Source organism: Vibrio sp. M260121 (assembly GCF_036533715.1).
Taxonomy (GTDB): domain Bacteria; phylum Pseudomonadota; class Gammaproteobacteria; order Enterobacterales; family Vibrionaceae; genus Vibrio.
Genome location: NZ_JATABF010000029.1, coordinates 1 through 57,671 on the forward strand (window position 1 = coordinate 1; position 57,671 = coordinate 57,671).

A 57,671-nucleotide genomic window follows, 5' to 3' on the forward strand; every position below is an offset into this window, starting at 1 on the left:
CAAATTGTTCTTGTGCCCAAAGTTTAGCGTCTGAATATGTCATCTTAGTGTTTCAGTGAGGAATAGTAAGTGATCAGATCGCACACACGTTAAAGAGTTCAAAAAAAATCCCCAAGCTACAAGCTTGGGGATTTGTGTATAAGAGACAGACTGGTGGCAAGGACAACGGTTTAAATTACTCTAACTTGTCGGTATTGCGGTTTCTTTGCTCGGGTTTGCGTGGTTAATGCTGCCATCGGCAACACGTCCTGATGTTTGGTCAGCTTTGTTAATGGTGTTGTCAGGCATTTGTTGGGCAGGATTTACCGCATTGGGTAAGCAAGCTCCCACTCCTAGCAGCGGCATTACTTGGGGGTTCATTACCGCTTCTATCTTTGGGCTTTTACTCTCTCCTCTTCTACTAGAGTCCATTCACGTTACGTTGCAAGGCGTAATGCTCGCGGTTGTATCCGGCGCCATCGCCTCTGGTTGCGGTTACGTCCTTTGGTATCAAGTGATGAAGAAACTAACATTATTGCAAGCGGCGGTAAGCCAACTTTCCGTGCCAGTTATTGCTTTAGTGCTAGGAAGCTTTCTGTTGGGTGAAGTGCTGACTGTACACTCCATCATTACCAGCTCAGTCATTCTTGGCGGTATCAGTTTGGTATTTTTATCTCGCTCTCAAAAAAGTGCTTAACACTCAGACAAGCCAATAAAAAATCGAAACTTTCCTCTAAACTTCAAGAACATCATCTATGCTTTTGTTAGGTATTTGTTTTCACAAAATGTTGGAAGTGTTCAGTACCTAAGACGCTGGCGACTTATTTTGATTTGAAATTTGGTGTGGTAATTCCTGCAAATATGTATCAGTAATGAGATTTTCTAGTTAAACGTTTTCTTGCTCATTTTTCCCTCATGCCATAAGCGGTGGGGAGTGAACGGTGATTTGGGCACTTTTACCTCATTTGGTTTTGACAAAGGATTTACAAACCACTTCTTTTCAATCGCTATATTCCGCCTCCGCGATTTATTCAGAACGAAATTCTGATTATTGATTGAATAAATTCATCGACTTACAACCATAAGCCTGAGCTAACTGTGACACTATGAACGATAAAAGCAAATTCGCCACAAAAGTAGCGCTTAGCCTGACTCTGGCTTATCTGATCCCGTTTTCAATGGGTTGGCCGCAAGCTTCTACAGCGGCGACCACTGTTATGCTGATCGCTTCAACAGGCAGCCGTCGTGAATCGCTAGCGAAAGGCACATTGCGAGTGTTGGGTACTTTGGTCGGTGCTGTGATTGGCTTGTTGCTAGTTGGAATGTTTGCCCAAGACCGCTTCATGTACATGCTCAGTGTCTCTGTGGTTGTGTCCTTTATCTTCTATTTCCGTAACGCTTACCAAAAAGATCCAACCTTACTTGCCTTAACCGGTGTAATGACTTTGATGATGTCTAACGGTGGCGATGCAGAGGGCGCGTTTATGTACGGCGTTGACCGCGCGTACATGACCATCTTTGGCGTGGTGCTTTACACCTTGGTCGGCACCTTCTTATGGCCAACAAAGACAGAGCAAAACCTTCGTCAGCTTATTGAACAACTTAACCAAGCTCAGCAAGCCCTGTTCGCAGCGATTTTACAGAACTTCGAACAAAGGCATGCTCAGCAGCAAGGGTTGGTTCCTGCTTCAGGCACGCAGGACAGTGAAGAAGACGAAGAACCTAAGCCCACTATCGACGAGTTACTAGACAAAGTATTCGCCGCACAAAACGCGTTAGAGCAACGCTTCGCAACCGTCAGTGTCGAGTGCAGTGATGTCTCGGCCTACATGAAAGAATGGCAACTTGCCGTCCACTTCAATAAGCAAATAACCCAAGAACTCAGCGTGGCAGCACACAGTCACTTTAGCCACCAGCAAGACCGAGGCTGCATCAATAACTTCGATCAAGCCATCGAAGAAATTCAAGCACTATTCAAAACCTGCCAAGAAATGTGGGACAACGAGGGGCCAGCTTACCGCGCTCAGGAATTTAACGTTGATTACAACCAACAAGCTTTGTCAGATGCTCCCCATCTAGTCAAAGGCTCTGCCCTTACACTGGGCCACTTACTTAAGCTAATGCATCAGAGCTTATCTCGCCTTGCAGAGAGCATCAGCTGTATTGATTCGGTCACCAATAATGTCTCGTTCAAACAAGATCTGCCGAAGCAGAAGAGCAAGTTCCTTTGGTGGGATGCCGAAAACTTCAAAACGGCAGTGAAAACCTTCACGACATATTGGGTGGCTGGGTTGATTTGGATTTACTTCAACCCACCGGGTGGCTACTCGTTTGTTACCTTCTCAACCATCTTTATGTCACTGCTGTCGTTCGTACCTGTTCACCCATTCATGCTGCTGATTTTGTTTACGTTCGGCTTCCTGTTTGCGGTGCCTTCGTACGTCTTCATCTTGCCGGGATTAGAACTCGGTGGTGAACTCGGGTTGTTCATCTTCATCTACACCTTTATCGGCTTCTACTTGTTTAAAGGGCCGGTGACCATCTTCTACATGATTGGTTTGTTTGTCCTCGGTCTCGACAACAACATGACCTATCACTTTGGCATTCTGATGACGATCATGACCTTGTTCTACATGGTGGTGTTCATGATCATTTTCGCTCACTACTTCCCTTTCAGTTCCCGCCCAGAACATTTGTTCTTAACACTGAAAGAGCGCTATTTCAGGCACGTTGGCGACCTATTTACCAGCTATCATGAACAGTCTGAATCTACATTTAATAAGATGAAACGCTCACTGCACTTGGTGACACTGAACGTTTCCTCTAAAAAGCTCAAAGTGTGGGGGTCGAAGATCAACCACAAGCTGTTCGACAAGACACCGCCAGAAGCAATTGGTGCATTCAGTAAGTCTTGTGACGCTTTAAGCAACCACGTAAACATCTTGATTGCCGCCGAACAAAAGCTATTAAGTAACCCACTTATCAAACAGTTACGTAGCAAACATACCGATTCCATATTACCTCTGATGGCCGGTGCATTAGCAAGCCACCAGACGACCGACGAACTCGATTCTGTGTTCGAACAATACAGCCAAGATTACCAATCCTTTGAAAATAAACTGGAAGATTTCTTTAGTGAGTTGGATTTATCTGACTACGTTTATTCAGAGATAGCTGGTTTTTATATCTTGCTGAATTTAAAAAGGAACGTGTTCGAAGCGATAAATCAATGCAAGCAAACCTACGAGGATATCGATTGGGTGAACTTACGTCAGAAGCGGTTTTAAAGGTGAGGATATGATGCTTCTAAAACTAACTAAACCAAGCCTCGCCATACTCTCTGTTCTCGGATTGAGTGCGTGTACAACTTTGGGTCCGGATTACGTCCACCCAGAGCAAACCGCCTTGCCAAGTGATTGGTCGGTAGAAAAAGCGGCGCAAGACACACAGCAATCCGAGCAAAAACTGCAACAGTGGTGGCAGCAGTTCAACGATCCAACGCTGAACCAGCTGGTTGAGATGGCGAGCCAACAAAACCTCGATCTTGAGGCGGCGGGGCTACGTATCGTCCAAGCACGCTCGCTATTGGGTATCTCCACAGGATTGCAATACCCACAAGTGCAAACCGTATCCGGTAACTTAGCCAGAGCTTATGTGAACGACCAAGGTGTGAATAACGCTGCCTTGTCGTTTGACGCAGGCTGGGAAATGGACATCTGGGGCAAATACGCACGCGGCATTGAATCTGCCGAAGCGGGATACTATGCATCGATTGCGTCTTACCACGACATCATGGTGACCATCACCTCTGAGGTAGCACGCAACTACATCAACTACCGCACGTTCCAAGAGCGTATTTTGCTCTCTCGTCGAAACATCGAGATCCAAGAGCGCGTGGTGAATATTACTCAGGTGCAGTTTGATTCGGGTAACGTAACCGAGCTTGACGTTCAGCAAGCGAAGAACCAACTCTTCAATACTAAAGCGGCGCAACCTTCGCTTGAAATTGCAATGAAGCAGTCGCGCACAGCATTGGCGTTGCTGTTGGGTGTCCTGCCAGAAGACGTTGAGAAGCTGTTGCAATCTGATGGCTTTGCCCAACGTATGGCAGATTACGAAAACCAGTTTAAATCCTCAGGCAGAAAACCAGCCTTGTCTGGTAATGATGAACGCTCCATCGTGCCTCGCCCTCCTCTATTGGATGACAAAGTGGATGCGAACTTAGTAATGCGTCGACCTGACTTGCAGGTTTCAGAGATGCAAGCGCGAGCGCAAAGTGCTCAGATTGGCGTTGCAGAAACAGCACTGTACCCAAGCTTCACCCTGTTCGGTTCAATTGGTATCGACAGCACAGTACCTGACGGCAGCAGCTTTAGTTTCAGTGACTCGTTGACCATGGTCGCAGGGCCAAGCTTTAGCTGGAACATTTTTCAGTACGGCCGAGTGAAGAACAACATCCGCTTTGAAGATGCTCGCTTCCAAGAAACCATCACCAACTACAACAAGAAGGTGCTGCAAGCCGTTAATGAAGTAACTAATGCGCTGGAAGCTTACGACTTGTACTTGGAGCAAAAATCGCTGCGTCTGCAATCAGTGAACTCATCCATTCGCGCGTTCAACATCTCGATGACCCAGTACGAAAACGGTCAGATTTCTTTTGAGCGTCTGCTGAATTCAGTAGAGAAAATGACTCGTGCAGAAGACAGCTACGCCACCATCAAAGGTAACGTCGCAAACCAAGTGGTTGCCCTCTACAAAGCACTCGGTGGCGGTTGGGAAACCCAAACTGGTAAGCCTTTCTTATCAGAAACCGTTGCAAAACAGATGCAAGACCGCAGCGATTGGGATGATTTGCTAGACGAAGAAGAACGCGTTCTGCCGCCACTGCTTCTTGAGCAACCATCAGACAAAACACAAGCGGACGATGCCCAGAAAAATAGTACCGAGCAAACAAGTGCTGAGGAAAAAAGTGCAGAGCAAGATGGGGAGGTGCAGTAATGCCACACGAACTCTCTTGGGGTGACGTTTACTTCTCACCGCTGCTCTTAGTGCTGATTCTAGCTGTCACCGCTACATGGATAACGGTGATCATTTTGAACAAAACGCGCTTGTCTCGTTTCATTGCGTTTCCGTCTCTGACATTCATTGCCATCATGGTGTTTTACGTGGTGGCCATCGACAGTTTTTATATACAGTTTTAGGTGCCCAACAAGATGAAAAAACTACTCGTTATTGCACTCAATCTTGTCATTCTTGGTGGCGCGGCATGGCTGGGCTATCAGAAATTCGAAGAGTATTTTAACAACCCGTGGACCCGTGATGGTCAAGTACGCGCGAACGTTATCAAGGTCGCACCTCGTGTGTCTGGTCCTATCGTTAATGTTGCCGTTCTGGACAACCAAGAAGTAAAGCAAGGCGACCTGCTATTTGAGATCGACCCGACCACTTACGAAGTTGCCCTATCACAAGCGGAAGTGGCGTTGGAAAAAGCGATCGTCAGCTCTCGCGGTAAAAAGATCGAGTACGATCGTTTAAAAGACATTCGTGCCAAAGACCGCGGCGCAGTTTCTCACAAAGACCTCATCCGTCGTGAGATCACTTATGAGGAGTCACTACTGCAAATCAAATCAGCAGAAGAACAGCTTAAATCTGCACGTCTAAATCTTGGCTACACCAAAGTTTACGCATCGGTCGATGGATTTGTTTCTAACCTTGATATCCGTAACGGCACACAAGCCGTGGCAAACCAGCCGTTAGTGGCACTTATCGACAAACATAGCTTCTGGGTATTCGGTTTCTTTCGTGAGAGTCAATTGGCGCAAATCGCTCCGGGTAGCGATGCTCGTGTGACCTTGATGTCTCACCCAGACACACCAATCGACGCTACGGTCGACTCGATTGGCTGGGGTATCGCACCGAAAGACGGCACGGTGGGTTACAACCTACTACCAAACGTGAATCCGGTATTCCAATGGATTCGCTTAGCGCAACGTATTCCCGTTCGCGTTTCTCTACATGAATTGCCAGAAGGCGTTGACCTTCGCTTTGGCCTTTCTGCTTCCATCATGGTGATGAAAGACTCATCACAAGAACAAGAGTAGGAGTTAAAAGGGCATAACCATGGTTATTGGAAAAAAACTCAAAAATATCAATGAAGAAAACAACTTCTTCTATCTGACCCTAGCGCTTATCGGACTATTGATCGGCGGTGCGTTTGTTCAGGTCGTTGGAGAAGGTGCAATGGAGCATCTGTTGCAAGGTTTCACCATCATCACCTTTATCGTCTGCATGGCGAGCTTGCGCTTTGACAAAAACTGGTCGCGCTTTCTCTACACCTTGCTTGGCACCTGGGTCGTAGTGATCGTCATCAAGGCCGTTTTGGGCATTAAAGAGATGGATGTGGTGATGCTTGCTCTCACCTTCGCGTTCTTCTTTGGTACGTTCAAATCTATTGCGCGACAAATTCTTTTCACTGGGCATGTGAACACCAACAAAGTGATTGGCTCAGTTGCCCTGTTTTTGCTGTTGGGTCTGATGTGGGCAATTGCTTACCTCATCCTTCTTGAGTTCTCTCCAAACTCCTTCACAGGGATGGAAGCCATCTCTTGGGGGCAGAACTTCTCAAATGCAGCGTATTTCAGTTTCGTCACCTTAACCACTCTCGGTTATGGCGACATCAGCCCTCTAACACCATTGGCACAAGTCGTTGTGTATTTAGAGGCCATTGTAGGTGTGTTTTATATGGCGATTGTTGTTTCAAGTCTCGTCAGTTCCAACATTGAACATCAGGTAAACAAAAATGGATAAACAATCGGAAAAAAATGAGAGTAAGATTTTCATCAGTAACATGGTGGAATCTGCTATACGAATCGGCTTGATTTTAATCTTGCTGATGTTTACGTACGACATCATAAAACCTTTCATTCTTCCTGTGATTTGGGGGGCCATCATCGCGGTAGCATTGATGCCAATTTGTAAGAAGCTGGAAAGGGTGTACGGTGGTAAACGTGGTCTGGCTGCAACGACAATTGCATTGTTGGGTATCGCCCTTCTAGTTGCGCCTCTTGTCATGGTTTCAGGCTCTATAGTTGATGGTGCAACTCACGCACTTGAAGTACTTCAAAACGGCGACATCAAAATCCCCGGTCCAAAACCTTCTGTTGCTGAATGGCCTCTTGTCGGTGATAAGCTTTATGAAGTATGGACACTGTTTGCGACTAACTTAGAAAAAGCAATTCAAACCTTCATGCCACAAATCAAGTCGGGTCTAACGTCTCTGCTTGGCATGGTCGGTGGTGCTCTAGGTAGCTTGCTACTTTCTATCATTTCACTAGCGATTGCTGCTGGCTTTATGACTTACTCGGAGTCAATTGCCTCTGGCTTGCGAACCGTTGCTGTACGTACGGCTGGTGATAACGCGAAGAGTTGGACAACGCTTATTGCCGCAACCATTAAGAGTGTATTGCTTGGCGTAGTGGGTGTCGCTGCAATCCAAGCGCTACTGATTGGTGCGGGCTTCTTTATCTTCGGTGTTCCAGCAGCAGGCCTACTGACTCTGATTCTGATGATTCTTTGTATCGCTCAGCTCCCTGCACTGCTTGCTGTACTGCCGGTGGTTGGCTACATGTACATGACCAACGACACGAGCACAGCAACCATGTTTACGGTTTGGGTTGTGGTCGCAGCGCTGTCTGAGAACTTGTTTAAACCCATGTTGATGGGTCGCGGTGTTGATGTTCCAATGCCTGTGATTCTGCTTGGTGCAATCGGCGGTATGCTCTTCTACGGCATCGTTGGTCTGTTCTTGGGTGCCGTTATCCTAGCGATTTGGTACGAACTGTTCGTTTGGTGGTTGAGCATTGAGAAAGCACAACAGCAAGAAGAGAGCTTGCGAGAAGAGAAGGATGAAGCACAAGCCGAATCAGGACACGGTGCGGGCATCTAATCCTTATTAATCATCTCATCAATTGAAACAAACCGCTGCCTTTGCAGCGGTTTGCGCAACTAAGTTCACAGTTTCATTGTTTGCTATCCGATTAAAATGACGTTCTTGTTAAATTTTCAATCTTCTTACATTAGGGAGTTGCAATCAGACAATGATCGATGCACTCTCGATGACCACTAATACAGTGCTTAGGATAAAAACAATGAAATTGATCAAGCCTTTAACTTGCGCGCTTGCTCTGGCAATGAGTGGCATGGCTTTCGCGGATGTGACAGTAACCGTTCCTGACGACGTTTCTATTTTGGCGGCTAACGGCGAGAAAGTGAAATTATCGGGTGGCTTCTTTGCTTCAGAACGTTCACTAACTCTACCAGATGGCGTTAACCAAGTTGTATTCCGTTACTCACCATACTTCAGCCAAGGCAATGATCGCCTAAGCGTGGAAAGTGACGTTATCGTAACTCGTTTCGACGCCGTGGACGCAGAACTAAGCCTACAAGTTCCTGAATACCGTGACCTTCGCCAAGCGGAAGACAAAATCAAAGACCTAGATTGGAAGTTGATTGATGCTTCTGGCAACGCAATTGCGGTAGAGCAAGACAAGCTAATCAAACCTGGCATGCAAATCGGTCGTGATTACGTGCGCGAAGTGGAAGATTACAACAAGACTGGTGGCGTAGCGGCAATCGGTGTTGCAACAGCAGCGGTTCAACCTGTAACACTTCCGGCAAAAATTCCAGCAGACATGAAGCAAACGAAGCCTGCGACAATGAAAGCAGATTCAACGGCTGAAGAAATGCTGCATTTCTGGTACCAAAAAGCGGACGCCGAGACACAAGCGCGCTTTAAAGACTACATCAACCAGCAATAAGCCCGTTGTGTAGTTAACGAAAGATTCAATGCAAAAAGCCACACTCGAGTGTGGCTTTTTTAATTCAGAATTTATACGCCAAGGTCAGCATTGGACCATAGAATCGGTAGGTAACATCGAGCGCGGACTTATCACTTTCATAGTCCACGCCGACTTCGTAATAGTTGAATGACCCCGTAATACTGAACTGATCGGTAAAGAAGTATTTCGCACCGACGTCGAGCTCTAATAAATAGCCCTCGATATCATCCACTGCGAGATAGAAAATCTGCGCATGACTTTTCAAGATCCAATCTTGATTAAGCGAATACTCCGCCCGAATGCCTAAATCAGGTAAAGGAGCCGTAACATCACTCAGTACCGTCTCATCTACAAACATCACCGGAAACTCATCAACGCCACTCACTTTTGCGCCAAGCTTGCCATCTAAACCTAATGACAGCCACATCACGTGCAGCCCCGCCAATACATCCACCGCCCATTTATCACTGGTGTAAAACTGATAACCGTAACCTAGGCGTGCAATATCAATGTTCAGTTCTGTGGTCAGCTTAGAGCCAGCTTGAACCGCATAAGTGGTGCCATCAACGGTAACTTCAAAAGGCTTGGTTACCGCTGTGCGGGTTGCCTCACGGTGCAAACTACGCCAATCAAGATACACGCTATGTTTTTTATTGAAGTAATACTCCACCTCAACATAAGGCAGCACGGTAAACTCTTTCAAATCGAGATCAGATTCGAAATCAATGGTACGTATTTGGTCGAGGTAAGGGTCGTAGGCGTTAAGTTTGGTGTCAGTGCGAGAGAAAAATCCCCCCGCTTCAATCTCCCACTCTCCAGCAACGACGCCGGAAGAAATGAGAGTAGCGAGGCACACTGCCCAACCTGCTTTTTTCATCATCCTTGAATCCTAAGCGATTGAATTTATGTCTGAAGTAAGTGTAGTTGTAGGAAGGGAGATATGAAAAGTTGACTCGATCGCAACTCTGAATGAAATAAAGATTGTAATGTAGGATAAGCGAGTGGCTTAGCATTTGACGACTTTGGTGCCCGAAAGCATGTCGTGCAACAAACGTCGCTCTGGATGGCAAAAAAGCAAAACGATGTTCACTGGTGAAGTAAATGGTATAAGCATCTCTATCAAATAGCTTAGACACAATCGAAGTGAAGCAGTGACTTTCGTTGTATCGTGACCGTTCTTCATCACGACTTTAATACCAACGAGCCGCATACCCATGGTTTGCCCTTCCCTAAGCAAATTCCAATTCACTAGCATCAACATAGGTATGGTTAGCACATAGCTAGCCTTGGTATCTTTTACTAACTGAAGGTTTTCACTCAAGGAGAGTTCGAAGCCATTCACAAATGAATTGATGGTCAACGCGATCAGCAACACGAATCCCGTTACGATCATCAGATCGATGAAACCGCCAATAATCCTTTGCTTTCTATTGGCAATAGAACGACTCATACCTAATCCCCTCAAATGCAAGCTGATGCATTCTAGGGACGAGACTGACCATGCTCAATTAAGAGACGTTATATTTGTGACGCTCTCTCAGAAGTGAGATGGTCTAAAAATTAGTCAGTGCTTACCAATATCTCTCGTAAATGATATTGCCCCCCGTTCGGGCACGATACTTTTCCAAGCCTATCTCTTGCAGTACTGGAGAGGTGTCTTTGATCATCTCTGGGTTGCCGCACATCATCACAAAGCTGCTTTCTTTAGAAAACGGTAAGTCAGCGCGATTAACGAGCTCTCCTGACGCAATCAGATCTGGAATACGGCCTTGAAGCTTACCCGGAATACTCTCACGACTGACAACCGGCACATAACGAAGACGACCTTCATATCGCTGTTGAAGTTGCTCAATCAGGTATTTATAAACTAAATCTCTTTCGTAACGCACACCATGCACCAGCACAATGTGATCGCTATGTGGAAGTAGATTGATGTCGTCTAATAAAGAGAGAAATGGGCCAATGCCTGTGCCCGTGGAAAGCAGCCATAGATCGTTTGCGTGCTTGGGAATGGTATCGTGGATCAGATCGCCATGGGCCGTTTCACCAACATAAATGCTATCGCCGGTTTGAAGCTGCTGCAGCCTTGGAGTTAGTTGCCCTTCAGGGTTCGCGACGACTAAGAATTCGAGCCATTCGAACTGCTCACTGGGCGCATTCACCACCGAGTATGCACGGCTAATGGGGTTGCCCTGTTCGTCGAGCAAGGCGAGTTTGGTAAATTGTCCGGCTTTGAAGGAGAGAGGCGCACCGGAAACTCGTAAACTGAACAGCTCACCTGTCCAGTCGATTCGTTTTTCTACTTTGGCAAGATTGAAACCTTTCAGTTCTGTCATTGGACATCTCCTTTTGGTTACGCTTACTTAAACCTACGCCTCACAACTGACTATGTAAAGTTTTTAGTTTATAAAAATAAGCATCTAATTCATTTCACGTTTTACATACAATTTTATTACATTTTAATTAGTTCCATCTAGAATAAATACTCAAAGTGATAAGTCGCTTAGCAAATTGCGGCAACGTCGATGAAAAAGGAACATTAGTAATGGATACGTTATTAAAAGAATTCCCAGTGATTACGGAAATCACAGTCGCTTGGGGAGAGATGGACGCCCTACAACACGTCAATAATGCGGTGTATTTTCGTTACTTCGAAACTGCGCGTTTGGACTACTTCAACAAGATTAATCTGTTGGTAGATTTGCAGACATCTCACATCGGTCCGGTTTTAAGTGAAACCCAATGCCGCTATAAGCTACCCGTTACGTTTCCAGATACGCTTTTGATTGGCTCACGCGTAATCGACATGCAAGACGATCGCATGACAATGGAATACCACGTGCTGAGCAAGAAGTGGGGCAAGATTGTGACTGTCGCCACCGCCACTGGTGTGATGTTTGATTTTAAGAACAACGTGAAAGCCGCAATTCCAGACCATGTTCGCCAGTCGATTTTAGAACTGGAAAGCACCGTGGGCAGTACGCATCATTTGGAGTAATCAAGAGGCGAGATGCGAGAGAGCAGAATCAAGATTCCCGACTGCGCCCCTTCGTCGCTATCGGGAATGACGCAGAGGAACTCTTCCAGCCTACGCGATAAGAAAAGTTGTGTCATTCTAGCGAGCCAAGGCGAGACTAAGAATCTACTTACCGCTTGCTGCAAACCATAGAGCGATGAATTACCTCGAAATACTATGCATCACGCTAGGTTTTCGCTTGAGTGTTGGCCCCTACAATACGAGCTCGGACGTCATTCCGGACAAGCCTAAGCGAGCCATCCGGAATCTCTCTTTTAGACGTGCATCAAATCCAATTAACAGAACGTCTCGATGTACAGCGCTTCCACCTTATCTCTCGCCCATTGCGTTTTACGCAGGAACTTCAACGACGATTTAATCGAAGGGTCTTTCTGAAAACAATTAACACGAACGCGCTCATGCATTCCCTTCCACCCAAAGTGCTCAACTAAACGGGTAAGGATTTTTTCTAAACTCAACCCGTGAAGTGGGTTATTCGGCTGCTGTTGGCTCATGCTATTGATCCAGTAAAGTGAAGTTGCGCGCTAATCTAACTCAAACTCGCCGTGCAACCTAATGTTTTAGCCTTGAATTGCCCTGCGACTCTCCCCTATAGTAGCTCAAACTTCTTAAAAGCCCCTTTTCATTATGAAAGCCCTCAACGATCTGAATATCTTTGTCGAAACCGCACGCCAAGGCAGTTTTTCGAAAGCCGCCAACAGCATGGACATGACACCTGCAGCCATCAGTGCATCGATCAAACGTCTTGAAGGGCAGATTGGCTTTCCGCTGTTTGTACGCTCGACTCGCAGCCTGCGCCTAACCTCCGAAGGTGAACTGTTCCTAGATAAAACCACCCAAGCATTGGCAACATTGCAAGAAGGTTTGGATCAGATCTCAAGCGCGCGTGGTGAGCTATCAGGTCAATTGCACATCACGGCACCATCTGACTTTGGTCGTAACATGCTGCTTGATTGGGTTGATGAGTTTATCGAGCTCTACCCGAACGTCTCCATCAAGTTAGAGCTATCTGACAGCTTGACGGATATGTACACCAAACCCGTCGATATCGCGATTCGATACGGTGAACCTGCCGATTCTAACCTCGTCGTATTGGCGTTATGTGGTGCAAATGAGCGAATCTTGTGTGCTTCTCCAGAATACGTCGCAAACAATCCTGTGCTGACCAAACCGGAAGATCTTAACCAACACAACTGTTTGTGTTACATGGTGGCGGATTCGGTTTACAACAAATGGACGCTGACTCGCGGAGACGAAACAGAACAGGTTGTCGTGAGCGGCAAGCTATTTAGCAACGACAGTGACTTATCTCATCGCTTAGCAATCAAAGGCAAAGGGATCGCCAACAAATCACTGATGGACATCAGCCAAGATTTGATTGAAGGAAGATTGGTACGCGTATTGCCAGAGTGGGATTGTGGTCCCGTACCGCTTTACATGATGTGCGCCGATCGTCGTTTGCTGACGCCAACCATTCGTACTTTCCGAGATTTTATCCAAGAGAAATGTTGCCAGCAAAGGAAGTCTGTACTGACAACATTCTGTTCAGAGCGTTAACCAACGAACGTCATCGGTCGGATATGGGTGTACTCAAGTAGGCCGTTCTTTTCTAATGTAGAAAAACATTGCGCAATGTGAGGGCTTTGTAAGTGGTTGTCTAAAGCTTCTTGCGATGCCCAAATTTCTTGGAACATAAACAAGCCTTCGATCTTTTGATCCAAATACAGTTCGTATTGGCAACAACCCTCTTCTTCACGAGTGGGAGCGAGTAGTTCAGTCAGTAACTGAGTCACCTGTTCAATATGGTCAGGAAAAGCTTTAATTTCTGCGACTAGATGGATCATTTTTTATCTCTTTGAGTGTGTTTCTATATTCCAACAATCTACTCCTTTCCACCCAAGAGAAAAATCGACCTAAGCGAATAACTTTTTCAAAATAAATTTGAAAATTTATCTGACGCTAATTAAACAACGACTTCACCCACAACACTAAACTGTCCCATAACTTCCCAATCCACGAGCCCTCTTCCACCGCTTGGTTACTTACCAATGGATAGCTCGCCACGGTTTTATCGTCACTCTTCCACACGACTTTGCCAACCACGTCCCCTTTTGCGATGGGTGCAATCAGCGGCTCATTCACAACCACGCTCTTGTCTAAACCAGCGGTTAGAGAGCGAGGCAGTGTCAGGTACGCATCTTGCGCAAAGCCTAAATCAATCTCACTGACATCGCCTTTCCACACTTTTGCACTCGCCTGAACTTCGCCCTGTTTTGCCACTTGTTTGGTGTCATAAAAGCGGAAGCCATAGCTGAGCAGGTTCTTAGACTGGCTAATGCGTGACTGTTTGCTTGGCGTTCCCATCACTACCGAGATAAGTCGCATCTTTCCTTGCTTTGCAGAACTGACCAAACTGTATCCCGCATTGCTGGTGTAGCCCGTTTTGCCGCCATCGACATCCATCGATTTGTCCCACAACAGTTTATTGCGGTTGTATTGGGTGATCTTGTTCCACTTAAATACCTTCTCACTGTAAAGCGCATAGACTTCAGGCACGTCATTGATGATGGATTGCATCAGCGTCGCCATGTCATTAGGAGAGGTTTGAATGCCCTCGCTATCCAGACCATGCGAGTTAACAAAGTAGGTATCGTTCAAGCTGAGCTTATCTGCCCAACCATTCATCAAGGCGACAAAAGCCCCTTCACTACCGGCAACATGTTCGGCGAGCGCCACACAAGCATCATTACCGGATTGAATGATCACACCACGCATTAGATTGGTGACTGTGATTTCATCTTTGGGTTGGATAAACATTTTTGAGGAGTCTGGGAATTTGGCTGACCATGCGTTCTCACTCACCGTCACTTTATCATCCCATTGAAGCCGCCCAGATTTGATTTCTTGCCCTACGACGTAAGCGGTCATCAACTTAGTTAAACTGGCAGGGGCTAATCCGGCACGCGCGTTTTGCTCCGCAATGATGGCACCGGACTGAAAGTCCATTAACACATAGCCTTTTGCCTGCAACTGAGGCGGATTCGGCGTTACAACTGCCAATGCAGGGGCACTGATGGTCTGTAGTAATAAACAAGTGAGCGTGATTCGGGTAAGTGACGTGTTCATCAAGCATCCTCCATGGTCAATGACCGCCAAATGTCTCGTTTCATAAAAACTGATCAAGATGGTGATAAAACAGTGATTTCTAAACTGCACCTATCAGATCATAGTTCACTCAGTGCATACCAACACGGAAAGATCGAAGAGTTTCTGTTTTGAGTACCATTCCATGCCTTTCAGGCTTCAAAAATCGACTTCTTACAACAAATCTATTGTTTCTAATAAGGAATTCGATATCGTAAAGCGACTATAAACAAGGACAGACCACAACAATGAACGCTCAATCATTTATCGACGCAGGATTGCATTACACGCCCCACTCGTTCACCGTGCCACTGGATTACCAAGCTCTAAGCAAAGGCACGATCAACGTCTTCGCTCGCTCCGTTTGTTTAGTCGGCGATGAAGACTCTGACAAACCGTGGTTAGTGTATTTTCAAGGCGGTCCGGGCTTCCCTTCTCCTCGCCCAAACGGAAACAACGGTTGGATAAAACGCGCACTGAGTGAGTATCGTGTACTGCTGCTCGACCAACGCGGCACTGGCAACAGCAGCGTGATTAATCACCAAACGCTTGCGCACCTCACGCCGAAGCAACAGGCAGACTACTTAAGCCACTTCCGCGCAGACAACATTGTTCGCGATGCGGAATTTATCCGTGAACAATTTGGTGTTGAGAAGTGGGCGATTTTGGGTCAAAGCTTTGGTGGCTTCTGCTCACTAACTTATCTATCGCTGTTCCCGAACAGCCTGCTGCAAAGCTACATTACGGGTGGTGTGCCTTCGGTTTCTCGTCATGCCGATGATGTGTATCACGCAACCTTTAAGCGCACCATGGAGAAAAACCAAGCCTTCTTCCAGCAATTCCCACAAGCGCAGCAGCTGTGCCAAAACATTGCTGATCACTTATTGGAGCACGAAGAGTTTCTGCCAAATGGTCAGCGTTTTACTGTCGAACAGTTCCAACAAATTGGGATTAACTTTGGCGTCAGTGATACCTTCTTGCCAACTTATTACTGGCTAGAAAGTGCCTTGATTGAAGTGAACGGTAAACCTCAGCTTCGTTATGAATTCCTAAACGACATGCTGGCGCAGCAAAACTTCCAGACCAATCCAATTTACGCGATTCTGCACGAATCGATTTACTGCCAAGGGTTTGCTTCTCAATGGAGCGCACACCGAGTACGTCAAGAACACGATGCGTTCAACTATGAACAAGGCAAGTCGTTCTACTTCACTGGAGAAATGGTCTTCCCTTGGATGTTCGATCAATACGTAAACCTAAAGCCACTGAAAGGAGCGGCGGAATTGCTGGCAGAGAAAGCCGATTGGACGCCATTATACGATGCCCAGCAATTGGCAAACAATAAGGTGCCTGTGAGCTGCGCCGTCTATGCCGACGATATGTTTGTAGAAATGGACATCAGCCGTGAAACGCTCGCTGCAATGCCAAACTCAAAAGCTTGGATCACCAATGAATATGAGCACAACGGTCTTCGTGCAGATGGTGAGCGCATTCTCGACAAGTTAATTGCGATGGGTAAACAAACCGAAGCGACACTGAAATAAGCGGCTAACGTTCAGATATCCGCTAATAACGTAGATAGAAAAACGCCTCTTTATCACGAGATAGAGAGGCGCTTTGGTTAGATTCAGGTTTAAATCGACGCTAGTCTTTGACTCGTTTAGTCATCATTTTGGTGATCACGCGATAACCCATCTTATGGTAGAAATCTTCGCCTTCGTGATTAAATGACGCCACGGTTAAACCGAGCTCTTCAATATCTTGGCTGCACAAATCACTCTCGATTTTATCCATCAAAGACAAGCCAATACCTAAGTTACGATGGCTTTCAGACACCACCAACTCATTGATATATCCAACGCGTCTTTCTGGAGAGAGAATCGAGTTGACCTCTCGCACGGTGCCAGAGATAAAACCAACCACCTGCCGGTTAGAACAAGCAATAAAAGCCGTGATGCTGCCATCAAAATATTTATCGAAGATGTTGCGATCTTCCCTTAACTGCGCCATTTCTTCCGGAGAACGGTAGAAATCTGGCTCAGCATTATGGTGAGAGGTGTCGAGTTCGACCAAGAGCATTTTCAACAGTGGGACGTCTTCTTCTCTTAGTCTTCTGATATGAAACTGTTGCATGTTGAATTCCTTTGCCAACCGACCTGTATCAAGCACAGATCTTTGCTTCAACTGATTATCGGATAAGAAGTTTTAGGAATGTGAAGCGAATCAACAGTACAAATTTCGACCATTTATGTCGAGTACGTTTTCAACAGTTTTACGAGTTTTTACTGATAATTTGAACATCCACAAAAATTTTAAGGTATTCAAGTGCACTAAACCTCTATAACACAGCGTTTGACGCATTGAGGGAATATCCGCATAGTTTGTCCGTATTTCCGACTAAATTACTCAGGTATACTCCGAGCCGCTAAAATTGTTAGGTATCGAGTCGTCGAACCATCGACCTTTTAAAGTAAGGAATAATCATGAGTCAGTATGTTGTCTGCGCCCTGTATAAATTTGTGGAACTGGAAAACTACCAAGAGTTACGCGAGCCATTGCTTGCCCTAATGGAAGCCCACGGTGTACATGGAACGTTGCTACTGGCGAGTGAAGGTATTAACGGTACGGTAGCAGCGAAACGCGAAGGTATTGATACACTGCTTGCATGGCTAAATGCCGAGCCTCGCCTTACTGGTATTGTTTACAAAGAGTCGTACTCAGATACTCAGCCGTTTAACCGCACCAAAGTAAAGCTAAAGAAAGAGATCGTGACATTGGGCGTTGAAGGCATCGATCCTCGCCATGTCGTTGGCACCTACGTGAAGCCGCAAGATTGGAACGATCTGATTGCTGATCCAGAAGTATTTGTGGTTGATACTCGTAATGACTATGAAATTGAGATCGGAACATTTAAAGGTGCAGTTAACCCAAATACGGACAAGTTCCGCGAATTTCCTGACTATGTCAAACAGAACATGGACCCAGAGAAACACAAAAAAGTTGCGATGTTCTGTACTGGTGGTATTCGCTGTGAAAAGTCGACCGCTTACATGAAAGAGCAGGGCTTTGATGAGGTGTACCACTTAGAAGGCGGCATTCTGAAATACCTAGAAGAAGTACCAGAAGAAGAAAGCTTGTGGGAAGGCGACTGCTACGTATTCGACGGTCGCGTTGCGGTGAACCATCAGCTAGAAAAAGCGGACTACGACTTGTGTAACGCTTGCCGATTGCCAATCACAGAAGAAGACAAACAATCAGAGCAGTTTGAGCAAGGTGTCAGCTGCCCAAAATGTTTTGGTAAACACAGTGACGAGCAAGTAGCGCGCTTCCGCGAGCGTGAAAAGCAAGTGTCGTTAGCAGCGGTTCGTGGCGAACAACACGTCGGTGGTGAGAGCGCCAAACAACGTGAGCAGCGACGCGCAGAAAAATTGGCAAAGAAAGACGCGCAACGTAAACAAGCGTAATCAATCTGGTGCGAGCTAACAAACCTAGCTCGCACTTCCTCCCCTTTTTATCTAATTTCAATAAAGCTGGTTATCTTTCAGCAACACTTCTAGCTCATTAGTACCAATGCTGCTTGGCTGCCCAACCATTTCATCATAGGCACTTTGCTGGCGAAGCATCTGTTTGTTCGCTTTCAAGTTACGACATTGCTTTTGCAACTCTAGTATCGAATGCGCCCTTAAAAACTTCCCTTTATCGTCGGTAACAAAATGCTCCTCTCCGTCGACTAGAACCGAGACTTGATACAATGCGAGATCGAGAGAGTGGATGACAAGCTTGTCGATATAGAAGAATTTTTCCAGTTTACTGAGTGGCATAGACATAAAGCACCTCCTTGCTCCGTGCCTGTACGTCAACCGTAATAAAATCGATCACCGAGTGAGAAATTTGCCTCTCTCATGCGTAGAAATCGGAAAACCAATGAGGGCTCCGATGCAAACAATCAACTTAGTGTGGCTAAAACGCGACTTACGCCTGACCGATCATGCACCTTTGCAACACGCTCTATCTTCTGAGAATCCAACAGTGCTGCTCTATATTTTTGAGCCCATGCTGTTGGATGACCCACATTACTCCGAACGTCATTGGCGCTTTGTTTGGCAATCACTCCAAGACATGGACGCCCAGCTTACTCAACATGATCAAAAGGTCTCAGTAATGTTTGGCAATGCTCGGGATTGTTTGAGTGCGATTCAAAAGCAATTCAACATCAATGCCGTTTTCTCCCATCAAGAAATTGGATTGAATTGTACGTTTGAGCGAGATAAACAAGTATCAGCATGGCTTCAAGCACAAGGCATTCCATGGCATGAGTTTGAACATGGCGCAGTTGTGCGAGGCGCAAAAGACCGATTCGGCTGGGACAAACATTGGGATACCGTTATGCGAGCTCCCATAGAAGAGGTTGAGCTCGAAAGCGATTCTCTTATCACCCTCGATATCGACGCGCTAGGCTTCACCTTTACTCCCCCTTCTTCTTGGTTGGAAAAAGTACAAGGCATGCAAACTGGCGGGAGCTCACTCGCTTGGCAAACATTAGAAGACTTTTTTCAACGCCGAGGACGAGATTATTACCGCAGTATTTCCAACCCGACGGCATCTCGGACAGCCTGTACTCGCCTCTCTCCCTATCTTGCATGGGGGAACATTTCGCTTCGAGAAGTGTATCAGAACCTCTTGCAACATTGGCAAGTGACGGGGTTTCGTCGCAGCCTAATTGCGTTGTCTTCAAGGCTTCATTGGCATTGTCATTTTATGCAGAAATTTGAATCTGAATGTGAGATGGAATTTCGCTGTGTGAACCAAGCCTATGACCCTTTGCTCCGCCAAGCGAGCCACAACGACCAAACCCAACTAGAGGCTTGGAAGGAGGGAACCACTGGCATACCTCTCGTCGATGCCTGTATGCGCTGCCTTCATCACACGGGATACATCAACTTTCGTATGCGTGCGATGTTAGTGAGCTTTTTAACACATCATATGAACATGGACTGGCGCGATGGCGTAACTCATCTAGCGCAGCTCTTTCTCGACTTTGAGCCGGGCATCCATTATCCACAATTTCAAATGCAGGCTGGAGTGACGGGCACCAATACCATCCGTATCTACAATCCGACGAAACAAGCACAAGAACACGATGCCGATGGTGAATTCATTCATAAATGGATTCCGGAGCTCGCTAAGGTACCCACCCCACTGTTGTTTGAGCCTTGGAAAATGACCGCAATGGAAGTCGTGATGTACCAGTTAGAACCGGACTCAAAATACCTCGCCCCAATAGTCGATGTAGAAGCGAGTGCGAAAGCAGCCAGAGAACGATTGTGGGCTTGGCGAAAACGTACCGACGTAAAAATGGAAGGTACACGCATTTTAGCTCAGCACGTCCGTTCTTCTAATAAAAAGAAAGCCAGTTGATCGCCAAGAAAAGGGCGTGCGTACAAACAGGGACTTTATCAGGGAGAGAGCGGTACCCAAACAACAAAAGGAATGCATTATGTTGAAACGCATCTTGGTTACGACCACGGTTTTGTTCGCCACCCTAACTTTTTTACTGCCAGCGAAAGCACATGAACATGGAATGATGAAAGAAGACATCGTTGATGTGGCCGCAGCAAATGGCTCGTTCAATACGTTGGTCGCAGCAGTCAAAGCCGCAGGCTTAGTGGATACGCTAAAAGGTAAAGGTCCATTCACTGTATTTGCACCCACAGATGAAGCTTTTGCTAAGCTTCCAGATGGAACAGTCGAAATGCTACTCATGCCCGAGAACAAAGATAAGCTGGTTGCGATTCTCACTTACCATGTGGTTCCGGGAAAAGTGATGGCTGCAGACGTAGTCAAAATGAATAAAGCGACGACAGTCCAAGGGCAAGACGTGATGATCAAAACCATGGGCGATAAAGTGATGATCAATAACGCTACCGTAATTGCCACCGACGTCAAAGCTAAGAATGGTGTGATACACGTGATCGACACCGTCATCATGCCGAAATAGTGACACAACATGGAAGGGCGAGGTTTCTCGCCCCTTTTTAGGACATGGAAAACATCAAACTCTCAAAGCATGATATACAAACGATGGAGCAACGCCAAAGAACTCGATTGGTCAACTCCCTTGCGGGATACAAAAGCGCGAACCTCATCGGAACAAGAGACAGGCAAGGACAAGAGAACCTGGCTATCGTAAGCTCTGTGATCCACTTAGGCTCACATCCGCCACTGTTTGGTTTTATTGTTCGTCCACGCAAAAGCCGTCGTCATACATTAGAAAACATCCTCGATACCAAGCACTTCACCATTAATGCCGTCGGCGTCGATTTCGTCCAAAAAGCACATCAAACCTCCGCCCGCTATCCAAAACAGATATCAGAGTTTGAAGCGGTAGGACTTACTCCTTACTATGATGATGCGTTTCCTGCGCCATTTGTCCTAGAGAGCAATCTCAAAATGGGGTTGGTGTTGAGAGAACACATCAAGATTGAAAGCAATCAGACAGAGATGCTGATTGGTGAAGTGTTGATGGTACACGCACCTGAAAGAGCCATCATGCCCGATGGCTACCTAGATCTAGAGCTACTCGACTTAGTGACCATTTCCGGGCTCGACAGCTACCACGTCACGCAACGTCTGCATAGGTTAAGTTATGCCAAACCAGACGCTCGCCTATTCCCTCTGACGAGGGAGGGAGAACCTTCATCTTGGGGAGCACTTGAAGTTGATATGGGCTAACCGCTTTAGACATCAAAAGCTAAATACAGAAGTGGCAGTTTTCTCTGTCTAAGCCGTGTTCACCGGCCAGGTTGGTAAGGTGGGCGCGCCCTGCTTCCAATCCCATTTCGTAACCTTCTAGCAATACCGACTGGCGCATTGATAGACGTTGTACACTGAATTCATCCGGCGGTGCAATAACGCGAATGTGCGTGTCTTTTGGAGGATTACGAATGAAATCTAACGATTCGTTGTAGTTCTCTGAACGGCGCAACATTGCCTCTGCCATTTGTGGGTGTTCAGCGAACAACTTCTTCATTAACCAAGGCGTCTTCACTGGCTTTTTCTCATAAGCCAAAGGATGTGAAAGAACAACCGTGATATCACGAGCACCACGGCGGTATGCTTCTCGAACAGGAATAGAGTCCGCCACACCACCATCGGTATAACAACCACCAGAGAAACAAGGAGTGTGTTTGTAAGCAATAGGCAGTGCCGTCGTCGCTTCCATCGCGTTATGAAAGTTATGGCGGTTCACACGGTAATAATCCGCCTTACCCGTATTCACGTTCGTCGTCGCCGCTAAGAAAGGGATACCCTCAAACAGTTTCGCTTCATCGACTGGGTACAAACGATTTGATTCTTCAAACAACCATTTCACATCGATCAAATCACCGCCTTTTAAAAAACGAGTAGGATCGAAAAAACGTTTGCTGGTTGCTAATTTAGTAATGACGTTGATGCTACGGTGCGGGTAGTCGGTCAAATAACCGATCAAATTTGAAGCCCCTGCCGACACACCAATCGCAAAATCAAATGGTTTGTAGTCTTGTTCTAAGAATGCATCTAATACGCCGCTAGCAAAGACGCCACGCATTGCGCCCCCCTCGACTACGATTGCTTTTGTTGCCATGTTTCCCCCCAATAAAGACGTTAAAAAGATTACTGAAATTCGTGCTACAGCAACAATCGGTTATTCTTATTATTGAGATAGGCGAAGTCTATGTGTTTCTTGCACTTTAAGTGGAAACTTAGGATCAAAAAATCCACATCAACCAAAGCGTTGACGTGGATTTGCAGTCGTTCAATCAGAGATTACGCAAAGACGGTTTTATACGCTTCGGCAGCACCTTCAATAAACATCTGTGTGCCAATCACCGCAAGGATCAAACCCATCATTTTGGTGATCACATTCAGTGCGCTTGGACCAACGGCTTTCACTAACTTGTCACCAAACAAAAACAAGACATAAGTCATCACACAAAGGACTGCGAATGAAGCAATGGTAATGATGGTTTCGGTGATTCCACCCGTTGTTGCAAAGTTCATCGCCGTCGCAAGTGTTCCTGGCCCCGCCAATATCGGCATTGCTAATGGTGAAACGGCAATGCTTAACGCAGCTTGTTCTTGCTCTGGCGAATAAGCCTTTTCTTTGGTTTTTTGATGCGTTGATTCCCCCTGAAGCATATGGAAACCAATCAAAAACACCAAAATACCACCGGTAATGCGCAGTGCGTATAACGTAATGCCGAACAAGTCGAAAATCACTTTACCTGCAACAGCAAACACAGCCACGATAACAAAGGCGATGAAAACAGAACGAAACGCAATTGATCGAACCGTTTGTTTATCTTCATCCGCCGTTAAGCTCAAAAAGATAGGGATATTGGCGATCGGGTTCATGATGGCAAAAAAGCCCATAAACACTGTGACCGTATGAAGTATCAGCTCTTTCATGTTCTCCACATTCGATAACTTATTGATTATTAAAAATCATTATATGCCCAACTTTATAAATAACGTCACTTTATGTTCGCATCATTATCTATGATTGTTATCTGTTACCCACTAGCACAAACCTGAAAGCCCTATTGGTTTACGCCCAATATAAATAGCGTTATGGTGAAGATTCAGCCAATACCAACAACAAGCTAAGGAAGTTGATTCATCATGAACAGTACGATTGAAACCATTCTCGGTCATCGCTCTATTCGTAAGTTCACCTCTGAGCCAATTGCAAGTGAGCAACTACAAACGATTCTCCAATCGGGGTTAGCTGCCTCTTCTTCGAGCATGCTGCAAGTCGTGTCGATCATTCGAGTAACAAATACAGAAAAGCGCAAACTGTTAGCGCAATACGCTGGCAATCAGGCTTACGTTGAAAGTGCCGCAGAATTTTTGGTGTTTTGTATTGATTACCAGCGTCACGCCACTATCAACCCAGACGTTCAAGCCGACTTTACTGAATTGACTCTGATTGGTGCAGTGGATTCCGGCATCATGGCGCAAAACTGTTTGTTAGCTGCCGAGTCTATGGGGTTAGGTGGCGTATACATTGGTGGCTTAAGAAACAATGCTGCGCAAGTCGATGAGCTACTCGGTTTACCTAAAAACGCCGCTATCCTGTTTGGTATGTGTTTGGGTCATCCAGATCAAGATCCACAAGTAAAGCCACGCTTACCCGTTAGCGTTATTGTCCACGAAAACCAATACCAAGCGCTGAATGTTGACGATGTACAAACCTACGATCAAACCATGCAAGAGTACTACGCGAGCCGAACAAGCAATCAAAAGCAGAGCACATGGTCACAAGAAACCGCCGGAAAGCTATCAGGAGAGTCTCGCCCGCACATCCTGCCTTATCTAAATAGTAAGGGATTGACTAAGCGATAATGGGAAAGTTCGTTTAATCGACCAAAAAGTCAAAAAAGGCCTCGAATGAGGCCTATTTCACAAGAAACTATTCATACTATTTTTCACACATGGCATCAGCATCAAAGTCTGACTACCTTCAATTTTAATTTTGTCAAAACCATAACAAACCCATATTGACTAAGAAGAAAAACAAGATCCACATCACAATATACGACAAAATAAATAAATTTACCTTCAGATATACCGCATTTATAACTAATTGAATTTTACGAAAAATACGTATTTTGTGAGCCAATACAAAAAATTAGAGCCAATCAATAAAGCCATTCATCAATCAACCCCAACCCAGACCTCATAAATATAAAAAATAGCTATATATCACTAGCATTTTATCAATTTATCGTCTATTGCCCCGACAAACGAAATTCTTTAGAGTGCGCGCTGGGTGCAACCCGTTTCCTATTTAGCATTTTATAAATTAAAACAAATAATAAAGCTGAATGAGTAATAGCGTGTTGTTATTTCCTAGAAAACATTGTTGCCTCAGCAACATGCTCTTTTACGTCAGATGAATGAAAAAACGAATGAACGTCCCCCATACAAAGCTAGGCAGTTTACTCCTTTCCTCTGTGCTTCTTGCTGGATGTACAGTACCGGGCAGTCACTTATCCACGAGTGGTAAGCACATCATTGGAGACGGCAGCACCAATACAGCTGCAGATTTCAATGTATTTCCACTGACTCTTGATAAAGTCTCACAGTTAAAAAGCTCGGATATCGAAACCAAAGCGAACCCAACGCTTGACCATCAACTCGCGGCTTACGAGTATGAAGTCGGTCCTGGCGACATTCTGAATATCACTATTTGGGACCACCCTGAGCTTACTATTCCTGCTGGTTCTTATCGCAGTTCTGCAGAGGCTGGTAACTGGGTACATGCAGATGGCACCATTTTCTATCCCTACATCGGAATCGTTGAAGTAGCAGGAAAAAACGTCCGCCAAATTCGAACAGATATCTCCCAAAAATTGGCTAAATACATCGAGAGTCCTCAAGTCGATGTCAGTGTTGCCGCATTTCGTTCAAAAAAATCTTACGTCACTGGCGAAGTAAACAAGCCGGGGCAACAAGCGATCACCAATATCCCACTAACGCTTCTTGATGCAGTTAACCGCGCAGGCGGTCTAGCAGAGGAAGCGGATTGGCGTAACGTTACACTGACACGCCAAGGCAAAGTCGAAAACATTTCTCTCTATGCACTAATGCAAGAGGGTGACCTTACTGAAAACCGATTGCTTCAACCTGGTGACATTGTGCATGTACCAAGAAATGACACTCAAAAAGTGTTCGTTATGGGTGAAGTCAACGATCCGAAGCTACTAAAAATAGATCGCGCAGGCATGAGTTTGACCGAAGCTTTGAGCAATGTTGGTGGTATCAACCAGCTATCTGCAGATGCAACTGGTGTTTTTGTCATCAGAAAATCTCAAGACCATCAAGCAATGGGCGACATTTACCAACTTGATGTCTCTGACGCAGCAGCGTTAGTGATTGGTACTGAATTCGACCTAGAGCCTTATGACATTGTTTATGTCACTGCGGCACCAGTCAGTCGTTGGAACCGTGTAATTGCACAACTAGTACCGACGATTTCAGGCTTCAACGAGCTTACAGAAGGTGTGCTTCGTGTAAGAAATTGGCCGTAGTTCAAGCATTCTTGATAGGGCTCATCTCGAACACATAAACCCTGTCGAAAGTTATTGATAAGGAATCAATCATGTTTTCAAACATTCTTGTTGTGTGTGTAGGTAACATTTGCCGTTCTCCGACTGGAGAACGAGTACTTCAACAACTTCTTCCGAATAAAACCATTTCTTCAGCAGGTATTGCCGTTGAGAAAAGCCGCCTAGCTGGGAAACCAGCGGATGAAACCGCAACGCTAATTGCCTCAGAAAAAGGTTTTTCTCTCGAGAATCACCAAGCACAACAACTGACTGCGCAACTGTGTGCGAAACAAGATCTTATCTTGGTAATGGAGCAAGGACATATAGATGCATTGACTGAGATCGTCCCAGAAGCAAGAGGCAAAACTATGTTGTTTGGGCATTGGATGAACTCTGTCGACATTCCAGATCCATACAGACAAAGTATAGAAGCGTTTGATCATGCATATTCTCTGATTGAGCAATCCGCTCAGGCTTGGGCAAAAAAACTATAACTTCAGATTATTTGGCGAAATAGAAAAACAATGGCTAACCAAACTATAAGTTCATCTGCACCAACCGATGATGAAATCGATCTCGGTAAACTGTTTGGCATATTAATAGATGCGAAATGGTTCATCATTGGCATTACGCTTCTCTTTGCTACGATGGGTATTACCGTAGCATTGCTATCGACTCCAATTTATAAAGCGGATGCGTTGATTCAAATTGAACAGAAAAGCTCCGGTGGCATTTCTGCGATGGTCGGGGACATGGGTGACCTATTTGCAGCAGAATCTTCAGCAACCACAGAGATTGAGATCATTAAGTCTCGTATGATCTTGGGTGATACCGTTGACAAGTTTAACTTAACAACGATTGCCACCCCGGAATATCTTCCTTTTGTCGGCAAAGGATTAGCTCGAATCAATGGCACTCAAGATTACATCTCAGTTTCAACTTTCGTCATCCCTCGAACCGTGCAAGGCTTAAAACATCAACTTGTAGTAACAGACATTGATAAAGGTACTTTTGATCTGATGATTGAAGATCAAATTGTGCTATCTGGTGTTGTTGGCCAGACGATTGAAATGAATGGCTACCACATCAAAGTTCGTGAGTTAGTTGCACAAAACGAAGACACTTTTTCAATCAGTAAAATCAGCAAGCTTGACGCGATCAATAGACTCGCGTCACAACTATCAATTTCAGAGCGTGGTGCCAAAACAGGTATTGTGTCACTGAGTATCGAAGGCGAATACCCTGAGCGTAATCAGCAAATCTTGAACGATGTTGTTCAAAACTATTTCCTGCAGAATGTGAGAAGAAACTCAGCAGAAGCCGAACAAAGTTTAAACTTCCTCAAAGATCACTTACCTGAAATCAAAGATAAGCTGAATAGTTCAGAAGATGTACTGAATCACTTTAGACAAGAAAATGAATCGATCGACTTAAACCTTGAAGCGCAATCAACACTCAAAGTGATGGTCGCTCTTGAAGCGCAACTGAACGAACTGACATTCAAAGAAAGTGAAATTAGCCAAAAGTTCAAGCAGGATCACCCAGCATACAAATCACTATTGGATAAACGTCAGACGTTACTGCAAGAAAAAGCTCGTTTGAACCGACAAGTTCAGAAGCTGCCAAAAACGCAGCGTGAAGTCCTACGTATGACACGTGACGTTGAGGTTAACCAACAGATCTACATCCAGCTTCTAAACAAAGTTCAAGAGTTGAACATTATTAAAGCTGGTACCGTTGGTAACGTACGCATTATTGATAGTGCACAGTCTTACACTATCCCGGTGAAGCCTAAAAAGCCTCTTATCGTTGTTCTAGCAACACTATTAGGCGGTATGGTTGCCGTTGCTTTTGTTCTGGTTAAAACCGCTTTCCACCGCGGTGTCACTTCTCCAGAAGAGATTGAACAAACGGGTATTTCTGTTTACGCAAGCGTTCCTAAGTCTGTACAACAACTGGAAGTGGCTAACAAGCTTAAGCGTAAAGGTAACAAAGACCTACTTCTACTAGCAGAAGAAAACCCTGCGGATCTTTCTATTGAAGCATTGCGTGGACTTCGTACTAGCCTTCATTTTGCGATGATGGAAGCAAAAAATAACGTACTTATGATCTCTGGTCCTGCGCCTTCAATTGGTAAGACATTCGTATCGACAAACTTTGCGGCAGTAGCAGCTAAGACAGGTCAAAAAGTGCTGCTAGTCGATGCGGATATGCGTAAAGGCTACCTGCAACAATGCTTCGGTCTGACAGCTGATAACGGTCTTTCTGATTTCTTGAGTGGCAAGATTGGTCAAGAGACAGTGATCAAGCCGACTAAAGTTAATAACTTGGACGTTATTACTCGTGGTCAAGTGCCACCAAACCCTTCAGAGCTTTTGATGCACCCGCGATTTGTTGAGTTTGTAGAAAAAGCGTCGCAAGAATATGACTTAGTGATCATCGATACGCCGCCAGTATTGGCAGTAACTGACCCTAGCATCGTTGGTGCGATTGCAGGTACCACCCTGATGGTTGCTCGCTTTGACCAGACGACATCGAAAGAGCTTGAAGTAGCTCGCAGTCGATTTGAACAATCAGGTGTAGAAGTCAAAGGCGTCATTCTTAACGCAATTGAGAAGAAAGCGGCAAGCTCATACGGTTATGGTTATTACAACTACGCCTACAAGAATGAGTAATGGCGCTACACTCAAGCAATCTAAACATACTTGTGTATAGCCATTAAATAGAAACACAAGCCCCCACGTTCATCGTGGGGCTTTTGATATGGTTTGTTCTACGATTGCTTCTTCAGTTGCAGAAAAGTCAGCACACTCAATAGCAAGAAGAAAGCAGGATCACTCCAACCAAAGCCAACAAACACACCTGTAATGCCAGCGTAAGTGGTGAGCACCACGCCTAAGAGATTAGTGACCAACAATGCTTTGAACAGTTGTTTCGCCGTGTTACCCGCTTCTACATCACGCAGCATCAAACTGACCGCAGCAATCCCTCCTAAAAAGATCGACGTGTGCTGCGATAGAAACAGCGCATATTGGTCATTAATTTGTACGCCATACATCGGCCACATCATGGTCGGAACAAAAAACAGCGCAAAAGCAAATAACGTATAAATGACGCCATGAACGGTTAGAAAAGTGCGGTTAGTCATAATGTTACTCTCCGATTGGACCTTGGTTGATGATGCTTAGTGGCGTATTGATATCAAATATCTGCCCTCTTACTTCTTCTACACCCATCTGTTTCAAACGAGCAGTGTGCATTTCAAGATAAGCTTGCACCGTTGCTTCATCTTCAAAAAGATAGATGCCGCCGCCAAGTTTGTCTTTCTCGCTTTCCGTCCAGATTTTCCAAATCATGCCTGGCTCTTGGTTAATTGACTGAGCTAGGTCTAACAGTGCGTTCGACACCTCTTCACCAAATGGGCCATGAAATTCAAAATCAACTTGCAGTAATTTCGCCATCTTGAGTCTCCTCTTCTTTTTTGACTCGCTTTCGATGAGAGGATTATTACCTTTATAAAACTGACAAAAAAGTTCATAATTTTGTCATTACCTATCGAAAAAACTGACCAATGAGACTCAAAACAACCCTAGAGCAGTGGCAAACATTACAAGCGATTGAACAAGCTGGAAGTATTCAGTCAGCCGCATTGACGCTCAATAAAAGCCACACCACGCTTATCTATTCGGTGAAAAAGCTCGAGGACCAACTGGGCATCAAACTGATAGAAGTGAAGGGCCGAAAGGCTGGGTTAACCGAACACGGCAAGACCATGTTGCGCCGCGCACAGTCTATGCTTGAACAAGCCCATGAACTGGAAATGATCAGTGAGCAGTTAAGTAACGGTGTGGAATCGCAAATTACAGTGGCGATCGATCATCTGTGCGATCCAAGCTGGCTCTATGCACCACTTAGTGAATTTTTGGCACAAAACAGTACTACCTCCGTTCAAATCGTGGAAACTTCGCTAAGTAAAACCACCGATATGGTAGTCAATGAGTTAGCAGATATCGCCATTATCAATCTTCCGATCACCAACCATCCAGCCGAAGCATTTGGCACAACGACTATGGTGCCCGTTATTGCAGTTGAGCACCCATTGGCAAAGAAAGAGCACGTTTCATTGGCGGACTTTGCGACCACCAGCCAAATTGTGGTTCGAGATCTAGGTGAGTCAGACAAGGCAAAACGAGACGTGGGCTGGTTGCGCGCACGTCAAAGAATCACAGTGGACAATTTCGACCACGCTTTTAGAGCGGTAGAACAAGGCGTCGGCTTCTGTCGGCTCCCTAAACATCTCGTAGAGTACCGCCACAGTGCAGGCATTAAGGTATTAGACCTTGAACACTCAAACCAATATCAAGTCGCACTGCACCTTACGCTACCAAAAGGCGCGAAGAGCGGACCAGCTGCACTCGCTCTTTATCAAACACTTCTGGATAGTACAAAAGACCGCATTTAACTGGCCATATAACTGTTGTTAAAACCACAAAAGTCATTTGTGTTAAGTGCTATTTTTCGCAAAGGCCAATTTCCTCATACTCTCCCTCACTGATAGCGCACAAGAGACGTGCGCTTGAACAAAATGAGAGAGTAAATTATGCCAATCGCATTATTAGCATTAACCCTAAGCGCCTTTGCGATAGGGACAACTGAGTTTGTTATCGTTGGATTAATTCCAACCATGGCAGCAGACCTTAACGTTTCTTTACCTTCTGCAGGTTTGCTGGTGAGTTTGTACGCATTAGGCGTGGCTATTGGTGCGCCAGTTTTAACTGCACTTACGAGCAAGATGAATCGCAAGCACGTGCTTCTCGCTGTGATGGGCTTGTTCGTTGTCGGTAACCTGTTAGCTTGGCAAGCTCCGGGTTACAACACTCTGATCGCCGCACGTATTTTAACGGGCTTGGCTCACGGTGTGTTCTTCTCTATCGGCTCGACGATCGCCACTGGCTTGGTATCCAAAGAAAAAGCCGCGAGTGCCATTGCAATTATGTTCACTGGTCTAACGGTCGCGCTAGTAACTGGCGTGCCTCTAGGCACTTACATCGGGCAACATTTTGGTTGGGAAACCACATTCTTAATTGTGGCCATTCTTGGTTTGATTGCCTTAGTCGGTAGCGCTTTACTTGTTCCAAACAACTTAAAGCAAGACGCGACGGCTTCTTTAAAAGATCAGCTAAAAGTACTCACCCAACCTCGCTTGCTATTAGTTTATGCCATTACTGCGCTAGGTTACGGCGGCACCTTTACCGCGTTCACTTATCTTGCGCCAATTTTGGAGCAGGTATCAGGCTTTGATGCCAGTGCGGTTGGTTTGATCATGCTGGTGTATGGTGTCTCTGTCGCGGTGGGTAACATCCAAGGTGGCAAAATGGCAGACAAATTTGGCCCCGTAAAAGCACTGACGATCATCTTTGCTGGCTTAGCCGCAATCTTGTTTGTACTCAACTTTACCGCATACAACCCAATTGCCGCTGTGATTACTATTTTGGTTTGGGGTGCATTTGCTTTCGGTAACGTACCAGGACTACAAGTTTATGTCGTAAAACTGGCAGAGAAATACGCTCCTAATGCCGTTGATGTTGCTTCAGGTTTGAACATCGCTGCCTTTAACGTGGGTATTGCGCTCGGTTCATGGAGTGGCGGTTTGATCGTAGAAAGAGCTGGCTTAATGAATACGCCATGGGTCGGTGGTGTAGTCGTCATCTCTGCACTTTTATTGACTCGCTTAAGCGGCGCGTTAGATCAGCGCGAAAACAAGCAAGTTCAGCAATCGGTCTGCGCTGAGCTTTCATAAACAGTCTTTAAAGCCCTAACTTAAACGTTGGGGCTTTTTTATGTGAGATCAAAGGCAGTTTTACTTGTTTATATGATTCTAAGTTGCGAACCCCATTTCGATTACATACCATTGAAACAGCTCAAGCCTAAAGCACCCAACACTCGCGGAAAGAACTCGGTTCATGGCAACTCAACTTCCCTGCTTTCGTTAGCAGGAACAATCTATTTTTACCTTCTTTTTAACTTCTAATAAAGCGAGTGTGGAAGAGATAAGAAAGGTGAAAAATGCAATCTCACAATAGCTTCTCTATTAACCTTAACCAACAAAAGTCTGTTGCGAAAAAGCGCTTAAAAGCAATTCGCCACAATGACACCAACGCACTTGATCAGGTTAAGCAATTTCATTCCCAACCCGAAACCCTCACGCCAGAGTCTATCCAGCTTGCAGATGTTCAACACGCCCTAGCTAGAGAGCTTGGCTTACCCAGTTGGAGCAAGTTAAAAGCTCATGTGGAAGAGCTAGAAAGTCACAAGCTCGCCATAAACAACCAAGCAAATCCACTTGATGCCGAACTAAATACACTCCATGTCCGCTGTGGGCACGACATTCAACAGCAACTAAAGACATGCGGGTTCGAAGGTGACTTTTTACCCATGATTGATCCATTATGCATTGGTCCTATTCCGAGCAATGAAAAAGGATTTGTCGCGATTCGAGCACAATACGTTGTAGACACGTTACTGCCTGTTATGGGGAGAAAAGACTCTGTGCAAGAGGTAGCGCAGTTTGAGAAAGGCAACATCCATACTCTGCTCGACCAGCAATATGAACGTATCGTTTTTTGGGTCGAACATGATGCCTACGATCAATTCATGTTACTTCGAGGGCTCTCTCTGTTAGAGGAAACCGAAGGCAAAATCATTGAGATCATCGAATTCAATCAGTTTCCAGGAACCGAACGGTTTATCGGCTTCGGGCAACTCCCTGCTGAAGCGATTCGCTCGTGTTGGCAGCATAGAAAGCCAGTGACAGCAAAGCTTTTTAGCCAAGCCAAACGCTGCTGGCAAGCTTTGCAAGCTCCTACACCACAGCCACTCGTTAATCTATTAGAACAACATGAACTAGATTGTTTGCCGAACATCAAAGCAGTGATGAAACGACATCTTCAAGAACTGCCGCATTTAGAGTCAGGATTGAGCTTCACACAACATTTGGCTTTACAGATATTGAACGAGCAAAACGCGCCAATCAACGTGAAAGATTGGTTTCAAAAGTACCAACAACAAGAACCACTCCCTACTCTTGGTGATGTCATGTTCTATGCATTACTGCTGCCACTCGCGCAAGCGGAAAAACCACTGTTTACTGTTGACTCATTGGATAAGAACTGGTGGGAACAACAAGTGAGTATTAATGCTCGTGGCAAAGCTTGTTTGAGTGGTAAAGACTTTTTCATTCAAGACTATTGGGTCGGAGGGTTCCATAACCGAGAACAAGCCTATTGGACGTGGGATCACACCTCTCTATCAACACTGCGTCATGTTGTGATGAGTTAAGCATTTGAAGCAATAAGCAAACTAACGTCGGTAGCCATCTAAAAACAGCGTAAGAATATCCTCAACGACTTTCTTGCGCTGCTCAATACTCGGCACCGCTTGATTGGCAACCAATTGTGGCCACAAACAGTTTCCTTTCAATAAGCACATCAGCATGCAACCCATCATGACTGGGTCAAGCGCTTTGACCTTGTTATCCGCAATGGCTTCTTTAAACCAGTTTTCCAGCAATGCATCTTGGCGTTGAAGTTGGTGTAAGTAGTTCTCTGCCAATTCTGGTGTGCGCATAAACTCACTGATCACCATCTTGGCGAGCGGCAAACCAAAGTCTTCATACATAGAGTCCAACTTGGCATGCAGATAAGTTCTAAGCTGGGTTTCGACATCAATGTCTGATGTGTATTTGAGCTGTAAACGCGCACGCTGAGTTTCGAGCACAGTTTGAATAGACTCGATAAACAGCACGTCCTTGCTTTCAAAATGGCGATACAAGGTGCGCTTTGACGTCCCTGCTCGCTCACACACTCTATCCATATTTGCGCTACTAAATCCGTGCTCAATAAATTCCTGTTGAGCCGCTTCAATCAGCGCTAAGCGTTTTTTTTCTGACAGTTTCATTGCTCTAGATTCACCAACCTCATGTAAGTGGACGCAGAGTATAGCGCACAAGAATCAAAAGTACACTTTGAAGTTTACTTTTTTGATTTTAGGAGTAAGATGCGCTCGCCGAAGTTAAGATCCTAAGAAAAATATCAAAATAGAATCACTCTTAACTCACGCTGTGGCGCTTTGTCTGTCAGATAAAGCTGTGATTTTTCCGTGACACAAACTCCAGAGTCGATGCCCTTATTACAAGGCCCCTGGTGTTGTTGTGATCGTCACGTTTAATGAAGTAACTTATGAAATTACGCTCCTTGCTCGTTGCCGTTTCCTGCCTCCTTACTAGTACGGCAAACGCTGATTCGATTTCTCTGCCAATCTGGAAAGATAAAGCAGAAGCACTCGGTTATGACTTACCAAAACCCTTTGGCGTCAACCTGAGCTATATGAGTATGGAACAAGGCATCAACGTCGACTCCATTTCTCTGAGTGGACTACATGGCTTAGAAAAACTATTAAAGATGGAAGCCAGCGGGGGTAAACAAGCCAGCGATGTTATGACACTTCGTGGTGACGTTTGGTTGTTCCCATTCTTAAATGTTTATGGCTTGGTGGGTACGCTAGATGGCTATTCAGAAACCAATGTCAAAGTCAGCCTGCTTGGCAAGCAGTTGGGCGAATTCCCTTTCCGTCTCGATCTCGATGGTTACACCTATGGGGGCGGCTTCGTATTAGCGGGCGGTTATGATCAACTGTTTGCCCTTGTCGATGCCAGCTACACCCAAACGAATTTGAACGTGATCGATGGCGCTATCGACGCGATAGTCGTGTCTCCACGTGTCGGTTACGACTTCCACAAAAATGGCGTACCTCTGCGTTTCTGGGTCGGTGCCATGTACCAGAACGTTGAGCAAGAATTATCCGGAACATTAAAGCAAGCTGGCATTAACCTGTCTGGTCGCTTTGACGTTAAGCAGCGCTTGGAATCTGAGTGGAACACCCTTGCCGGCATGCAATACCAGATTAATGACGACTGGTACTTATTGGGCGAAGCTGGCTTTGGCGACCGTCAAAGTATCTTCTTCTCTCTCGATCGCCGTTTCTAAGGTAAAGAGAAGATGAAAGCTTCTTCCCCCTTGGTAATTGCAGCACTGTTTTGCACACCACACGTTTTTGCTATGCAGCAAGACGAAAGCAGTTTGGTGGATGACATCCTAACCAAACTAGGCTCTAGCGAAACCGTGGATGAATCGAAGTTGATCGACTGGGGCATCTTACCGGGACCATTCGTCAATCCAGAGCAAGGATTTGGCATCGGCGTTGCCGCGGTGGGTTTGTATACCCCTTATGACTGGCAGAAAGGCGACCCGTACTCAACCGTCACCGTCACATCTTATGGTTCAACTTCCGGCTCTTACGGCTTGGGGTTAAACAACCGCACCTATTTGAAGGGTGACAAAGTACGTCTACTTGGTGAAGCGTGGATCAGCCACACTCCCGGATACTATTGGGGTATCGGCAGTCAAGCAGCCGAGAACGATAGTAATAAAGTGCAATACGAAGGCCAGCGGTTACAGCTGAGCCCCAAAATCGCCGTAGAGATTGCGCCAAATACTTACGCTAAGCTCGGCTGGCAGTGGCAATCATTCAACAAAGTAGACGGTGTAGATGGCGATATTCTTCCTGCAGAAGTTACCAATGCCACCAGCAGCGGTGTGTTGCTTGGGATGGAGTACGATACACGCGATTTCGAGCCGAACCCAATGCGAGGGCAGTTTCTCGATATTGAATGGATTGCCAACCGCGATTCACTAGGTAGTGATGAAGACTACGACAATCTCGTGGCCAACTATCGTCTCTATCAACAATGGTCAAACAGTACCATCATCGCGATGGAAGTTTACTCGCAATCGATTTTTGGTGATGCACCTTGGTTTGATTACGCCCAGTTAGGTGACGATCAACGTATGCGTGGCTACTACCAAGGGCAATATCGCGACAAACATCAACTCTCCACACAAATAGAAATCCGCCACACCATTGCTGGTCGTCATGGTGTTGTGGGTTGGTTGGGTGCAGGCAATATCGCACCTACTTATCACGACTTATTCGCAAGCAGTTGGCTACCAACTGTCGGGGTTGGTTATCGATTTGCCTTTAAGGCACGTATTAACGTGCGCGTCGATTTAGGGGTAGGTAAAGACAGCACCGGTTTTTATTTCCAAATTAATGAAGCATTCTAGGAGTAGGGTTTGAAGAAAGCAGCACTATTACTACTAAGCCTTTGTAGTGGATTTGTCCAAGCACAAGAATTGAAAGCACCAGTGGGTGTCAGGCCGTGTTGTGCATTTGGTGTCGATCTCAAAGCGCAATTAGGAAGTGTGCCTGTTCCTTTCTTCTCTCTCGAGAATGTCTTATCCAGTAACGAAGTGGGTACTCACCACTATAATGATGGCAGTGAGTCAGTTTCTGGCAGCTTGCTGGGCTTAAATGAAGAAACTAACGGTATTATCTTTACCGAACTGGGCGGCTTTATTGATACGGCTCACGTTCGCGATACCGCCGATTACACCTATTATTTGTTCACTCTCAACCAACATTACCTCGGCCGCGCAGCGCATCTTGACTTGCCTAAAGAACTTCGTGTTCGTCGTATTCGTTGGTACGAACAAAAAGAGAAGCTCAGCGAAGAGGAAAAGCTCGATCGCAGTGCTCAGGCTGCAGCGCTAACCGCGTTTCGCCTTGCTCAATGGCATGAAATTGCTCAGTGGTTCGGTATGGTATCCGTCAGTGGATTTAAAGAGCTGGCATCTGCCTTTTCATCTGAAGATCTGTACTCCAACATGCTTGGAGCAAAGTTAGCCAAGCAAGTCCTGCTGGACAACCCTGAACTCGATCAAAAAGGCTTTTCGAAAGCAATGGACAGCGCTTTTAAACAAGCACTTAAGGATCTCAAAGCCCAGTCCAAAGCGATTACTAAAGAGAAAATTCAGCAGCTTGATGGAGATTGGTGGGACAGCTCAAGACGCCTACCGGATAAGTGGGTGGTTCGATTCCGTGATTACCATATGGCATTGAATTTAACACCCAACTACCCTACTGCGAGCCATGAACTTTCATTGTCTAACACCTTTGATGATCAACAAGCAATCGACCAATGGATGAGTGTCGAGTTTAGAGCAAGCGACAATGAAAACGCTTTTTCTGCATTACCTAAGTCATTGACCTCAAAATCAATTTGGACACCCGCAGATTATCAGCAGATTTCAGATTTTGCTCGTGCCATCGACGAACAGACTCGCCCACCGCTGAAGTGACTTTGCAATCAGCAAGTGAATAAAAGATGCCTAGTTATGCACTTGGCGTCTTTTATCTCATCATTATGCATCCAGTTTTCTACCATTTGAGAATGTAAGAATTCATTTCTATCGGTTGTAAATTCGATAAACTTGTTAATCAGCAAACTTTTCAACCAGTAAAATCGTTACAGTTTGGTTAATATTCTATTTTTTAAAGTGACTGACTTCACATCTATCGACCATTCAGAGGATTATTCTTTCGTATTTTCACACTCCACTGCTAATCTGCTCGCCGCCTTGAAGTGAACTCAAGGTGCATAACTATAAGGAGTGTTCTCATGAATACCAAGAAACCGATGTCGCTCACCAGCCGCGTAATTTTGGGTATGGTAGCGGGTATCTTGACAGGATTTGCAATTCGCACACTTTTTGCCGACAACGGATTTGTCGACGCATACATTGTTAATGGATTATTCGAAGTTGGTGGACAGATCTTCGTTGCCAGCTTAAAAATGCTTGTTGTACCGCTAGTATTTGTTTCGCTAGTTTGTGGTACCAGCTCTCTAAAAGACCTATCTACATTGGGTCGCATGGGTGGTAAAACCCTTGCTTTCTACGTAGCAACAACCGCTATCGCAATCACACTTGCTCTAACCATGGGTACGCTATTCCAGCCGGGTGCTGGTGCAGACCTAACCGCAGCAAGTTCATTCAAATCAGCAGAAGCGCCATCTTTGGGTCAAGTGATCATTGATATGTTCCCGACTAACCCAATCAGCGCAATGGCAGAAGGTAAAACCCTGCAAGTTATCGTGTTCGCCGTCCTATTCGGTATCGCGATCAGTGCAGCAGGTAAGCCAGGCGAGCGTATCGCAGCATTCTTCTCTGATCTGAATGAAGTAATCATGAAATTGGTTGCGATTCTGATGAACCTTGCGCCTTACGGTGTGTTCTTCCTAATGGCGAAGCTGTTTACAGGACTTGGTCTAAGCGCAATCTTCAACCTTGCTGAATACTTTGTTGTACTGGCAGGTACGCTATTGCTGCACGGTCTGGTGACTTACAGCTTGATGCTAAAAGGCTTCACTGGTCTAAACCCAATTACGTTCCTACGTAAGATGGAAGACGCAATCATGTTTGCTTTCTCTACAGCATCATCGAACGCGACCATTCCAGTGACAATGGAAACGGCTAAGCACCGCATGGGTGTTGAGAACCGCGTATCATCGTTCACAGTACCGCTAGGTGCAACCGTGAACATGGACGGCACGGCGATCATGCAAGGTGTGGCGACAGCGTTCATCGCACAGGCATTCAACATCGACCTAACTATGGGTGACTACCTAATGGTTATCATGACGGCAACATTGGCGTCTATCGGTACCGCAGGCGTTCCTGGTGTTGGTCTAGTAATGTTGGCAATGGTATTGAACCAAGTAGGTCTGCCACTAGAGGGCATTGCACTTATCATGGGTGTTGACCGTCTACTTGATATGATTCGTACCGCAGTTAACATCACCGGTGACAGCGCAGTGACGATCATTGTTGCTAAATCGGAAGGTGCATTGGATGAAGCTCGCTTCAATGATCCAATGGCCGGCGTAGCCGAAGAAGAAGTGCACCTGAAACGTGCTGACGCCTAAATCGTTCTACGATTAAACTATCCTGTCTAAATGAAAGCCCCGATGGAAACATCGGGGCTTTTGTTTTATTTGCAATCTAAAGAATAGGTCATAGCAGCCCTACTCCGTCATTGAACTCAGTTTTTCTCTCGCTTGTGCTTCATGCTCGTCGGTGATGGCATTGCCGACCGAGTTCACCGCCAGAGTCAGTGCCGCCATGTCATCGGTAAAGCCGACGCCAGCTAATACGTCTGGCACCATATCTGTTGGTAGGACGAAGTAAGCCAGCGCGCCACCTAAGATAGCCTTGTGGCGAACAGAGGTATTGGAATCTGCCATCGCGAGCCATGATTTAATGCCCATAACCGCAATCTCTTCGCCTGCTTTCTTGACGGAGTTTTTCATTTTACGCCAGAAGGTTTTCTCATCTGGTGCTTGCATCGTTTGGTCTAAGACGTCATCGGACGCCGAATTTACAGACATGCTTGTGGTCATCGTGCCCCCTAAATTTATGACTGTGGCATAGATATTAAGACCATGAACCTGAACGTAGGATTAATAGCGCGTAATGATAATGAAGAAAGGAAACAAAATGGCTAGATAAAAAAATCCCCAAACCGAAGTCCGGGGATTATTACTTTAGAGACAAAAAATTTTGGAAATCAGTTGGTTTTGAAACCAACAGCTTTGGAAACCAAGCTTTAGAAGCAAAATGCCTTATTGAGCAATCTTCTCCAGTACACGCATCAGCATTTTGATACGTGGTTCGATAGACGCAAGCAACAAGTACTCTTGATCGCTATGGAAGCCTGCACCGATAGGTCCTAGACCGTCCAAAGTTGGAACGCCTAGAATCGCCGTGTTGTTTGCATCAGAGCCGCCACCGACTTCTTTCCAGTTGATGTCGATCGCCAGTTCACTTGCCGCTTCTTCAACTAGCATCATCAGGCTTTCTGTTTGTGGGCTTGGCACCATAGAAGGCTTATACGCTTCACGAACCAACTCAATGCTCACGCCATCAACGAATGGTGTTTCCAGCATGCCATTTAGCTTGCTATCGACATCATCGTATTCTTCGTTGCTCCAGAAACGCACATCCACGATCGCTTCAGCATGCTCCGGGACAATGTTCGCACCGTTACCACCAGAGACAATACCGACGTTCAACGTGGTACCAGATTCAAAGTTGGTCATTGCATTGACTGCTAGAATCCAATTCGCCATCTCAGTGATTGCGCTGCGACCATTTTCTGGCTCGTTACCTGCGTGAGCAGCAACGCCATTAAAGGTCATTTTGTAGCGAGCCATGCCTTTGCGCGCTTTAACTAAACCGCCGTCTGCACGTGCCGCTTCTGCAACCAGAACATTCTTTGCGTTTTTCGCAACTGATTGAATCCAATCCACAGAATCCAAAGAGCCAGTCTCTTCATCTGGGTTCATGCAGATAGCGATAGATAGCTTATCCAACACCGCTTGGTCTAGATTGCGCATCGCGTATACGATGTTCAGCAAACCAGATTTCATGTCCGAGACGCCAGGACCATAGGCTTTCTCTGCATCTTGAGACATTGGACGAAGCTCAGCGGTACCCACAGGGAACACGGTATCCATATGACCAATCAGCATCACGTCGATTTGCTCAGCTTCCGGCTTGTTTCGAACTTCAAGACCGATGCCCGCTCTGCCACAGTCGATGCGTTTTACGCTCCAACCTGACATCGCTTGGTACTTCTCTTCAAATTGAGAAGCGATGAACTCGATACCATCAGTAGTGTAAGTGCCACAATCCACATTGATTAGCGGACGTAGCTCTTCTAGATATTCATTTAGAGAGAATTGCATGACTCACTCCTAGACAAACAGATTCATCACTAGCATTGCGCCAAATGCGTTCAATACTGAGATTGCAATCATAACTGGGATGTAACGACCTTCAGTACCAATTGGGCCCATGATACGACCCATGTACTGAACTTGAGAGCCCATTAGGTAGATAGCAGGCGCAAGAATCGCAATGTGCGTGCCGTTCAGGATGCCTTGGTCAAACAGCGTGATCACTACGCCCACCGCACCGCCCATCGACATCCACGCACCGATCAATACCGCTGCCGCTTCACCCGGAAGACCAAACACCGCCATAATTGGAGAGAACACAGTACCCATCAGATCCAGCGCGCCAGTGATTTGCAGTGCTTTGATGATAACGAACGCCATCAATACGTTAGGAACCGTAGAGGTAGTCGCAATTACCCAGCCTTTCTTAGCACCTTCGACGAAGATATCCGTCACCATTGGTTTTTTCGCTTTAACGTCACCCATTATGCCGTCTCCTCTTTTAGGTTCTCTGATTTGTTTTGGTCTCGTTTGTCTTCTTTCCCTTCCGTCATGTTTAGGTAGATACGGAACAGGTTCGCGCCGATGATCTTAAATGCGAACATCACCACAACCGCTAAACCAATAGAAGACGTTACCGCTAGAGAGCCGTCAGCCATCGTCAATGTGAACAGCACAGCACCCGATGAGAAGAAGTTCACGATGGTTGCACCCGCGGTGAACTGGAACATAGTAAATACGTCCGTTTCACGCTTAGTTAGGTGACCTTCATCTTTTAGCTGACGCGTCATTGCCGCACCTGCATCGGTACTTTGTAGAGATGCAATCAGAGCCAAACCAGAGTTACCAGGGATACCCATTAGAGGACGTAGAAGAGGAGTAAGAAGCTTACGAGCAGCTTCAAGCGCACCGTAGTGTTCAAGTACGTTGATCATACCTAATGCGAACATAACGGTTGGAATCAAAGTAAGTGCGAAAATGAAACCGTCACGAGCACCGCTACCGCCAGTACCGCGGAAAGATGTGGTCGCAGCTTGTACCGCGCCATCTGCACCTTCCGTTACGCCGTAAGCCACTTTACCGAAAGAACCATTAAGCGTTGTAAAGTCGAATACACCGTACCATTCGTTGGATTGCATCAGACCAGAAAAGAACACAACCGCAAACGCGAGTGCAATGTAACACCCGATCGTCACCTTGCGTTCAGCATGAACAGGGCTTGTCATAAATTCACCTATGTATGTGGAACAGAACGCATAGATGATCCCCTGAACGACGTGCTAGAGAGATGATCAAAATCAATCCATTTACCGAACAGCCATGCTACATAGTTATGAAGTTTTATTTTATGATTTGAATCACATTTAAAAGATAATAAATATTTATGACCAAGATAAGGTAGATTTATCTAACTATCAGCGAATCTCATCCATTAACAAAACAAACCAAAATTATGAACAAGTTTGTTATTAGCCACACCTTCGACGTGCTTCATGGTTTGTTGCTTATTTGAGATTTCTTGACCAAAAATTAACAAAGGTTCTGTGTAATTTATTTTAGGGTGGTTCGGTCATTACTTAGAGACTTACTCAGGGTTTGCCTTTTGCTTCGATCACAATCCAACATCGCTCGATGGACACTCGCCCTTGTGGCTTGGGTTATCGTGATCTGTTTAAGTAAAAATGCAGGCTTCTACCAATCTTGCCCTCTGATTGGCGCACAAGTGACACCTGAACACGCTACTGCGCAGCAACAAAAGAGCGAGAAAGGGCTGACAAAACAGTGTGAACTGTCTGAAAAGCTGATTCAGGTTTCACAAAACCATCTCGACAGCTTCATTGTGCCCTTATTCCTATTTGCGTTCGTCTTGCTCTCCATCAGTGGCGGTGAACGTAATGCTTTCCGTCATCATACCGAACCGATACCCGAAAAAGTTCGGGTGCATCTTAAGCTATGTGTGTTTAGAGAATAAAACCCGATTGCTATTCATCCCCAAATCAATTGTTTTATTTTTAATCACTTCGCGACAAAAACCGCGAAAAAAGAGAGTTTTAGGAAAAATCATGAAATTCACACGCACACTATTAACCGTAGCTATCGCACTCACTCCACTGTTTTCACACGCAGCAGAAAAAACGTCAGAAGAGAAGCTGCAAGAAATTACTCAACTACTGAAAGAAAACCCGCAGATCCTCGATTCACTGCATCAAAACCTACAAGACTACGTCGCTTACCAAAAGACGTTTAACGCGACTTTGGATGAAGCGCGCGCCTATCTTAACGATGGCAAGCACTCTTACTTCGGTGCAGAGAACCCTGAACTGACGATCATCAACGTGACTGATTACAGCTGCCCTTTCTGTAAGCGTCTTGAAGGTGAGCTAGTGAAGGTAGAGAAAGAATACCCACAGGTGAAAGTGCTGAACATGACGGTATCGTTCAAAGAACAGTACGAGAAGAACGGTTACAACTCGGCAAGTTACGCATTGAACGTTTGGCAGAACCAACATGATAAGTACAAAGAAGTGCACGACTTGTTGGTGAAGAAGCCGGGGCCACATGATGCAAGTTCACTACAAAAAATCGCTAAGAAGACCGGCACAGAAGTACAGCTTGTCGACGACAAAGAGACCAAAGCGTTGTTGGATAAAAACTACGAGTACTTCACTCGCTTAGGTCTACGCGGCACACCAGCGATCATCATTAATGACCAAGTCATTCCGGGTTATGTGCCTTTCGAAGAGCTTGAGAAAGTTATCGACCAAGAGCTAAAGAAATAACTATCGAAATCGATAGCTATTGAAATAGTAAGTAAACATCAAAAACAACAAAGCCCTTCCCTGATATCTCAAAGAAGGGCTTTTTATTTATCGAAATAAAGAACGTTTGGTTACTTATCGCGCCCCACAAACGCCACAACGACTTTGTCATTACCAAGTGAACGAGAGAACACGTACGCGCCTTCTTGTTCAATCACTTGATGCTGACCCGCACCAATCGCTGGATGCGCTTTACGGAACTGACCTAGAGTTTGCCAGTGTTTGAGCAGCGCTTGCTTCTCATCAGATAGCTTCCATACCATGTCAGAGCGTGTGCCTTGGTGGAAATCATCCGCGTAAGGACCAATGTTACGACCCACTTCGTCACCGTAGTAAACCTGAACAGCACCAGGGCTTAGAAGCAGTGCATTCGCGGCGTTACGCTGCATGCCATAGTCTTTGAAGCGAGAGAAGAACAGCTCGGTATCGTGAGAAGACATGTAGCTCACTGGGTTGAAGTCTTTCTCGTTGGCGATTGTGTCTGCGTAACTTTGGTAGGTGTCTGCCATTTGGCTGAAACACGCCGCGCCTTTATCTAATTTCTTCTGCATGTCGAAGTTAATCAACGCATCAAAGCCATCGTCAAAGTAAGGGCTGCGATAAGCGGTATGCCCCCATACTTCACCCATCATCCAGAATGGCTGACCTGACTTGCCGTTCTCTTTACGCCACTGCTCAAGGCTGCTTGATGCCTCTTCTTTTAAGCGCTTCCACACATCGCCTTCAACGTGCTTCACCGTATCGACACGGTAGCCATCAATGCCAAAGCGTTTCACCCAATCAGTTTGCCATTCAATCAAGTAATCCGAGACGGTGTAATTGTCACGCGCCTCTGCGCGAGTACCAGGGTTATCCAATAGCCATTGCGCTGGCTTCACGGCTTTGTCTGATTCAGTGATAAAGTCAGGTAAACCCGCCAATGACATAGTGATATCACTGCTGCCCGGAGCCGGGTATCCCGGTAGACCAGTTCTTACCCAGTCACCGCCCCACCATTTAGCCCAGTATGGACTCTGGTAATCAATATTCTGGTGGTAGCTATGCCAGTTTTCGCCCGCTTTTGGTTGCCAATCCCCCCACTTCTTCGGTAGGTCAGCGTTTGGCTTTAACACCTCAATACCGTCAAATTGCAAATCGGCTAACGTTGAGTAGCCAGTGTGGTTGATTACCGCGTCCATCAAGACTTTGAGACCACGCTTATGCGCCTCTTCCACCAGCACTTTAAGGTCATCTTCGTTACCAAAGTTCTCATCAATCTTGGTGAAATCACGCGTCCAGTAACCGTGGTAAGCATAGAACGGGAATGAGCCGCTATCACCGCCACCCACAAAACCGTGTACTTGCTCAACGATTGGCGATAACCAAATCGCATCTGTACCTAGGCTCTTGATGTAATCTAGCTTTTCGATCACGCCTTTTAGGTCACCACCGTGGAAGGTACCAATCTCTTCTTTGCCATCTTTCTTACGCCCATAGCTGTTGTCATTGCTCGTATCGGCATTATTGAAACGGTCGACCATCACGAAGTAAATGTTGGCATTGCGATAATCAAACGGTACTGCTTCTTTGGTTTTCTTCACTGGCTCTAGTAGCACCAACCCGCCTGAATCTTTGCTTGGCGTCAGCGATACTTGCTGATCTTTTACTTTGACCATTTGCCCAGAGTAAGCATCACGCAACTTGGTGCCATCTGGGAAACTATCACCCAACGCAATGGTGACTTCGCCGCCTTGGTAAACCTCACATTGCACTTTTGGGATTGGGCGTTTGAACTCAGTCTTGGCGGCTTTCTTAGGTTCACGCTTGAAGCGCAATGTTTTCGCTTCCGCATCAAAAGCAAAAGAGTAATCGCCAGTGAAGCGGATTTTTAACGGCAGTTCTGTTGGTTTTCCGCAGTTCAGTGCGATAGGTTTGTTGAATTTGACCTTCTGACCATCAGGCGCGACACAGTTGCCTTCAACACCCGTGATTTTGAGCGTGTATCCATCTTTAGTTAATGGCACAACCAAAGGCTGCTCTGCACTTAAAGGAAAGTCACGGCTGTTTGTCGTGGTAGATATGGTGATGTTTGGCTCGGCGATGGCACTTGCCGATGCAAGCAATAAGGTAGTCGTAATCAGATTCAGTTTCATCGTTCAGTCCATTGGTTGCGCATAGGCGCAGTATTCGTGTTGTAGTTTTATTCACACTAATAGTAAATGGATGAAAAACTGAGCACATCATTCTGAAAGGCTACGCCCTAAAGCTTGTAACACTTCACATTTTGCTTTGATTGGGGCGTAGTTCTATACGAGTTGACGGGGCACATTTTCGAGTTTGTGACACATGATGGTTTAGGGGATAGGTGAACCCATAGGTTTGGTGAGTGGATTAATCGCATTCCTTTAAATAAAAGTGGTCAGTATTTTACTGACCACTTTTTGGTTTATTCGACCAAAGTGAATCCCTTGATTGTGCTTTGGTTTCTTAGGTAGGTGATAGTCGCATTTGGCAGCGTGGCTGAAGAAATGTTCACTTCTTCTAGTTTATTTTGGTTATCGATGTTCAAGTCATTGAGGCTCAGGTACCCAAGTGTAAGGTGGGTCAGATCGACGTTATTGCTGATATCAATTTGAGTGACGTTCTTGGCCCAAACGGTCAAATAGCTGAGATTGGTTAGCGTACTTACATCTAGGGTTTGCAGCTTTTCGCCATCAAGCGAAAGGTAACTAAGTTCGGGGTTGTTGCTCAAATCAACATGACTTGAAGCAGGTACTAGAGACATGAGCGTCACGTTTGGAAAGTGGGTCAATTCTAGATTTATCTCGGTATTAAATAGGCGCAGGCTATCGAGTTTCACCATGGTGGAGCTGATCATTGCGTCTAATTGAGAATCTTCTGCGGCAAAACTAAACAAGTTTGGGGCAATGGTTAGATCCATCGATCGCAGTTGGGTGTTACTGATGTTTATTCGCGACAGCTTGGTGTATTCACTGCGCCAGTCGATTCGAGTGAGTGGATTGTGCGCTGCGGTAAATTCAGTGAGATCTTTCAATCCAGTCAGATCGAGCGTGGTCAGGTCATTTTCATCAAGGTTAAGGTGCGTTAGGCGCTCACCGTCTGGCAGGCTGACTTGAGTCAATGCATTCGCTTCAACATTGAGTCGTTCTAGTTTCGACAAATTGCTCGCATCTATTTCCGTTAGTTGATTGTAGCCAAGTTCAAGCGAGGTAAGGCTGGTTAATTGGTCGAGGCCCCAAACCGAGGTGATGCCAGTCCCTGTGCAGTTCAGTTGGTGCAGATCTTCAACGTACTCAATTTCGTTGTACACCGCTTCCGTGGCGATGCATTCTGCAAATCTTACGTCGTTAAAAGAAAGGCTGATGAGTGGGGTTTTTGTCGCGTTTGGATCACCGCTGTCAGAGCCGCCACAGCCGAACAGGGCGAGGGTGATGAGTGGGAGAAGAGCATTACGCATACTATCGTTCCTTGTTGGTATTGTTGTTGAATAACGGTCAGATGGCGGCAAGAAATGGGGTTTATTTTCTGCGTTTGGCAGTCGTTAGAATACTTCGCGTACAAGTTGAACTTGATCACCTTTCTTTGGCGAAAGGGGCTATGGTTTCAGTGAGTTACTATATCGATATGATGAAGTGTTTACAGTGATATTTTGCGATTCGCCGAGTCAGTTCGCAAACAGCGCCGTTAACGAAGAAGCATCCTGCCGGTTTTAGACAGGAGTCATGAATTGGCGACAGGATGCTTAATACTAGATTGCAGCGCGTGCTTTGAGCACGCGTTGCCACACGGCGATGCTCATGAGATTGATGTTCTCTTCACTGAACGTGCGGCTGATACGCTTAATGGTTGATAGCGTAGCGTTGTGACCAAGCGATTGAGAAAAGCGCGTGTCGAGATAGCAATCGCGCAGGCTATCAATGTGCTGACAGTCTTCAATGACCGATTCAATTGTAACCGCTTCACGTAATGATTCTTTTGCACTAATAACGGCGTCAAGCAGCTTGTACGCGATTTGGGGAGCGAAAAGACAACTAAAGCTGCACGCTGCCTAGGTTACGCATTTGAGTCAGAGCCCAATTGGTGCGGTGTTGGGTGTAGTTAGTGTTCGGATACACTTTGATCTTGTAAGGATTCGGCAGAACCACCGCTAACCTTGCGGCTTGCCATTGGGTCAGTTGGCTAGCGTGAATGCCATAATAGTTTTGCGCAGCCGCCTCGACGCCGTATATACCGGGACCAAACTCCACCACATTTAAATACACTTCGAGAATGCGTTCCTTGCTCCACATTGCTTCCATCAACAGGGCAAAGTAGAGTTCGTACGCTTTGCGCACATAAGAGTGTGCAGGGAACAGAAATACGTTCTTTGCAGTCTGTTGAGTAATGGTACTTGCACCACGAGAAGGTCCGTTCTCGCCGGCTTGTGAGATAACAGAAAACAGTGAATCAAAATCCACCCCATAGTGATAAGGAAATTTCTGATCTTCCGTCGCCATTACTGCTAGTTGGATGTTTTTTGAAATCTCAGACAGTGGCACCCACTCTTGCTGGCTGGTTTCTGGATATCCTTCTGGTGGCGAGATCATACGGCTGATCTTCCATCCCCATAGAGGCGGATTAACGTATTTGACAAAGCCCACCAACAACACGGGAGTCAGTAACAAAACCAATGAAATTTTGAATAGAAACGACTTCAGTCTTTTCAGCATGCTTTATTTGCCTAACCAGAGTAAGGAATACGCCACTGATGTATCTCTATTTGTGGCAGTTTAATTAAATGGGAGCGAAGATTGCCTGATTCAAAGTAGAACAACAAGTTTACAAGGTCAAAAATTGGTTAAAAAAAACCCGATTTACATTGTAAACCGGGCTTACTTTTTGATTAATTTGTGCTATTTAATCAGTTTGTAGAATACGGTTGATAGTGGCGGTAAACGCAACTCAAGAGACTGAGGCAGTGATTCGCTTTCTACTTCTTGCGTTTCGACGCTGCTTAGTACCTCAAAGCCGCTGCCGTCGTATTTCGCGTCGTCAGTATTCAACAGAAGTTCGTACTTGCCTTCCATCGGCACACCCAAACGGAAACGCTCATGAGGCACTGGCGTGAAGTTACTAATCACCAATACACGTTCGCCATCTTGGCTAATACGTTCATGCGCAAGGATACTTGCTTCCGCTTCATCTTGCAGACGCCATTCAAAGCCAGCAGGCACACAATCTTGATCGTGCATCGCCGCTTCGTCACGGTACAAGTGATTCAAGTCGCGAATCAGTGCTTGCACACCTTGGTGACGACCAAACTCCAGTAAGAACCATTGCAACTGATCGTCGTGGTTCCACTCTGCGGTCTGACCAAGCTCAGCGCCCATGAAGTTTAGCTTCTTACCCGGTTGACCATACATGTAACCGTAGTAAGCACGTAGGTTCGCCGTTTGTTGCCACTCATCACCTGGCATCTTGTTATGGATAGAACCTTTGCCGTACACCACTTCATCATGAGATAGCGACAGCACATAGTTCTCGCTGTGTGCGTAAACAAGCGGGAATGTGATGGTATTGTGGTGGTATTTGCGATGAATAGGATCTTCTTGGATGTAAGAAAGACTGTCGTGCATCCACCCCATATTCCACTTAAAACCGAAGCCTAAGCCACCCATAAAGGTTGGCGCAGATACACCCGGGAATGCCGTCGATTCTTCCGCAATGGTCATTGCATTCGGGAAGTGCTTGTACACTTCTTCGTTCATCCACTTCAGCGTTGCGATCGCATCGTAGTTCTCGTTACCGCCGTCCGCATTTGGAATCCACTGATCGTGGCTGCGTGAGTAGTCTAGGTAGAGCATCGACGCAACAGCATCCACACGGATACCATCAATATGGAATTGCTCAAACCAGTAAAGCGCGTTAGACACAAGGAAACGGCGCACATGCTCACGACCTAGATCGTAGATGTAAGAGTTCCAGTCTTGGTGCCAACCACGGCGAGGGTCTGGATCGTGGAACAGTGGCGTACCATCAAAATTCGCTAAGCCATGATCATCCGATGGGAAGTGCGCAGGTACCCAATCCAGTACCACGCCCAAGCCAGCTTGGTGGCACGCATCAACGAAGAACTTGAAATCATCCGGAGAGCCGTAACGACTGGTCGGTGCAAACAAACCAACAGGTTGGTAACCCCAAGAGCCAAAGAACGGATGTTCAGAAACTGGCATCAGCTCAACGTGGGTGTAGCCCATGTCTACAAGGTAAGGTACTAATTCAGCGGCCAGTTCACGGTAGTTAAGGAAGTCGCCCTCTTCGTTGCGCTTCCAAGACCCCGCGTGCAGTTCGTAGAAAGATAACGCTTCATCACGCTTCTGCGTCACTGGACGGTTTTGCCATTTCGCATCTTGCCATTGGTAACGGTTGTGATCGTACGTGATCGATGCGAAAGATGGGTATTGCTCAGAGTAGAAGCCCCAAGGGTCTTGTTTATGAGGAAGCCCTTCCCCATTCGGACCTTTGAGTTCGAATTTGTATTGTACGCCCTCTTCCAAACCAGGAATAAACAAGCCCCAGATACCGTAGTCGAGACGTTGCATTGGATGACGACGGCCATCCCACTGGTTGAAGCTGCCCACTAAGCTGATTGCAGAAGCATGAGGGGCGTAAACAAGGAAGCGCACACCAGAGATATTTTCACCACCGCGTTCGATGGTCACAAACTGCGATCCCATGTAGCGGTACATGTCTTTTGGCGTGTGCAGGTGCTCGTATTCTTGATAAATGTTGTGGTACTGGTAAGGGTCGTCAATGAGCTGTTCCACGCCATCCCAATCCACAGCAAGTTGGTAGTGAGTTAGGTGCAGGTCACGCTTCTCTTTCAAGATGAAGCCGCTCTCGCCTTCGCGTTCTAACTCAACACGAGGTTCACCGCTGACAACCAATTCAACTTTGTCTGCACCCGGCATCCAAACTCGTAACGATCCTTCGCCATCATCGATGAATGGACCAAGTGACGCAAATGGGTCTGAGTAAGCCGCCTCAGCTAGTAATTCATAGGCGCGTTCGTATTTTTTCTTTATCTTGGTTTTCAAATCTTTCTCCCTAGCACCGATATTCTCCTTATGGTTTTTGAACATCGGATTTCCTCAGCCAAACGTTGTGAATTCACACAATTATAAAAAACCGCACTCTATCCAAGAGATGAATAAAATAGCGTCAAAAAACAAAAATGCCCGCTATTGTTGCGGGCATAATAACGGTACTTCATCCTAACGGATTGTGCCGATTTAATGAGTGACCTAGGCTGTACTTTCGTACCTCAGCGCAATTAAATTCGCGAACTCCTACATCACCCATTCCACCTTATTTGCTCGCTTTCGCACGCACTTCAGTGAGGCGCTTAGAAATACGGTTAACGTCTTCACGGCTAAAGATTTCGTCAAGGTTCATCGATAGTTTACGACGCCAGTTTGGATACTCGTCAACAGTACCTGGAATGTTTACCGGTTGGTCCATTTCTAGCCAGTCTTCAAGCTGAACACTTAGTAGTGCTGAGTCACCCGCAGCCACATGCAGTTGCAATGCTTCACTTAGGTAACCATCCATTGGTACGTACTGCGCATCATGACCGATACCTTCTGGTAGGTAACCATGCCAACGAACACTGTCTAGGATGCCTTGTTTGCACTTCAAACGGTCATCAAACAGACCTTCCAGTTGTCGCTCGTCTGGGTACAGACCGATCTCTCGACCCATCTTCAAGTCATCACAGTGCCAGAAGCCACGTAGGGTTGGCATATCGTGTGTACACAGCGCTGCCATTGACTGCTCAGCGTAATGCTTCGGAGAAATGAAGCCGCCGTCGTCTTTTGATGTTTCGAAGAAGAATACTTTGTATGAGTGAACACCTGCGTCACGAAGGATATCAACGATTTCATCAGGCACGGTACCCAAATCTTCACCGATTACAGAACACTGATGACGATGAGATTCTAGCGCTAGGATTGCTAGCATATCTTCAACTGGGTAGTACAGGTATGCTCCTTCTGTCGCCTTCTCACCTTTTGGAATCCACCAAAGGCGAAGCAGACCAAGAACGTGGTCAATACGCAGTGCGCCACAATGCTTCATGTTTGCACGTAGCAACTTGATGTACGCGTCGTAGCCTGTCGCTTCCAACACTTGTGGGTTTAGCGGTGGTAGACCCCAGTTTTGGCCTAGTGGACCAAGCACATCTGGTGGCGCACCGATGCTTGCATCCAATACTAACGCACCGTCGTCAGCCCAAGTCTCGCTGCCTGAATCTGCAACACCTACAGCAAGGTCGCGGTACAGACCAACCGTCATGCCTTTTTCTTCAGCTAACGCTTGCGCTTCTTTGATTTGATCGTCTGCAATCCACTGTAGGTACATGTACAGGTGAACACGGTCTGCGTTGTCTTTGATGTACTTCTGAGTTGCTGCTGCATCGAACGTGCGGAACTTCTCAGGGAATACTGGCCAACCCCAAACGCTTGAATCTTCAGCGTGTAGCTCACCGTGCAGCGCATCAAATGCCGCTTGGTGAAGTAGGCTCTCGCCGCCAATTTCTACGAACTCTAGGAACGCACGAGCACGGTCTGTGTTCTTGTCTAGATGACGCGCTTTAAACTCGCTAAATAGCAGCGGAAGAATGCTCATCTTAAGCTCAGACACTTCGGTGTAGTTCACCCAGTGTGATTCACGTGCTTTTTGTAGACGTTGCTGGAATTCAGCGCTGCCAACACGTTGCTGTGCTTCTGCACTTAGTGCGAACTCAGGCACAGAGCTTACGTCGATGTACATGATGTTCAACCAACGACGAGAAGACGGGCTGTATGGGCTCGCACCTTCTGGGTTCGCTGGGAACAATGAGTGAATCGGGTTCAAACCAATGAAGTCACCGCCACGAGATGCGATGTCACTCACCAACTGCTTCAGGTCACCGAAGTCACCGATACCCCAGTTGTGCTGAGTACGCAGTGTGTAAAGCTGGATGCTTGGGCCCCATAGCTTTTTGTGTTGGTTTAGGTCTTCTTGTTTGAAACACGCTTTAGGTGTGATGATCAGCGACATTTCGTAAGGGGTCTTGCGACGCTTACGGCTGATGATCAGTTTGTGGTAACCCCATGCCAAGTTCTTTGGCAATGCAAACACTAGAGGGCCACCCTCAGCTCGTTCATCACGAACAATTTGCGACTGAAGATAGCCTTCAAGTACCTCTCCTTGTTCTGTTTCTAAACGCCAGCTAAATTCGCTCTCGCGAGCACTCGTACCTAGGTTTAGTTCCACTTCGACTGGTTCGCCGTCGCGTAAAACAAGAACAGGGGCTAGTACGTCTTTCTTATGTTTTTTCTCAGCAGAAGCCAATAGCTTCTCATCGCTGCTAGTATCGTAGCCAAGTGAAGTGAGCAAGCGGCGCAGTGTTTCTTCAGAAACTTTTGCCTCGTCTCCCCACGCGCTGACGTAGCTATCAGCTAATCGCGCCATGTCTGCGACTTTCTTTAGTGCTGTTTGTTCTTTCATCGCTTTCTCCGAAGGTAATACCAACACCTTCCATGTAGGGTTTTATTGTTATCAATAACTAATCTTTGAAAATGACCAAAGGTAGCGCTCGGCTACCTTGGTCTTAACTGGGTTCTATTAGCGTTTCACCGCTTCAAGTTTCCAGATGTTGTTCACGTAGTCGCGGATAGAGCGGTCTGATGTGAACTTACCAACTAGGGCAGTGTTAAGAATCGCTTTCTTAGCCCAGCCTGCTTGGTCTTTGTATTGTTTGCCCATTTCTTCATGCGCTTTCACATAAGAAGCGAAGTCAGCAAGACATAGGTATGGGTCACCGCCATCTAGTAGGCTATCGAATGTAGCGCGTAGTAGGCCTGGTTGACCTGGCGTAAACTCTTCACCTGTTAGTAGGTCTAGAGACGCTTTCAGTAGGTGATCTGCGTTGTAGTAGTCGTAAGGGTTGTAGCCAGCTGCTTTAACCGCTTTCACGCCTTCAACATCAAGACCGAAGATGTAGATGTTCTCGTCGCCCACTTCTTCACGAATCTCAACGTTAGCACCATCCATCGTACCGATAGTTAGGGCACCGTTAAGAGCCATCTTCATGTTACCTGTACCAGATGCTTCTTTACCCGCTAGCGAGATTTGTTGTGAAACGTCTGCCGCAGGGATGATGATCTCAGCCATGCTCACGCGGTAGTCAGGGATGAATACCACTTTCAGTTTGTTACCGATGCGAGGATCGTTGTTGATCTTCTCAGCAACCTTGTTCACTGCGAACATAATTTCTTTCGCTAGGTGGTAACCCGGTGCTGCTTTCGCTGCGAAGAAACATACGCGTGGCTCACACTCGAAACCAGGTTCGTTCAGGATGCGGTGGTATAGAGATAGAATGTGTAGCAGATCTAGATGCTGACGCTTGTACTCGTGTAGACGCTTGATTTGAACGTCGAAGATAGCGTTAGTATCTAGCTCGATACCCATGTTATCTAGAACCCAATCAGCAAGACGCTGTTTGTTTTCTTTCTTAACAGCCATGAATTCCTTTTGGAATTTCGCGTCTGTTGCGTATTTAGCAATGCCTTCTAGCTGCTCTAGTTTCGCAGGCCATTCTGGACCTACTTTCTCAGTGATTAGCTTAGATAGACCTGGGTTACAGAACTTCAACCAACGACGAGGAGTGATACCGTTCGTTACGTTGTGTAGACGAGTTGGGTACATCTCGTGGAACTCTGGGAATAGGTCTTTCTTAACCAATTCAGAGTGAAGTGCTGCTACACCGTTTACTGCGTAAGAACCGATTACACATAGGTTTGCCATGCGAACCATGCGGTTGAAACCTTCTTGGATGATAGAAAGCTTCGCTTGCTTCTCACCGTCACCAGGCCACATCTTACGAACTTCTTGTAGGAAGCGGTGGTTGATTTCAAAAATGATTTCCATGTGACGTGGCAGTAGGCGCTGAATTAGCGACTCTGGCCATGTCTCTAGTGCTTCAGGAAGTAGCGTATGGTTAGTGTATGCGAATGTCTGAGAACTGATTTCCCAAGCCGCTTCCCAAGTAAGACCTTTTTCGTCCACTAGGATGCGCATTAGCTCAGGGATAGCAATTGTTGGGTGCGTATCGTTAAGCTGGATAGTCTCTTGCTTAGGTAGATCCGCTAGCGAGTAACCTGCTGCTTCGTGGCGACGTAGGATGTCGCGTACAGATGCTGCTGAGTGGAAGTACTGTTGCATTAGACGCAGTGTTTTACCTTTCTCGTGGTTATCGTTCGGGTAAAGCACTTTAGTGATGTTGCCTGCGTCGATCAGCGCGTGCTGAGCTTCGAAGTAATCACCGTTATTAAAGCTTTCTAGTGAGAATGGTGCGATTGCCTGACATTCCCAAAGACGTAGAGGGTAAACCGTGTCTGATTCGTAACCTACGATAGGTAGATCCCAAGGCATTGCTTTTACAGACATGCCAGGAACCCATTTACGAACTTCTTTACCGTTTTCGTTTACCACTTCAACGTGACCGTAGAAGCCGATTTCTTGCGCTAGCTCAGGGCGAGCCACTTCCCAAGGGTAACCTTCTACACCACGCCATGCGTCTGGTGCTTCTTGTTGACGGCCGTCTTTGAACGACTGCTTAAATAGACCGTATTCGTAATGCAGGCCGTAACCTACAGTTGGGAATTCTTGAGCCGCACATGAATCCATGAAACATGCTGCTAGACGACCTAGACCACCGTTACCCAGTGATGGGTCGCGTTCTTCTTCTAGAAGGTCTGTTAGGTTGTGACCTAGCTCAGCCATAGCTTCAGTGATCTCTTCGTAAAGACCCATGCTGATTAGGTTGTTACCAGTCAAACGACCGATAAGGAATTCTAGTGAAAGGTAGTTAACGCTTTTCGCTTCTTGGATGCGAGCGTCTGCTTCAGTAGCAAGCAAATCACAAGTCGTAAACTCAGCCAATGCACGACCCATTGCTAGGTACCATGCGCGGCTATCTGCATTTTCAACCGTGTGAGCGTAAGTCACAGATAGATGTTTCTTTACGCTTTCTTGGAACGACTTCTTGTCAAATTGTTTCTGTTGAGTAGGTTTCATTAAGAAATTCTCACGTCTTTTAGTAATTCATCTGCCATACATCGTGCATTTCCCTCTGTGAATAAACATCCTCCCATTTGTCCTCCCTACAAGGAGGAGGGGGTAGGGCGTAGAGGGCGTAAGCTTGCAAACTTAGTGATCCAAATCGCAACACGGCAGCCTATAACCCTATTCTTAGTGATTCGGATCACAGCCATCTGTGAGAAAGATTAAAATTTGTTCATGACGTTTTTTATTCACCCTTCCTACTCCAATGTAAAAACTGTCTTATCGATCACATTACGTCTTTTAACATTGATAATTTCTCCTTAATAGATGTGCAACTCTCTCTACATGGGATCAATACCATCGATGTTTAAGTGACCAAAATCACAAATACAGGGCGTAGTTGGTGGCATTTGCATCAACTCTTGAGAATTAGGAAGTGGATCAAAGTAACAACCAATTCTGTTGTCGTAACATCCAAAACGACTCGCAAGCATGTACACTTTTTATACAAACTAGAATTTAGTGGTGTGAGTCAGTTTCTAGTTTCGCTAGCTCAAAAAATTAAGGACAGAATTTATAATGTGGATTCCATCTAAACTTACTCGCCCAGGTCGCCTGCACAACGCAATCGTCCGTCCGCGAGTGTTGGACTTACTGCAACAAGCGCCTTACTACAAACTGGTATTGTTTCGCTCGCCGGCTGGTTACGGGAAAACCACCATGGCGGCACAGTGGCTGTCAGACAAACCCAATGTAGGTTGGTACAGTATCGACGACAGTGATAACGATGGTTTCCGCTTCGTTAACTATCTACTGCAAGCTTTAAACAAAGCGACCAACTACAACTGCTCTAACGCTCAAAAATTGGCTGAAAAGCGTCAGTTCTCTTCTTTACGCTCTTTATTCAGCGAAGTTTTCGCTGAAATGGCAGATTTTCAGCATGAGTGTTACGTCGTACTCGATGACTACCATCTGATCACTAACGACGAAATTCACGAGTCCATGCGTTTTTTCTTAAAGCACATGCCAGACAACCTTACTGTAGTGGTTACTAGCCGTGCGGCACCGCCATTAGGCACTGCGAACCTTCGTGTCCGTGACTTGATGATCGAAATCGGCAACGAAATGTTGGCATTCGATACCGAAGAAACCACACGCTTCTTCAACCAACGCATTGCCGATGGCATCGATGAAGACATGGCGAACAACTTACGTACTTACGTTGAAGGTTGGCCATCAGCGTTACAACTTATCGCCCTACAAGCACAGCATCAGAACCGCACTCTGGCACAAACCGTAGAGTCGGTGTCTCAGTTTAATCATGCACACTTATGGGATTACTTAGTCGAAGAAGTCTTTGATCTATTAGACAAAGAGACACGTCATTTCTTAATGCAGGTATCGGTACTGGACCATTTCAACGATGAGTTAGTGTTTGCACTGACCCAGCGTGAAGACGCACTCGGCATGATTGAGTCACTCAATCGATACGGCTTGTTTATCTATCCACTGGAAGGTGAACAAAACTGGTTCCGATTCCACAATCTGTTTGGCGAATTTTTGTCGCATGAACGTCAAGCGCGTATTCCTCAACAAGAGAAAGATCTACACCGCAACGCAGCTGTCGCCTGGCTAAAACAGAAAGCACCGCATCAAGCTATTCACCACGCACAGAAATCTGACGACACTGATCTAATCGTAGAAATCTTGAATGAATTTGGTTGGAAGATGTTCAACCAAGGTGAGTTAACAACGCTAGAAGCGGCGATCAACCAGCTTGATAAAGACTTACTCTTCAGCCACCCGAAACTGTCGATGTTGCGCGCATGGTTGGCGCAAAGCCAACACCGCTACAACCAGGTTGGTGAGCTACTAGCAGAAGCCGAAGAAGAGCATAAGAAACGTAATATCGAACTTGATTCTGGCTACCAAGGTCAAGCTAATGCCCTACTCGCTCAGGTTGCAATCAACAGCAACCAACCAGAG

51 protein-coding genes and 1 pseudogene (1 of these 52 running past the window's edge) are annotated in these 57,671 nt (G+C 46.0%); 29 read left to right on the forward strand and 23 right to left on the reverse strand.

Annotated elements, in window-relative coordinates; genetic code table 11:
* Positions 1–151: 151 nt before the first annotated feature.
* From QTO06_RS15690 to QTO06_RS15725, 8 genes and pseudogenes are all read left to right on the forward strand, one after another.
* Positions 152–676 (forward strand): annotated as a pseudogene (locus QTO06_RS15690) (DMT family transporter); the annotation flags it as partial.
* Positions 677–1,085: 409 nt separating this feature from the next.
* Entirely contained in the window at positions 1,086–3,266 is a 2,181-nt protein-coding gene (locus tag QTO06_RS15695) for an FUSC family protein (protein ID WP_331408821.1), read from the forward strand.
* A 10-nt stretch (positions 3,267–3,276) separates the two neighbouring features.
* Positions 3,277–4,977, forward strand: a complete 1,701-nt coding sequence (locus tag QTO06_RS15700; RefSeq protein ID WP_331408822.1) for a TolC family protein — start codon at positions 3,277–3,279, stop codon at positions 4,975–4,977.
* Complete coding sequence (locus QTO06_RS15705; RefSeq protein ID WP_005453214.1) at positions 4,977–5,180, forward strand: DUF1656 domain-containing protein; 204 nt, start codon at positions 4,977–4,979, stop codon at positions 5,178–5,180. Before QTO06_RS15700 ends, QTO06_RS15705 begins: the two co-directional genes overlap by 1 nt.
* A gap of 12 nt (positions 5,181–5,192) precedes the next feature.
* Positions 5,193–6,080, forward strand: a complete 888-nt coding sequence (locus QTO06_RS15710) for an HlyD family secretion protein (protein WP_045383752.1) — start codon at positions 5,193–5,195, stop codon at positions 6,078–6,080.
* Between the two features lie 19 nt (positions 6,081–6,099).
* The gene (locus tag QTO06_RS15715; RefSeq protein ID WP_005429340.1) at positions 6,100–6,786 is read left to right on the forward strand and encodes a potassium channel family protein; all 687 of its coding nucleotides are present in this window, start codon (positions 6,100–6,102) and stop codon (positions 6,784–6,786) included.
* Positions 6,779–7,924, forward strand: coding sequence for an AI-2E family transporter (locus QTO06_RS15720; RefSeq protein ID WP_005429338.1), 1,146 nt, complete (start codon positions 6,779–6,781; stop codon positions 7,922–7,924). Before QTO06_RS15715 ends, QTO06_RS15720 begins: the two co-directional genes overlap by 8 nt.
* 202 nt (positions 7,925–8,126) lie before the next feature.
* A complete protein-coding gene (locus tag QTO06_RS15725; RefSeq protein WP_331408825.1) occupies positions 8,127–8,795 on the forward strand; it encodes a DUF2057 domain-containing protein in 669 nt (222 codons plus the stop codon).
* Between the two features lie 64 nt (positions 8,796–8,859).
* On the opposite strand, the gene QTO06_RS15730 is transcribed toward QTO06_RS15725, so the two are convergent.
* From QTO06_RS15730 to QTO06_RS15740, 3 genes are all read right to left on the reverse strand, one after another.
* The gene (locus tag QTO06_RS15730; protein ID WP_331408826.1) at positions 8,860–9,696 is read right to left on the reverse strand and encodes an outer membrane beta-barrel protein; all 837 of its coding nucleotides are present in this window, start codon (positions 9,694–9,696) and stop codon (positions 8,860–8,862) included.
* A gap of 126 nt (positions 9,697–9,822) precedes the next feature.
* Positions 9,823–10,266 (reverse strand): RDD family protein, encoded by a 444-nt coding sequence (locus QTO06_RS15735; RefSeq protein WP_331408827.1) that lies wholly within the window; start codon positions 10,264–10,266, stop codon positions 9,823–9,825.
* Positions 10,267–10,387: 121 nt separating this feature from the next.
* Entirely contained in the window at positions 10,388–11,152 is a 765-nt protein-coding gene (locus tag QTO06_RS15740) for a ferredoxin--NADP reductase (RefSeq protein WP_331408828.1), read from the reverse strand.
* A gap of 209 nt (positions 11,153–11,361) precedes the next feature.
* On the opposite strand from QTO06_RS15740, the gene QTO06_RS15745 reads away from it, so the two are divergent.
* Complete coding sequence (locus tag QTO06_RS15745; protein ID WP_331408829.1) at positions 11,362–11,814, forward strand: acyl-CoA thioesterase; 453 nt, start codon at positions 11,362–11,364, stop codon at positions 11,812–11,814.
* Between the two features lie 314 nt (positions 11,815–12,128).
* Here QTO06_RS15745 and QTO06_RS15750 read toward each other — a convergent pair whose 3' ends face one another.
* Positions 12,129–12,347 carry a VF530 family DNA-binding protein gene (locus QTO06_RS15750; RefSeq protein ID WP_005429327.1) on the reverse strand — a complete coding sequence of 73 codons (219 nt, stop codon included), beginning with the start codon at positions 12,345–12,347 and terminating at the stop codon, positions 12,129–12,131.
* 133 nt (positions 12,348–12,480) lie between these two features.
* On the opposite strand from QTO06_RS15750, the gene QTO06_RS15755 reads away from it, so the two are divergent.
* Positions 12,481–13,410, forward strand: a complete 930-nt coding sequence (locus QTO06_RS15755; RefSeq protein WP_331408830.1) for a LysR family transcriptional regulator — start codon at positions 12,481–12,483, stop codon at positions 13,408–13,410.
* Here QTO06_RS15755 and QTO06_RS15760 read toward each other — a convergent pair.
* Positions 13,407–13,697, reverse strand: a complete 291-nt coding sequence (locus QTO06_RS15760) for a putative quinol monooxygenase (RefSeq protein ID WP_331408831.1) — start codon at positions 13,695–13,697, stop codon at positions 13,407–13,409. The genes QTO06_RS15755 and QTO06_RS15760 overlap by 4 nt on opposite strands.
* 115 nt (positions 13,698–13,812) lie before the next feature.
* Positions 13,813–14,979 carry a D-alanyl-D-alanine carboxypeptidase family protein gene (locus tag QTO06_RS15765; protein WP_331408832.1) on the reverse strand — a complete coding sequence of 389 codons (1,167 nt, stop codon included), beginning with the start codon at positions 14,977–14,979 and terminating at the stop codon, positions 13,813–13,815.
* 266 nt (positions 14,980–15,245) lie between these two features.
* Here QTO06_RS15765 and QTO06_RS15770 point away from each other — a divergent pair, with 266 nt between their 5' ends.
* Entirely contained in the window at positions 15,246–16,541 is a 1,296-nt protein-coding gene (locus QTO06_RS15770) for an alpha/beta fold hydrolase (protein ID WP_331408833.1), read from the forward strand.
* A 100-nt stretch (positions 16,542–16,641) separates the two neighbouring features.
* Here the strand turns inward: QTO06_RS15770 and QTO06_RS15775 are convergent, their stop codons facing one another.
* Positions 16,642–17,130 carry a GNAT family N-acetyltransferase gene (locus QTO06_RS15775; RefSeq protein ID WP_331408834.1) on the reverse strand — a complete coding sequence of 163 codons (489 nt, stop codon included), beginning with the start codon at positions 17,128–17,130 and terminating at the stop codon, positions 16,642–16,644.
* A gap of 350 nt (positions 17,131–17,480) precedes the next feature.
* Here QTO06_RS15775 and trhO point away from each other — a divergent pair, with 350 nt between their 5' ends.
* A complete protein-coding gene (gene trhO, locus QTO06_RS15780) occupies positions 17,481–18,461 on the forward strand; it encodes an oxygen-dependent tRNA uridine(34) hydroxylase TrhO (RefSeq protein WP_331408835.1) in 981 nt (326 codons plus the stop codon).
* A 57-nt stretch (positions 18,462–18,518) separates the two neighbouring features.
* On the opposite strand, the gene QTO06_RS15785 is transcribed toward trhO, so the two are convergent.
* The gene (locus tag QTO06_RS15785; RefSeq protein WP_331408836.1) at positions 18,519–18,824 is read right to left on the reverse strand and encodes a DUF6482 family protein; all 306 of its coding nucleotides are present in this window, start codon (positions 18,822–18,824) and stop codon (positions 18,519–18,521) included.
* 109 nt (positions 18,825–18,933) lie between these two features.
* Between QTO06_RS15785 and QTO06_RS15790 the strand changes: the two genes are divergently transcribed.
* From QTO06_RS15790 to QTO06_RS15800, 3 genes are all read left to right on the forward strand, one after another.
* Entirely contained in the window at positions 18,934–20,415 is a 1,482-nt protein-coding gene (locus QTO06_RS15790; protein ID WP_331408837.1) for a deoxyribodipyrimidine photo-lyase, read from the forward strand.
* A 79-nt stretch (positions 20,416–20,494) separates the two neighbouring features.
* Positions 20,495–20,995, forward strand: coding sequence for a fasciclin domain-containing protein (locus tag QTO06_RS15795; protein WP_009703236.1), 501 nt, complete (start codon positions 20,495–20,497; stop codon positions 20,993–20,995).
* Between the two features lie 44 nt (positions 20,996–21,039).
* Positions 21,040–21,729 carry a flavin reductase family protein gene (locus QTO06_RS15800; protein ID WP_331408838.1) on the forward strand — a complete coding sequence of 230 codons (690 nt, stop codon included), beginning with the start codon at positions 21,040–21,042 and terminating at the stop codon, positions 21,727–21,729.
* 19 nt (positions 21,730–21,748) lie between these two features.
* On the opposite strand, the gene QTO06_RS15805 is transcribed toward QTO06_RS15800, so the two are convergent.
* Together QTO06_RS15805 and QTO06_RS15810 are read right to left on the reverse strand one after the other, a co-directional pair.
* On the reverse strand, positions 21,749–22,621 hold the full coding sequence (locus QTO06_RS15805) for a patatin-like phospholipase family protein (RefSeq protein ID WP_331408840.1): 873 nt from the start codon (positions 22,619–22,621) through the stop codon (positions 21,749–21,751).
* 182 nt (positions 22,622–22,803) lie between these two features.
* A complete protein-coding gene (locus QTO06_RS15810) occupies positions 22,804–23,445 on the reverse strand; it encodes a MarC family protein (RefSeq protein WP_331408842.1) in 642 nt (213 codons plus the stop codon).
* Positions 23,446–23,658: 213 nt separating this feature from the next.
* Here QTO06_RS15810 and nfsA point away from each other — a divergent pair, with 213 nt between their 5' ends.
* The 4 genes from nfsA (at position 23,659) to QTO06_RS15830 (ending at position 28,762) form a co-directional block, all read left to right on the forward strand.
* Positions 23,659–24,381 (forward strand): oxygen-insensitive NADPH nitroreductase, encoded by a 723-nt coding sequence (gene nfsA, locus QTO06_RS15815; protein WP_331408843.1) that lies wholly within the window; start codon positions 23,659–23,661, stop codon positions 24,379–24,381.
* 566 nt (positions 24,382–24,947) lie between these two features.
* Positions 24,948–26,069, forward strand: a complete 1,122-nt coding sequence (locus tag QTO06_RS15820) for a polysaccharide export protein (RefSeq protein ID WP_331408844.1) — start codon at positions 24,948–24,950, stop codon at positions 26,067–26,069.
* A 71-nt stretch (positions 26,070–26,140) separates the two neighbouring features.
* Positions 26,141–26,581, forward strand: a complete 441-nt coding sequence (locus tag QTO06_RS15825) for an arsenate reductase/protein-tyrosine-phosphatase family protein (RefSeq protein ID WP_331408845.1) — start codon at positions 26,141–26,143, stop codon at positions 26,579–26,581.
* 30 nt (positions 26,582–26,611) lie between these two features.
* On the forward strand, positions 26,612–28,762 hold the full coding sequence (locus QTO06_RS15830; RefSeq protein WP_331408846.1) for a polysaccharide biosynthesis tyrosine autokinase: 2,151 nt from the start codon (positions 26,612–26,614) through the stop codon (positions 28,760–28,762).
* Positions 28,763–28,860: 98 nt separating this feature from the next.
* Here the strand turns inward: QTO06_RS15830 and QTO06_RS15835 are convergent, their stop codons facing one another.
* On the reverse strand, positions 28,861–29,235 hold the full coding sequence (locus tag QTO06_RS15835; RefSeq protein WP_331408847.1) for a hypothetical protein: 375 nt from the start codon (positions 29,233–29,235) through the stop codon (positions 28,861–28,863).
* Between the two features lie 4 nt (positions 29,236–29,239).
* Entirely contained in the window at positions 29,240–29,548 is a 309-nt protein-coding gene (locus tag QTO06_RS15840; RefSeq protein ID WP_331408848.1) for a monooxygenase, read from the reverse strand.
* Between the two features lie 110 nt (positions 29,549–29,658).
* Here QTO06_RS15840 and QTO06_RS15845 point away from each other — a divergent pair, with 110 nt between their 5' ends.
* The 3 genes from QTO06_RS15845 to QTO06_RS15855 all read left to right on the forward strand — a co-directional run bounded on the left by QTO06_RS15845 (position 29,659) and on the right by QTO06_RS15855 (position 33,425).
* Entirely contained in the window at positions 29,659–30,549 is an 891-nt protein-coding gene (locus tag QTO06_RS15845) for a LysR family transcriptional regulator (RefSeq protein ID WP_331408849.1), read from the forward strand.
* Positions 30,550–30,687: 138 nt separating this feature from the next.
* On the forward strand, positions 30,688–31,887 hold the full coding sequence (locus tag QTO06_RS15850; protein WP_270050881.1) for an MFS transporter: 1,200 nt from the start codon (positions 30,688–30,690) through the stop codon (positions 31,885–31,887).
* A 266-nt stretch (positions 31,888–32,153) separates the two neighbouring features.
* Positions 32,154–33,425 carry a DUF1835 domain-containing protein gene (locus tag QTO06_RS15855; protein WP_331408850.1) on the forward strand — a complete coding sequence of 424 codons (1,272 nt, stop codon included), beginning with the start codon at positions 32,154–32,156 and terminating at the stop codon, positions 33,423–33,425.
* Between the two features lie 21 nt (positions 33,426–33,446).
* Here QTO06_RS15855 and QTO06_RS15860 read toward each other — a convergent pair whose 3' ends face one another.
* Positions 33,447–34,043, reverse strand: a complete 597-nt coding sequence (locus tag QTO06_RS15860; RefSeq protein WP_331408851.1) for a TetR/AcrR family transcriptional regulator — start codon at positions 34,041–34,043, stop codon at positions 33,447–33,449.
* A 281-nt stretch (positions 34,044–34,324) separates the two neighbouring features.
* On the opposite strand from QTO06_RS15860, the gene QTO06_RS15865 reads away from it, so the two are divergent.
* From QTO06_RS15865 to QTO06_RS15880, 4 genes are all read left to right on the forward strand, one after another.
* Positions 34,325–35,131, forward strand: coding sequence for a TonB-dependent receptor (locus tag QTO06_RS15865; protein ID WP_331408853.1), 807 nt, complete (start codon positions 34,325–34,327; stop codon positions 35,129–35,131).
* Between the two features lie 12 nt (positions 35,132–35,143).
* Positions 35,144–36,268, forward strand: coding sequence for a BamA/TamA family outer membrane protein (locus QTO06_RS15870; protein WP_443088836.1), 1,125 nt, complete (start codon positions 35,144–35,146; stop codon positions 36,266–36,268).
* A 9-nt stretch (positions 36,269–36,277) separates the two neighbouring features.
* Positions 36,278–37,342: a DUF4056 domain-containing protein gene (locus QTO06_RS15875; RefSeq protein WP_331408854.1), complete on the forward strand. Its 1,065-nt coding sequence runs from the start codon at positions 36,278–36,280 to the stop codon at positions 37,340–37,342.
* Positions 37,343–37,662: 320 nt separating this feature from the next.
* Positions 37,663–38,967 (forward strand): dicarboxylate/amino acid:cation symporter, encoded by a 1,305-nt coding sequence (locus QTO06_RS15880; RefSeq protein WP_005429278.1) that lies wholly within the window; start codon positions 37,663–37,665, stop codon positions 38,965–38,967.
* 99 nt (positions 38,968–39,066) lie between these two features.
* Here QTO06_RS15880 and QTO06_RS15885 read toward each other — a convergent pair whose 3' ends face one another.
* The 4 genes from QTO06_RS15885 to QTO06_RS15900 all read right to left on the reverse strand — a co-directional run bounded on the left by QTO06_RS15885 (position 39,067) and on the right by QTO06_RS15900 (position 42,005).
* Positions 39,067–39,441 (reverse strand): YkvA family protein, encoded by a 375-nt coding sequence (locus QTO06_RS15885; protein ID WP_047476545.1) that lies wholly within the window; start codon positions 39,439–39,441, stop codon positions 39,067–39,069.
* A 222-nt stretch (positions 39,442–39,663) separates the two neighbouring features.
* Entirely contained in the window at positions 39,664–40,788 is a 1,125-nt protein-coding gene (locus QTO06_RS15890) for a M20 family metallopeptidase (RefSeq protein ID WP_331408856.1), read from the reverse strand.
* Positions 40,789–40,797: 9 nt separating this feature from the next.
* Positions 40,798–41,265, reverse strand: coding sequence for a YjiG family protein (locus tag QTO06_RS15895; protein WP_005374849.1), 468 nt, complete (start codon positions 41,263–41,265; stop codon positions 40,798–40,800).
* Positions 41,265–42,005: a nucleoside recognition domain-containing protein gene (locus QTO06_RS15900; RefSeq protein WP_005429268.1), complete on the reverse strand. Its 741-nt coding sequence runs from the start codon at positions 42,003–42,005 to the stop codon at positions 41,265–41,267. The genes QTO06_RS15895 and QTO06_RS15900 overlap by 1 nt, the downstream gene beginning before the upstream one ends.
* A 422-nt stretch (positions 42,006–42,427) precedes the next feature.
* Here QTO06_RS15900 and QTO06_RS15905 point away from each other — a divergent pair, with 422 nt between their 5' ends.
* Positions 42,428–42,751, forward strand: a complete 324-nt coding sequence (locus QTO06_RS15905) for a hypothetical protein (protein ID WP_331408881.1) — start codon at positions 42,428–42,430, stop codon at positions 42,749–42,751.
* A gap of 91 nt (positions 42,752–42,842) precedes the next feature.
* Entirely contained in the window at positions 42,843–43,559 is a 717-nt protein-coding gene (locus QTO06_RS15910; RefSeq protein ID WP_331408857.1) for a DsbA family protein, read from the forward strand.
* Between the two features lie 110 nt (positions 43,560–43,669).
* On the opposite strand, the gene QTO06_RS15915 is transcribed toward QTO06_RS15910, so the two are convergent.
* The 6 genes from QTO06_RS15915 to QTO06_RS15940 all read right to left on the reverse strand — a co-directional run bounded on the left by QTO06_RS15915 (position 43,670) and on the right by QTO06_RS15940 (position 55,697).
* The gene (locus QTO06_RS15915; RefSeq protein ID WP_331408858.1) at positions 43,670–45,730 is read right to left on the reverse strand and encodes an alpha-amylase; all 2,061 of its coding nucleotides are present in this window, start codon (positions 45,728–45,730) and stop codon (positions 43,670–43,672) included.
* A 293-nt stretch (positions 45,731–46,023) separates the two neighbouring features.
* Positions 46,024–47,055, reverse strand: a complete 1,032-nt coding sequence (locus QTO06_RS15920; RefSeq protein ID WP_186174942.1) for a leucine-rich repeat domain-containing protein — start codon at positions 47,053–47,055, stop codon at positions 46,024–46,026.
* 574 nt (positions 47,056–47,629) lie between these two features.
* The gene (gene mtgA / locus QTO06_RS15925; protein WP_331408860.1) at positions 47,630–48,307 is read right to left on the reverse strand and encodes a monofunctional biosynthetic peptidoglycan transglycosylase; all 678 of its coding nucleotides are present in this window, start codon (positions 48,305–48,307) and stop codon (positions 47,630–47,632) included.
* Between the two features lie 183 nt (positions 48,308–48,490).
* A complete protein-coding gene (gene glgB, locus QTO06_RS15930; RefSeq protein WP_331408862.1) occupies positions 48,491–50,719 on the reverse strand; it encodes a 1,4-alpha-glucan branching protein GlgB in 2,229 nt (742 codons plus the stop codon).
* 226 nt (positions 50,720–50,945) lie between these two features.
* Positions 50,946–53,126: a 4-alpha-glucanotransferase gene (gene malQ, locus QTO06_RS15935; protein ID WP_331408864.1), complete on the reverse strand. Its 2,181-nt coding sequence runs from the start codon at positions 53,124–53,126 to the stop codon at positions 50,946–50,948.
* 117 nt (positions 53,127–53,243) lie between these two features.
* Positions 53,244–55,697 carry a glycogen/starch/alpha-glucan phosphorylase gene (locus QTO06_RS15940; RefSeq protein ID WP_009706505.1) on the reverse strand — a complete coding sequence of 818 codons (2,454 nt, stop codon included), beginning with the start codon at positions 55,695–55,697 and terminating at the stop codon, positions 53,244–53,246.
* 567 nt (positions 55,698–56,264) lie between these two features.
* Here QTO06_RS15940 and malT point away from each other — a divergent pair.
* A protein-coding gene (gene malT / locus QTO06_RS15945) for an HTH-type transcriptional regulator MalT (RefSeq protein WP_009698026.1) crosses the window boundary here: on the forward strand, positions 56,265–57,671 show its 5' portion. 1,302 nt of this gene lie beyond the right edge of the window; 1,407 of the gene's 2,709 nt are visible here — the first part of the coding sequence; the start codon lies at positions 56,265–56,267; its stop codon lies beyond the right edge, outside the window.

What these genes read in the sequence shown, in the direction of transcription:
- QTO06_RS15695 (WP_331408821.1), top strand. Translation starts at nt 1,086, where the DNA reads ATGAACGATAAAAGCAAATTCGCCACAAAAGTAGCGCTTAGCCTGACT.
- QTO06_RS15700 (WP_331408822.1), top strand. Translation starts at nt 3,277, where the DNA reads ATGATGCTTCTAAAACTAACTAAACCAAGCCTCGCCATACTCTCTGTT.
- QTO06_RS15705 (WP_005453214.1), top strand. Translation starts at nt 4,977, where the DNA reads ATGCCACACGAACTCTCTTGGGGTGACGTTTACTTCTCACCGCTGCTC.
- QTO06_RS15710 (WP_045383752.1), top strand. Translation starts at nt 5,193, where the DNA reads ATGAAAAAACTACTCGTTATTGCACTCAATCTTGTCATTCTTGGTGGC.
- QTO06_RS15715 (WP_005429340.1), top strand. Translation starts at nt 6,100, where the DNA reads ATGGTTATTGGAAAAAAACTCAAAAATATCAATGAAGAAAACAACTTC.
- QTO06_RS15720 (WP_005429338.1), top strand. Translation starts at nt 6,779, where the DNA reads ATGGATAAACAATCGGAAAAAAATGAGAGTAAGATTTTCATCAGTAAC.
- QTO06_RS15725 (WP_331408825.1), top strand. Translation starts at nt 8,127, where the DNA reads ATGAAATTGATCAAGCCTTTAACTTGCGCGCTTGCTCTGGCAATGAGT.
- QTO06_RS15730 (WP_331408826.1), bottom strand. Translation starts at nt 9,696, where the DNA reads ATGATGAAAAAAGCAGGTTGGGCAGTGTGCCTCGCTACTCTCATTTCT.
- QTO06_RS15735 (WP_331408827.1), bottom strand. Translation starts at nt 10,266, where the DNA reads ATGAGTCGTTCTATTGCCAATAGAAAGCAAAGGATTATTGGCGGTTTC.
- QTO06_RS15740 (WP_331408828.1), bottom strand. Translation starts at nt 11,152, where the DNA reads ATGACAGAACTGAAAGGTTTCAATCTTGCCAAAGTAGAAAAACGAATC.
- QTO06_RS15745 (WP_331408829.1), top strand. Translation starts at nt 11,362, where the DNA reads ATGGATACGTTATTAAAAGAATTCCCAGTGATTACGGAAATCACAGTC.
- QTO06_RS15750 (WP_005429327.1), bottom strand. Translation starts at nt 12,347, where the DNA reads ATGAGCCAACAGCAGCCGAATAACCCACTTCACGGGTTGAGTTTAGAA.
- QTO06_RS15755 (WP_331408830.1), top strand. Translation starts at nt 12,481, where the DNA reads ATGAAAGCCCTCAACGATCTGAATATCTTTGTCGAAACCGCACGCCAA.
- QTO06_RS15760 (WP_331408831.1), bottom strand. Translation starts at nt 13,697, where the DNA reads ATGATCCATCTAGTCGCAGAAATTAAAGCTTTTCCTGACCATATTGAA.
- QTO06_RS15765 (WP_331408832.1), bottom strand. Translation starts at nt 14,979, where the DNA reads ATGAACACGTCACTTACCCGAATCACGCTCACTTGTTTATTACTACAG.
- QTO06_RS15770 (WP_331408833.1), top strand. Translation starts at nt 15,246, where the DNA reads ATGAACGCTCAATCATTTATCGACGCAGGATTGCATTACACGCCCCAC.
- QTO06_RS15775 (WP_331408834.1), bottom strand. Translation starts at nt 17,130, where the DNA reads ATGCAACAGTTTCATATCAGAAGACTAAGAGAAGAAGACGTCCCACTG.
- trhO (WP_331408835.1), top strand. Translation starts at nt 17,481, where the DNA reads ATGAGTCAGTATGTTGTCTGCGCCCTGTATAAATTTGTGGAACTGGAA.
- QTO06_RS15785 (WP_331408836.1), bottom strand. Translation starts at nt 18,824, where the DNA reads ATGTCTATGCCACTCAGTAAACTGGAAAAATTCTTCTATATCGACAAG.
- QTO06_RS15790 (WP_331408837.1), top strand. Translation starts at nt 18,934, where the DNA reads ATGCAAACAATCAACTTAGTGTGGCTAAAACGCGACTTACGCCTGACC.
- QTO06_RS15795 (WP_009703236.1), top strand. Translation starts at nt 20,495, where the DNA reads ATGTTGAAACGCATCTTGGTTACGACCACGGTTTTGTTCGCCACCCTA.
- QTO06_RS15800 (WP_331408838.1), top strand. Translation starts at nt 21,040, where the DNA reads ATGGAAAACATCAAACTCTCAAAGCATGATATACAAACGATGGAGCAA.
- QTO06_RS15805 (WP_331408840.1), bottom strand. Translation starts at nt 22,621, where the DNA reads ATGGCAACAAAAGCAATCGTAGTCGAGGGGGGCGCAATGCGTGGCGTC.
- QTO06_RS15810 (WP_331408842.1), bottom strand. Translation starts at nt 23,445, where the DNA reads ATGAAAGAGCTGATACTTCATACGGTCACAGTGTTTATGGGCTTTTTT.
- nfsA (WP_331408843.1), top strand. Translation starts at nt 23,659, where the DNA reads ATGAACAGTACGATTGAAACCATTCTCGGTCATCGCTCTATTCGTAAG.
- QTO06_RS15820 (WP_331408844.1), top strand. Translation starts at nt 24,948, where the DNA reads ATGAACGTCCCCCATACAAAGCTAGGCAGTTTACTCCTTTCCTCTGTG.
- QTO06_RS15825 (WP_331408845.1), top strand. Translation starts at nt 26,141, where the DNA reads ATGTTTTCAAACATTCTTGTTGTGTGTGTAGGTAACATTTGCCGTTCT.
- QTO06_RS15830 (WP_331408846.1), top strand. Translation starts at nt 26,612, where the DNA reads ATGGCTAACCAAACTATAAGTTCATCTGCACCAACCGATGATGAAATC.
- QTO06_RS15835 (WP_331408847.1), bottom strand. Translation starts at nt 29,235, where the DNA reads ATGACTAACCGCACTTTTCTAACCGTTCATGGCGTCATTTATACGTTA.
- QTO06_RS15840 (WP_331408848.1), bottom strand. Translation starts at nt 29,548, where the DNA reads ATGGCGAAATTACTGCAAGTTGATTTTGAATTTCATGGCCCATTTGGT.
- QTO06_RS15845 (WP_331408849.1), top strand. Translation starts at nt 29,659, where the DNA reads ATGAGACTCAAAACAACCCTAGAGCAGTGGCAAACATTACAAGCGATT.
- QTO06_RS15850 (WP_270050881.1), top strand. Translation starts at nt 30,688, where the DNA reads ATGCCAATCGCATTATTAGCATTAACCCTAAGCGCCTTTGCGATAGGG.
- QTO06_RS15855 (WP_331408850.1), top strand. Translation starts at nt 32,154, where the DNA reads ATGCAATCTCACAATAGCTTCTCTATTAACCTTAACCAACAAAAGTCT.
- QTO06_RS15860 (WP_331408851.1), bottom strand. Translation starts at nt 34,043, where the DNA reads ATGAAACTGTCAGAAAAAAAACGCTTAGCGCTGATTGAAGCGGCTCAA.
- QTO06_RS15865 (WP_331408853.1), top strand. Translation starts at nt 34,325, where the DNA reads ATGAAATTACGCTCCTTGCTCGTTGCCGTTTCCTGCCTCCTTACTAGT.
- QTO06_RS15870 (WP_443088836.1), top strand. Translation starts at nt 35,144, where the DNA reads ATGAAAGCTTCTTCCCCCTTGGTAATTGCAGCACTGTTTTGCACACCA.
- QTO06_RS15880 (WP_005429278.1), top strand. Translation starts at nt 37,663, where the DNA reads ATGAATACCAAGAAACCGATGTCGCTCACCAGCCGCGTAATTTTGGGT.
- QTO06_RS15885 (WP_047476545.1), bottom strand. Translation starts at nt 39,441, where the DNA reads ATGACCACAAGCATGTCTGTAAATTCGGCGTCCGATGACGTCTTAGAC.
- QTO06_RS15890 (WP_331408856.1), bottom strand. Translation starts at nt 40,788, where the DNA reads ATGCAATTCTCTCTAAATGAATATCTAGAAGAGCTACGTCCGCTAATC.
- QTO06_RS15895 (WP_005374849.1), bottom strand. Translation starts at nt 41,265, where the DNA reads ATGGGTGACGTTAAAGCGAAAAAACCAATGGTGACGGATATCTTCGTC.
- QTO06_RS15900 (WP_005429268.1), bottom strand. Translation starts at nt 42,005, where the DNA reads ATGACAAGCCCTGTTCATGCTGAACGCAAGGTGACGATCGGGTGTTAC.
- QTO06_RS15910 (WP_331408857.1), top strand. Translation starts at nt 42,843, where the DNA reads ATGAAATTCACACGCACACTATTAACCGTAGCTATCGCACTCACTCCA.
- QTO06_RS15915 (WP_331408858.1), bottom strand. Translation starts at nt 45,730, where the DNA reads ATGAAACTGAATCTGATTACGACTACCTTATTGCTTGCATCGGCAAGT.
- QTO06_RS15920 (WP_186174942.1), bottom strand. Translation starts at nt 47,055, where the DNA reads ATGCGTAATGCTCTTCTCCCACTCATCACCCTCGCCCTGTTCGGCTGT.
- mtgA (WP_331408860.1), bottom strand. Translation starts at nt 48,307, where the DNA reads ATGCTGAAAAGACTGAAGTCGTTTCTATTCAAAATTTCATTGGTTTTG.
- glgB (WP_331408862.1), bottom strand. Translation starts at nt 50,719, where the DNA reads ATGTTCAAAAACCATAAGGAGAATATCGGTGCTAGGGAGAAAGATTTG.
- malQ (WP_331408864.1), bottom strand. Translation starts at nt 53,126, where the DNA reads ATGAAAGAACAAACAGCACTAAAGAAAGTCGCAGACATGGCGCGATTA.
- QTO06_RS15940 (WP_009706505.1), bottom strand. Translation starts at nt 55,697, where the DNA reads ATGAAACCTACTCAACAGAAACAATTTGACAAGAAGTCGTTCCAAGAA.